The organism is Kitasatospora sp. NPDC023120, from assembly GCF_055560835.1.
In genome coordinates this window covers 137,843-194,488 of sequence record NZ_JBVHHY010000011.1, presented here as the reverse complement: position 1 = coordinate 194,488, position 56,646 = coordinate 137,843, and the positions used below count along the sequence as shown (strand labels likewise).

49 protein-coding genes, 2 tRNA genes and 1 pseudogene (1 of these 52 running past the window's edge) are annotated in these 56,646 nt (G+C 73.4%); 37 read left to right on the top strand and 15 right to left on the bottom strand.

What is annotated here, in order from left to right; translation table 11 throughout:
• From ACZ3TI_RS18470 to ACZ3TI_RS18460, 3 genes are all read right to left on the bottom strand, one after another.
• On the bottom strand, positions 1-602 hold the 5' portion of the coding sequence (locus tag ACZ3TI_RS18470; protein ID WP_465727446.1) for a 5'-3' exonuclease. Its footprint begins 310 nt before the window's first position; 602 of the gene's 912 nt are visible here — the first part of the coding sequence; the start codon lies at positions 600-602; its stop codon lies beyond the left edge, outside the window.
• A gap of 59 nt (positions 603-661) precedes the next feature.
• Positions 662-1,723 (bottom strand): cation diffusion facilitator family transporter, encoded by a 1,062-nt coding sequence (locus ACZ3TI_RS18465; protein WP_465727277.1) that lies wholly within the window; start codon positions 1,721-1,723, stop codon positions 662-664.
• Between the two features lie 194 nt (positions 1,724-1,917).
• Complete coding sequence (locus ACZ3TI_RS18460; RefSeq protein WP_465727275.1) at positions 1,918-2,661, bottom strand: gamma-glutamyl-gamma-aminobutyrate hydrolase family protein; 744 nt, start codon at positions 2,659-2,661, stop codon at positions 1,918-1,920.
• A gap of 179 nt (positions 2,662-2,840) precedes the next feature.
• Between ACZ3TI_RS18460 and ACZ3TI_RS18455 the strand changes: the two genes are divergently transcribed.
• From ACZ3TI_RS18455 to ACZ3TI_RS18440, 4 genes are all read left to right on the top strand, one after another.
• Complete coding sequence (locus ACZ3TI_RS18455; protein WP_465727273.1) at positions 2,841-4,256, top strand: glutamine synthetase family protein; 1,416 nt, start codon at positions 2,841-2,843, stop codon at positions 4,254-4,256.
• Positions 4,257-4,291: 35 nt separating this feature from the next.
• Complete coding sequence (locus ACZ3TI_RS18450) at positions 4,292-5,689, top strand: aldehyde dehydrogenase family protein (RefSeq protein WP_465727271.1); 1,398 nt, start codon at positions 4,292-4,294, stop codon at positions 5,687-5,689.
• A gap of 7 nt (positions 5,690-5,696) precedes the next feature.
• Positions 5,697-6,497, top strand: a complete 801-nt coding sequence (locus ACZ3TI_RS18445; protein ID WP_465727269.1) for a 3-oxoacyl-ACP reductase — start codon at positions 5,697-5,699, stop codon at positions 6,495-6,497.
• A gap of 120 nt (positions 6,498-6,617) precedes the next feature.
• Positions 6,618-7,817 (top strand): DUF2510 domain-containing protein, encoded by a 1,200-nt coding sequence (locus tag ACZ3TI_RS18440; RefSeq protein WP_465727267.1) that lies wholly within the window; start codon positions 6,618-6,620, stop codon positions 7,815-7,817.
• A gap of 123 nt (positions 7,818-7,940) precedes the next feature.
• Here ACZ3TI_RS18440 and ACZ3TI_RS18435 read toward each other — a convergent pair whose 3' ends face one another.
• The 3 genes from ACZ3TI_RS18435 to ACZ3TI_RS18425 form a co-directional block, all read right to left on the bottom strand.
• Entirely contained in the window at positions 7,941-8,858 is a 918-nt protein-coding gene (locus ACZ3TI_RS18435; protein ID WP_465727265.1) for a lytic polysaccharide monooxygenase auxiliary activity family 9 protein, read from the bottom strand.
• A 241-nt stretch (positions 8,859-9,099) separates the two neighbouring features.
• Positions 9,100-9,393, bottom strand: coding sequence for a hypothetical protein (locus tag ACZ3TI_RS18430; RefSeq protein ID WP_465727263.1), 294 nt, complete (start codon positions 9,391-9,393; stop codon positions 9,100-9,102).
• Between the two features lie 37 nt (positions 9,394-9,430).
• Entirely contained in the window at positions 9,431-10,648 is a 1,218-nt protein-coding gene (locus tag ACZ3TI_RS18425) for an amino acid deaminase/aldolase (RefSeq protein ID WP_465727261.1), read from the bottom strand.
• A gap of 91 nt (positions 10,649-10,739) precedes the next feature.
• Between ACZ3TI_RS18425 and ACZ3TI_RS18420 the strand changes: the two genes are divergently transcribed.
• Complete coding sequence (locus ACZ3TI_RS18420) at positions 10,740-11,513, top strand: SseB family protein (protein WP_465727259.1); 774 nt, start codon at positions 10,740-10,742, stop codon at positions 11,511-11,513.
• A 53-nt stretch (positions 11,514-11,566) separates the two neighbouring features.
• Here the strand turns inward: ACZ3TI_RS18420 and ACZ3TI_RS18415 are convergent, their stop codons facing one another.
• Positions 11,567-11,944 carry a DUF1844 domain-containing protein gene (locus ACZ3TI_RS18415; protein WP_465727257.1) on the bottom strand — a complete coding sequence of 126 codons (378 nt, stop codon included), beginning with the start codon at positions 11,942-11,944 and terminating at the stop codon, positions 11,567-11,569.
• A 480-nt stretch (positions 11,945-12,424) separates the two neighbouring features.
• Here ACZ3TI_RS18415 and infC point away from each other — a divergent pair, with 480 nt between their 5' ends.
• The 10 genes from infC to ACZ3TI_RS18365 all read left to right on the top strand — a co-directional run bounded on the left by infC (position 12,425) and on the right by ACZ3TI_RS18365 (position 23,029).
• Positions 12,425-13,162 (top strand): translation initiation factor IF-3, encoded by a 738-nt coding sequence (infC, locus tag ACZ3TI_RS18410; RefSeq protein WP_465727444.1) that lies wholly within the window; start codon positions 12,425-12,427, stop codon positions 13,160-13,162.
• 143 nt (positions 13,163-13,305) lie between these two features.
• Entirely contained in the window at positions 13,306-13,500 is a 195-nt protein-coding gene (gene rpmI / locus ACZ3TI_RS18405; RefSeq protein ID WP_153460093.1) for a 50S ribosomal protein L35, read from the top strand.
• Positions 13,501-13,610: 110 nt separating this feature from the next.
• Entirely contained in the window at positions 13,611-14,006 is a 396-nt protein-coding gene (gene rplT / locus ACZ3TI_RS18400; protein WP_030055649.1) for a 50S ribosomal protein L20, read from the top strand.
• A gap of 113 nt (positions 14,007-14,119) precedes the next feature.
• Positions 14,120-14,986 (top strand): TrmH family RNA methyltransferase, encoded by an 867-nt coding sequence (locus tag ACZ3TI_RS18395; RefSeq protein ID WP_465727255.1) that lies wholly within the window; start codon positions 14,120-14,122, stop codon positions 14,984-14,986.
• Positions 14,987-15,171: 185 nt separating this feature from the next.
• The gene (locus tag ACZ3TI_RS18390) at positions 15,172-16,275 is read left to right on the top strand and encodes a sensor histidine kinase (RefSeq protein WP_465727253.1); all 1,104 of its coding nucleotides are present in this window, start codon (positions 15,172-15,174) and stop codon (positions 16,273-16,275) included.
• A 232-nt stretch (positions 16,276-16,507) separates the two neighbouring features.
• The gene (gene pheS, locus ACZ3TI_RS18385; protein WP_465727251.1) at positions 16,508-17,629 is read left to right on the top strand and encodes a phenylalanine--tRNA ligase subunit alpha; all 1,122 of its coding nucleotides are present in this window, start codon (positions 16,508-16,510) and stop codon (positions 17,627-17,629) included.
• On the top strand, positions 17,629-20,130 hold the full coding sequence (gene pheT, locus ACZ3TI_RS18380; protein WP_465727249.1) for a phenylalanine--tRNA ligase subunit beta: 2,502 nt from the start codon (positions 17,629-17,631) through the stop codon (positions 20,128-20,130). The genes pheS and pheT overlap by 1 nt, the downstream gene beginning before the upstream one ends.
• Positions 20,131-20,283: 153 nt before the next feature.
• Positions 20,284-20,706 carry a hypothetical protein gene (locus tag ACZ3TI_RS18375; protein WP_465727247.1) on the top strand — a complete coding sequence of 141 codons (423 nt, stop codon included), beginning with the start codon at positions 20,284-20,286 and terminating at the stop codon, positions 20,704-20,706.
• Between the two features lie 120 nt (positions 20,707-20,826).
• Complete coding sequence (locus ACZ3TI_RS18370; protein WP_465727245.1) at positions 20,827-21,672, top strand: chitosanase; 846 nt, start codon at positions 20,827-20,829, stop codon at positions 21,670-21,672.
• Positions 21,673-21,937: 265 nt separating this feature from the next.
• Positions 21,938-23,029: a sugar ABC transporter substrate-binding protein gene (locus ACZ3TI_RS18365; RefSeq protein ID WP_465727243.1), complete on the top strand. Its 1,092-nt coding sequence runs from the start codon at positions 21,938-21,940 to the stop codon at positions 23,027-23,029.
• Between the two features lie 121 nt (positions 23,030-23,150).
• On the opposite strand, the gene ACZ3TI_RS18360 is transcribed toward ACZ3TI_RS18365, so the two are convergent.
• Complete coding sequence (locus ACZ3TI_RS18360) at positions 23,151-24,020, bottom strand: 3-hydroxybutyryl-CoA dehydrogenase (protein ID WP_465727241.1); 870 nt, start codon at positions 24,018-24,020, stop codon at positions 23,151-23,153.
• 305 nt (positions 24,021-24,325) lie between these two features.
• On the opposite strand from ACZ3TI_RS18360, the gene ACZ3TI_RS18355 reads away from it, so the two are divergent.
• Positions 24,326-25,144, top strand: coding sequence for an SDR family NAD(P)-dependent oxidoreductase (locus tag ACZ3TI_RS18355; RefSeq protein WP_465727239.1), 819 nt, complete (start codon positions 24,326-24,328; stop codon positions 25,142-25,144).
• Between the two features lie 87 nt (positions 25,145-25,231).
• Here ACZ3TI_RS18355 and ACZ3TI_RS18350 read toward each other — a convergent pair whose 3' ends face one another.
• The gene (locus ACZ3TI_RS18350; RefSeq protein ID WP_465727237.1) at positions 25,232-26,140 is read right to left on the bottom strand and encodes a polysaccharide deacetylase family protein; all 909 of its coding nucleotides are present in this window, start codon (positions 26,138-26,140) and stop codon (positions 25,232-25,234) included.
• Between the two features lie 208 nt (positions 26,141-26,348).
• Here ACZ3TI_RS18350 and ACZ3TI_RS18345 point away from each other — a divergent pair, with 208 nt between their 5' ends.
• From ACZ3TI_RS18345 to ACZ3TI_RS18335, 3 genes are all read left to right on the top strand, one after another.
• Positions 26,349-27,233 carry an SAM-dependent methyltransferase gene (locus ACZ3TI_RS18345; protein ID WP_465727235.1) on the top strand — a complete coding sequence of 295 codons (885 nt, stop codon included), beginning with the start codon at positions 26,349-26,351 and terminating at the stop codon, positions 27,231-27,233.
• 127 nt (positions 27,234-27,360) lie between these two features.
• Entirely contained in the window at positions 27,361-27,918 is a 558-nt protein-coding gene (locus ACZ3TI_RS18340) for an HDIG domain-containing metalloprotein (protein WP_465727233.1), read from the top strand.
• Positions 27,919-27,956: 38 nt separating this feature from the next.
• Positions 27,957-28,472 (top strand): FBP domain-containing protein, encoded by a 516-nt coding sequence (locus ACZ3TI_RS18335; RefSeq protein WP_465727232.1) that lies wholly within the window; start codon positions 27,957-27,959, stop codon positions 28,470-28,472.
• A 27-nt stretch (positions 28,473-28,499) separates the two neighbouring features.
• On the opposite strand, the gene ACZ3TI_RS18330 is transcribed toward ACZ3TI_RS18335, so the two are convergent.
• Positions 28,500-28,874 (bottom strand): RNA-binding S4 domain-containing protein, encoded by a 375-nt coding sequence (locus ACZ3TI_RS18330; RefSeq protein ID WP_465727231.1) that lies wholly within the window; start codon positions 28,872-28,874, stop codon positions 28,500-28,502.
• A 35-nt stretch (positions 28,875-28,909) separates the two neighbouring features.
• Positions 28,910-29,314, bottom strand: a complete 405-nt coding sequence (locus tag ACZ3TI_RS18325; protein ID WP_465727230.1) for a VOC family protein — start codon at positions 29,312-29,314, stop codon at positions 28,910-28,912.
• A 141-nt stretch (positions 29,315-29,455) separates the two neighbouring features.
• Between ACZ3TI_RS18325 and ACZ3TI_RS18320 the strand changes: the two genes are divergently transcribed.
• From ACZ3TI_RS18320 to cobA, 16 genes are all read left to right on the top strand, one after another.
• Positions 29,456-30,622: a methyltransferase gene (locus tag ACZ3TI_RS18320; protein WP_465727442.1), complete on the top strand. Its 1,167-nt coding sequence runs from the start codon at positions 29,456-29,458 to the stop codon at positions 30,620-30,622.
• Between the two features lie 142 nt (positions 30,623-30,764).
• Entirely contained in the window at positions 30,765-31,793 is a 1,029-nt protein-coding gene (gene argC, locus ACZ3TI_RS18315) for an N-acetyl-gamma-glutamyl-phosphate reductase (RefSeq protein WP_465727229.1), read from the top strand.
• Positions 31,794-31,843: 50 nt separating this feature from the next.
• A complete protein-coding gene (gene argJ, locus ACZ3TI_RS18310) occupies positions 31,844-32,998 on the top strand; it encodes a bifunctional glutamate N-acetyltransferase/amino-acid acetyltransferase ArgJ (protein WP_465727440.1) in 1,155 nt (384 codons plus the stop codon).
• 141 nt (positions 32,999-33,139) lie between these two features.
• A complete protein-coding gene (argB, locus tag ACZ3TI_RS18305; protein WP_465727438.1) occupies positions 33,140-34,015 on the top strand; it encodes an acetylglutamate kinase in 876 nt (291 codons plus the stop codon).
• On the top strand, positions 34,012-35,217 hold the full coding sequence (locus ACZ3TI_RS18300) for an acetylornithine transaminase (RefSeq protein WP_465727228.1): 1,206 nt from the start codon (positions 34,012-34,014) through the stop codon (positions 35,215-35,217). The genes argB and ACZ3TI_RS18300 overlap by 4 nt, the downstream gene beginning before the upstream one ends.
• A 23-nt stretch (positions 35,218-35,240) precedes the next feature.
• A complete protein-coding gene (locus ACZ3TI_RS18295) occupies positions 35,241-35,789 on the top strand; it encodes an arginine repressor (protein ID WP_049652068.1) in 549 nt (182 codons plus the stop codon).
• Between the two features lie 116 nt (positions 35,790-35,905).
• Positions 35,906-37,330 (top strand): argininosuccinate lyase, encoded by a 1,425-nt coding sequence (argH, locus tag ACZ3TI_RS18290; RefSeq protein WP_465727227.1) that lies wholly within the window; start codon positions 35,906-35,908, stop codon positions 37,328-37,330.
• A 108-nt stretch (positions 37,331-37,438) separates the two neighbouring features.
• On the top strand, positions 37,439-37,696 hold the full coding sequence (locus tag ACZ3TI_RS18285; protein WP_465727226.1) for a hypothetical protein: 258 nt from the start codon (positions 37,439-37,441) through the stop codon (positions 37,694-37,696).
• Positions 37,697-37,960: 264 nt separating this feature from the next.
• The gene (locus tag ACZ3TI_RS18280; protein ID WP_465727225.1) at positions 37,961-38,461 is read left to right on the top strand and encodes a GNAT family N-acetyltransferase; all 501 of its coding nucleotides are present in this window, start codon (positions 37,961-37,963) and stop codon (positions 38,459-38,461) included.
• Between the two features lie 551 nt (positions 38,462-39,012).
• Positions 39,013-40,038 carry a methionine ABC transporter ATP-binding protein gene (locus tag ACZ3TI_RS18275; protein WP_465727224.1) on the top strand — a complete coding sequence of 342 codons (1,026 nt, stop codon included), beginning with the start codon at positions 39,013-39,015 and terminating at the stop codon, positions 40,036-40,038.
• Positions 40,035-40,784, top strand: a complete 750-nt coding sequence (locus ACZ3TI_RS18270; protein WP_465727223.1) for a methionine ABC transporter permease — start codon at positions 40,035-40,037, stop codon at positions 40,782-40,784. Before ACZ3TI_RS18275 ends, ACZ3TI_RS18270 begins: the two co-directional genes overlap by 4 nt.
• 57 nt (positions 40,785-40,841) lie before the next feature.
• Positions 40,842-41,666, top strand: coding sequence for a MetQ/NlpA family ABC transporter substrate-binding protein (locus ACZ3TI_RS18265; protein ID WP_465727222.1), 825 nt, complete (start codon positions 40,842-40,844; stop codon positions 41,664-41,666).
• A gap of 195 nt (positions 41,667-41,861) precedes the next feature.
• Positions 41,862-42,497 (top strand): GNAT family N-acetyltransferase, encoded by a 636-nt coding sequence (locus tag ACZ3TI_RS18260; protein WP_465727221.1) that lies wholly within the window; start codon positions 41,862-41,864, stop codon positions 42,495-42,497.
• A gap of 188 nt (positions 42,498-42,685) precedes the next feature.
• Positions 42,686-43,942: a precorrin-6y C5,15-methyltransferase (decarboxylating) subunit CbiE gene (gene cbiE / locus ACZ3TI_RS18255; protein WP_465727220.1), complete on the top strand. Its 1,257-nt coding sequence runs from the start codon at positions 42,686-42,688 to the stop codon at positions 43,940-43,942.
• A 502-nt stretch (positions 43,943-44,444) separates the two neighbouring features.
• Positions 44,445-48,299, top strand: a complete 3,855-nt coding sequence (cobT, locus tag ACZ3TI_RS18250) for a nicotinate-nucleotide--dimethylbenzimidazole phosphoribosyltransferase (protein ID WP_465727219.1) — start codon at positions 44,445-44,447, stop codon at positions 48,297-48,299.
• Positions 48,300-48,412: 113 nt separating this feature from the next.
• Positions 48,413-49,660, top strand: coding sequence for a uroporphyrinogen-III C-methyltransferase (gene cobA, locus ACZ3TI_RS18245; protein ID WP_465727218.1), 1,248 nt, complete (start codon positions 48,413-48,415; stop codon positions 49,658-49,660).
• Between the two features lie 39 nt (positions 49,661-49,699).
• On the opposite strand, the gene ACZ3TI_RS18240 is transcribed toward cobA, so the two are convergent.
• Entirely contained in the window at positions 49,700-52,441 is a 2,742-nt protein-coding gene (locus ACZ3TI_RS18240) for a SpoIIE family protein phosphatase (RefSeq protein ID WP_465727217.1), read from the bottom strand.
• A gap of 88 nt (positions 52,442-52,529) precedes the next feature.
• Here ACZ3TI_RS18240 and ACZ3TI_RS18235 point away from each other — a divergent pair, with 88 nt between their 5' ends.
• Positions 52,530-53,336: a TrmH family RNA methyltransferase gene (locus ACZ3TI_RS18235; RefSeq protein WP_465727216.1), complete on the top strand. Its 807-nt coding sequence runs from the start codon at positions 52,530-52,532 to the stop codon at positions 53,334-53,336.
• An 871-nt stretch (positions 53,337-54,207) separates the two neighbouring features.
• Here ACZ3TI_RS18235 and ACZ3TI_RS18230 read toward each other — a convergent pair.
• A pseudogene (locus ACZ3TI_RS18230) lies at positions 54,208-55,542 on the bottom strand (serine/threonine-protein kinase); the annotation flags it as partial.
• Positions 55,543-55,948: 406 nt separating this feature from the next.
• On the opposite strand from ACZ3TI_RS18230, the gene ACZ3TI_RS18225 reads away from it, so the two are divergent.
• Positions 55,949-56,152, top strand: coding sequence for a hypothetical protein (locus ACZ3TI_RS18225; RefSeq protein ID WP_465727215.1), 204 nt, complete (start codon positions 55,949-55,951; stop codon positions 56,150-56,152).
• Between the two features lie 286 nt (positions 56,153-56,438).
• Here ACZ3TI_RS18225 and ACZ3TI_RS18220 read toward each other — a convergent pair.
• Together ACZ3TI_RS18220 and ACZ3TI_RS18215 are read right to left on the bottom strand one after the other, a co-directional pair.
• A tRNA-Val gene (locus ACZ3TI_RS18220) sits at positions 56,439-56,510 on the bottom strand.
• Positions 56,511-56,551: 41 nt separating this feature from the next.
• Positions 56,552-56,623: transfer RNA gene (locus ACZ3TI_RS18215), tRNA-Val, on the bottom strand.
• Positions 56,624-56,646 lie beyond the last annotated feature (23 nt).

Genomic DNA, 56,646 nt, shown 5'->3' with positions numbered 1-56,646 from the left:
ACGCCGGGCAGGCCGTCGGACGGGTCGCCGCGTAGGGCGGCCATGTCGGCGTACTGGGCGCCGCGCACGCCGTACTTCTCGAGCAGCAGGGCATCGTCGGTGACCTGCAGGTTGCCCATGCCCTTGACCGGGTAGAGCACGGTGATCCCGCGGGCGTCGTCCACGAGTTGGAAGAGGTCGCGGTCCCCGGTGACGATCTGCACCGGGCCCTCGGCGCGGGCGGTGAGGGTGCCGATGACGTCGTCCGCCTCGTAGCCGGGGGAGCCGACCCGGGCGATGCCGAGGGCGTCCAGCACCTGCTCGATCACCGGGACCTGCGGGGCCAGCGTGTCGGGCACCTCCTCCTCGCCGGCCGCAGCGGCCTCGGGAGCCTCGGCGACCCGATGGGTCTTGTACGAGGGGACGAGGTCGACCCGCCACTGCGGGCGCCAGTCGGCGTCCATGCAGGCGACCAACTGGTCGGGCCGGTGGTCGTGGACCAGCCGGGCGATGAAGTCCAGCAGGCCGCGGACGGCGTTGACCGGCTCTCCCTGCGGCGAGCGCAGGGAGTCCGGTACGCCGTAGTAGGCCCGGAAGTACAGGCTGGCGGAGTCGAGCAGCATCAGTCGCGGTGCGGTCACGTGTCAGATCATGCCGTACGGGGGTGACGGACCGCGGGTTCTCAGTGCTCGTGCGGCCCCGCGCGGTGGACCGGGCCGTGGGCGTCGGCGCAGTGCTCGGCGGTGGTGTCGCCCGGTGCGGAGATCTGCAGCAGCGCGCCCGCCTCGTCCTCGCCGACGTGGTCGACCTGCAGGGTGCTGTGGGTGATCCCGTACTCGTCGGCCAGTCGGCGCTGGAGCTGGCGCCGGACGGCGTGGCAGTCGCCGCCGGGGGTGACCAGGATGTGCGCGGACAGCGCCGGCTGGCCGGAGGTGATCTCCCAGATGTGCAGGTCGTGGATCTCCTCGACCAACGACTCGGTGACCATCCGGTCCGCGACTGCGTCCGGGTCGATCCCGGCGGGGGCGGCCTCCAGGAAGATCCGCCCGGAGTCCCGGACGAGTGCGATGCCGGCCTTGAGCATCAGGGCGACGACGATCAGCGAGGCGATGGCGTCGGCCCGGGCGAAGCCGGTGAGCAGGACGATCAGGCCGGCGACGGCGGTGGCGATGAACGCGTACAGGTCGGTGAGGACGTGCTGGAAGGCGCCCTCGACGTTCAGCGAGGTCCGGTTGGCCTTGGACATGCACCAGGTGGCCGCGAGGTTGACCACGATCCCGACCAGCGCGGTGACCAGCACCAGCGAGCCGGTGACCTCCGGCGGCTCGATCAGCCGGGTGATGCTCTCGTAGCCCAGCCAGGCCGAGAGCACCAGCAGGGTGACTCCGTTGGCCTGCGCGGAGAGGATCTCGGCACGCTTGAGGCCGTAGGTGTAGCCGCCGCGGGCCGGGCGGGCGGCGAGCCGCATCGCGACCAGGGCGAGCACGATCGACGCGGCGTCGGTGAGCATGTGCGCCGCGTCGGAGATCAGCGCGAGGGACTGGGCGGCGAAGCCGACCACGACCTCGCCGGCCATGAAGACGACGATCAGGGCGAGGGCGCTGAGCAGCCAGCGGCGGTCGGCGTCGGCGGAGACGCCGTGCGAGTGCCCGCCGTGACCCCCGTGGCCATGACCTCCGTGCCCGCTCCCGCCGTGCTTGTGGTCATGCGCATGATCATCGTGTGAATGCTCGTGCCTGGCCATGGAAGTCCTCTCCGGGTGCACGGGTGGGAACGGGGGCGCGGTGCGACCGCCCTGCAACCGAAGTGAACCGCAGAATCGACAAAGATCCAAAGGCTGTACTGGTGACCGTTGTCGTTGCCGTTCGGACGGCCGCACCCGGCGCACGCCGCAGCCGTCCGACCAGCAGAAATCCCCAGCGCCGGTGCCCAGTTGAGCTATCCCAGCGCCACCGCGTCCAGGACCGCGGCGTCCAGGGTCGCGGCGGTGGCCGCCCGGACCAGGGCGCGCATCAGCCGCAGGTCGTCCCCCTGCTCGGGGTGCCACTGCACGCCGAGCGTGAACCCCGGCCCCTCCACCGCCTCCACCGTCCCGTCCGGCGCGTGGGCGCTGACCCGCAGGCCCGCCCCGAGCCGGTCGACGGCCTGGTGGTGGAAGGTCGGCACCTCCAGCTCGCTCTCCGGCAGCAGCCCGCCCAGCAGCGTCCCGGGCACCGGCCGCACCAGGTGCGCGCCGTAGCGTCCCGGCGCGCCGCCGTGCACGTCCACCGGCACCACGTCCGGCAGGTGCTGCACCAGCGTCCCGCCGCACACCACGTTCAGGACCTGCATCCCCCGGCAGACCCCCAGCAGCGGCATCCCCGCCGCGAGCGCCGCCCGCAGCAGGGCGACCTCCCAGGCGTCCCGCTCCGGAGAGTCCACCTCGGTCGCCGGATGGGCCGGCTCGCCGTAGTACGCCGGGTCGATGTCCGGCCCGCCCGCGATGACCAGGGCGTCCAGCCGGGCCAGCACCTCGGGCGCGCGCTCGGGGGCGTCGGGCGGCAGGAGGACGGCGATCCCGCCGGAGTCCCGGATCTGCGCGGTGTACCGCTCGGGGACGAGGGCCACCCGCCGACCCCGCCAGTTGCTCCAACTCACGTCCACCAGATAGGTGCTGACGCCGATCAAAGGCCTGCGATCCATGGCGCGCATTCTCCTCCCGAACCGCCTGATCCGCCGTCAACCACGCATATCGGCGCGCCACGCCTGCCCGCCCTCTTCCGCCCCGCGAGTCGCAGGCCGTACGGTTCGCTGTGACCGCTTGATCTCGAAGAGTGATCGAGAACCTTCTGTGCTCCACAGACTGGAAGGAGGGTTACGCCATGTCCGGGAACTCCGCATCCGGGAACACCGCATCCGGGAACACCCCCGCGGGCTCGCCGCCCCGGCCGCCGCTGACCCTGGACGAGCTGCGCACCCTGGTGGACGCCGGCGAGGTGCACACCGTGGCGCTCGCGTTCACCGACATGCAGGGCCGCCTGCAGGGCAAGCGCTTCGCCGCCCGGTTCTTCCTCGACGAGGTCGCCGAGCACGGCGCCGAGGCCTGCGACTATCTGCTCGCCGTCGACGTCGACCTCAACACCGTGGACGGCTACGCCTTCTCCTCCTGGGCCACCGGCTACGGCGACTTCGCGATGCGCCCCGACCTCGGCACCCTGCGGCTGACCCCCTGGCAGCCCGGTACCGCCCAGGTCACCGCCGACCTCGCCCGGCACGGCGGGCACCCGGTGGACGCCGCCCCGCGCCAGCTGCTGCGCCGCCAGATCGCCCGGCTCGCCGAGTACGGCCTGGCCGCCGACATCGGCACCGAACTGGAGTTCCTGGTCTTCCGCGACACCTACGAGCAGGCCTGGCTCGGCGGCTACCGCGGCCTGACCCCGGCGAACCTCTACAACGTGGACTACTCGATGCTGGGCACCGCCCGGGTCGAGCCGCTGCTGTCCCGGATCCGCAACGACATGGCCGGCGCCGGCCTGGTCGTGGAGTCCGCGAAGGGCGAGTGCAACCTCGGCCAGCACGAGATCGCCTTCCGCTACGCCGACGCCCTCACCACCTGCGACCAGCACAGCGTCTACAAGACCGGCGCCAAGGAGATCGCCGCCCAACTCGGCTGCGCGCTCACCTTCATGGCCAAGTACGACGAGCGCGAGGGCAACAGCTGCCACATCCACCTCTCGCTGCGCGACGCCGTCGGCGCCCCGGCCTTCGCCGACCGGGACGGCCGGATGACCGACACCATGCGGCACTTCCTGGCGGGCCAGCTGGCCGCGCTGCGCGAGTTCAGCGTGCTCTACGCCCCGAACATCAACTCCTACAAGCGCTACCGACCGGGCTCGTTCGCCCCGACCGCCGTCGCCTGGGGCCGGGACAACCGCACCTGCGCCTACCGGGTGGTCGGCCACGGCCCCGGCCTGCGGATGGAGAACCGGGTGCCCGGCGGCGACGTCAACCCGTACCTCGCGGTGGCCGGGATGATCGCGGCCGGCCTGTACGGGCTGCAGCGCAAGCTGGAGCTGCCCGCGCCCTGCCTGGGCAACGCCTACGCGGTCGAGGAGTACGCCCGGGTGCCCGTGTCGCTGCGCGAGGCCGCCGACGCGTGGGCGCAGAGCGAACTGGCCCGGGAGGCGTTCGGCGACGACGTGGTCGACCACTACCTCAACATGGCGCGGGTCGAGCAGGCCGCCTACGACGGCGCCGTCACCGACTGGGAGCGCTACCGATCCTTCGAACGGATGTGACGCCGCATGACCGACGGAACCGACGGACGTGACGCATGAGTGACGGAACCGATGGACGTGGCCGCGCGACCGGGCCGACCGCGAGCACCGTCCGCAACCCCGCCACCGGCGAGGTCCTCGCCACCGTCCCCGACACCACCGCCGAGCGGCTGGACGCCGCCGTCCGGCGCGCCCTCGACGCCCAGGAGGGCTGGGCAGCCCTCGCCCCCGGTGAACGCGCCCGGCTGCTGCGCCGCTTCGCCGACCAGGTGGAGGTGCACGTCCCCGAGCTGGTGGCCCTGGAAGTCAGCGAGGCCGGGCACACCCTGGGCAACGCCCGCTGGGAGGCCGGCAACGTCCGCGACCTGCTGGAGTACGCGGCCGGGGGAGTGGAGCGCCTGACCGGCCGGCAGATCCCGGTGCCCGGCGGCCTGGACGTGACCTTCCACGAACCGGTCGGCGTGGTCGGGGTGATCGCGCCGTGGAACTTCCCGATGCCGATCGCCGCCTGGGGCTTCGCCCCCGCCCTGGCCGCCGGCAACGCCGTCCTGCTCAAGCCCGCCGAGGCGACTCCGCTGACCGCCCTGCGGCTGGCCGAACTCGCCCTGGCGGCAGGCCTGCCCGAGGGCCTGTTCCAGGTCGTCCCCGGCGCGGGCGCCACCACCGGCCGCGCGCTGGTGGACCACCCGGCGGTCGGCAAGATCGTCTTCACCGGCTCCACCGCCGTCGGCAAGGAGGTCGCCGCCCGCTGCGCCGCCCGCGCCAAGCGGGTCACCCTGGAACTCGGCGGCAAGAGCCCGAACATCGTCTTCGCCGACGCCGACCTGGCCCGCGCCGCCGACCCGATGTCCTTCGCCGACAACAGCGGCCAGGACTGCTGCGCCCGCAGCCGGATCCTGGTCCAGCGCGAGGTCTACGAGGACTTCCTCGCCCTGCTGCTGCCCGCCGTCGAGACCCTGCGCACCGGCGACCCGACCGACCCGGAGACCCAGCTCGGCCCGCTGATCTCGGCCGCCCAGGTCCGCCGGGTGGCCTCCTACGTCACCCCCGAACTGCCGGTGCTCGCCCGCGGCAAGGTGCCGGACGGCCCCGGCTACTGGTACCCGCCGACCGTCCTCGCGCCCGCCGACCCGCAGCTCCCGTCGGTCACCGAGGAGATCTTCGGCCCGGTCGCCGCCGTCCTGCCGTTCACCGACGAGGCCGACGCCCTGCGGCTGGCCAACGCCACCCGCTACGGCCTCTCCGGCTCGATCTGGACCAGGGACGTCGGGCGCGCGCTGCGCCTGGCCCGGGGCGTACGGGCGGGCAACCTGTCGGTCAACTCGCACTCCTCGGTGCGCTACTGGACGCCCTTCGGGGGCTTCGGCGAGTCCGGGGTGGGCCGCGAGCTCGGGCCGGACGCGCTGCGCCACTTCACCGAGACCAAGAACGTCTTCATCCACAGCGAGGAGTGACAGCCCGATGAGCGAGAAGCACGCCGCGCAGGACGAGGCGGTCTGCCGCCGGCTGGTCGGCCGCACCGCCGTGGTCACCGGTGCGGGCAGCGGCATCGGCCTGGCCACCGCCCGCCGGCTCGCCTCGGAGGGGGCGAAGGTGGTCTGCGCCGACCTCGACGAGGAGACCGGGCGGGCCGCCGCCAAGGAGGTCGGCGGGCTGTTCGTGCACACCGACGTCACCGACCCGTACATGGTCGAGGCGCTGTTCGACGAGGCGTACGAGACCTACGGCAGCGTGGACGTCGCGTTCAACAACGCGGGGATCTCCCCGCCGGAGGACGACTCGATCCTGACCACCGGCCTGGACGCCTGGCGCAAGGTCCAGGAGGTCAACCTGACCTCGGTCTACCTGTGCTGCAAGGCCGCGCTGCCGTACATGCGCCGGCACGGGCGGGGCTCGATCATCAACACCGCCAGCTTCGTGGCCCGGATGGGCGCCGCGACCTCGCAGATCTCCTACACCGCCTCCAAGGGCGGGGTGCTCGCGATGTCCCGCGAGTTGGGCGTGCAGTTCGCCCGGGAGGGGATCCGGGTGAACGCGCTCTCGCCGGGGCCGGTGGACACCCCGCTGCTGCGCGAGCTGTTCGCCAAGGACCCGGAGCGGGCCGCCCGCCGGCTGGTGCACATCCCGCTCGGCCGGTTCGCCCGGGCCGAGGAGATCGCCGCCGCGGTGGCCTTCCTGGCCAGCGACGACTCCTCGTTCATCACGGCGAGCGAGTTCCTGGTGGACGGCGGCATCTCGGGGGCGTACGTCACCCCGCTGTAGGCCCGGGCTGCGGGCGCGGGCTGTGCCCGACGGGCTTCTCACCGTAATCTCATCGAAAACCGCGGAATTCGGCTGCCGCGCTGATTTCGCGTTTATCCGGCTGGCTTTAGATTCTCTGCTGTGAGTGAGCAGATCCCCGCCGGGTGGTACCCGGACCCCAAGGACACCACCGGCGACCCGAGACCGCAGCGGTGGTGGGACGGCAAGGGCTGGACGGCCAACACCCGGCCCGCGCCCTCGGACGCCCCGGCGCCGGTCGCCTCGGAGCCCGCCGCCTCGGAGTCGCCCGTCTCGGAGTCGCCCGTCTCGGAGCCGGCCGCCTCGGCGGCCGAGGCTCCGGGGCCGGGGACGGCCGAGCAGCCCACGGTGCTGGAGGGCGAGGTCCTGGAGAGCGGATCGACCGTCCGCTACCCGGAGCCGCCGCCTTTCGGCGCGGCCTACGGCTCGCCCCTGCCGCCGCCGCGCAAGCCGTGGCGCAAGCCCTCCAAGCTGGTCGTGGCGACCGCCGTCGCCGCCCTGCTCGGCCTCGGCGCGGGCTCCGGGATCACCTACCTGGCGATGGACGGCCACGGGGACAAGGGCAGGCCGACCGCCCAGCACCCCCCGCGCGGCGGCTTCGGGCCCTGGGGCGGCTACCCGGGCCTCGGCGGCGGCAACGGCGGCGACAGCGGTGGTGACAACGGCGGTACCGGCGGCAACGGCAACGGCGGCAGCGGGGACGGCAAGGGCAGCGGCAAGGGCAACGGCAACGGCAAGGTCCGGCCCGGCGCCGACACGGCGATCGACGTGGTGAACCGGCTCACCCTGCCGGTCCCGAACGGCTGGCAGGCCACCACCACCGGCAAGGGCTACGCCATGATCACCGTCGGCTCGTACACCTGCGCGGACGGGACCGGCGAGTGCACCCTCGGTGGGGTGAACACCGGCCGGATCGACGGCGGCGGCACCGACGCCCAGGCGGCGGCCAAGGCGGACATCGCGAAGGCCGTCAAGGAGTCGTACGGCGACGTCACCGGGCACCAGGAGCTCAAGTCCGAGGCCGTCAAGGTCAACGGGCAGGACGGCTACCTGGTCCGCTGGAAGGTGGACGCGCCCAAGGGCAACAACGGCTACGTGCAGACCGTGGTCTTCCCGTCCGCCGACGGCAAGGCGCTGGTCTCGGTGCACTTCGGCTTCGACATCGCCGACAAGGCGCCGGACGTCGCCGTGATGGACACCATCGTCAAGGGCATCACCGACTACAAGGGCAAGCTGCCGAGCATCCCCGGGCTGCCCGGTTCGGGCTCCGGCGGTGCAGGGGCCCCGGGCCCCACCACCTGAGCCCCGCGCTCCTCACACGGCGGCGGCCCGCCCGGGAGGGAAACCTCCGGGCGGGCCGCCGCGTCATGCGGTGACGGAACCGGGCCGGACGGGGGTGTGGCCGGCCCGGCCCCGCATCCGGCGTCAGCCGTCGCGTCGAACAGCCTCGACACGACGGCGCCGGAGCACCATGCCGGCCCAGCCGACGCCGATCGCGGCGGCACCGGCGAGCAGCAGTGGACCGGTGGCCGAGGTGCCGGCCACGGCCGCGGTGGTGGTCGGGACGATCTGGCCGGCCGGGGCGTTCGGGTCCCCGCCGTGGCCGTGGTGGGCGACGGTGGACCTGGGGGCGTCGGCGGCGATCTGGGCGTCGCTGGGCGCGGCCGGGGCCTGCACGGCGAGCGCCGGGGCAGCGGCGGCGGTGGTCGAGCCGAAGTCGACGTCGGAGCAGCTGTAGAACGCCTCCGGGCTGTCGCTGCGCTGCCAGACCGTGTACAGCAGCTGGCGGCCGGTGCGCTGCGGCAGGGTGCCGGAGTAGGCGTAGTACCCGTCGGTGGCCGTCCGGGTGACCTGCACCTGGGCCACCGGGGTCGGGTCGAGGTCCGACCACTTCAGCGGCTTGGTGGGGTCGTAGCTCGGCTTGGTGATGTAGACGGTCTGGGTGCCGAGGTGCGGCGCGGTGGTGCGGAACTGGAAGGTGAACGCGCCGGCCTTGACCGGGGTGGCCGGCCAGTCGGTGCGCGGCCAGTCCAGCGCCTTGTACTTGTCGCGGTTGGCCGAGCAGAGCCTGCCGTCCGGGATCAGCGCCTGGTGGTTGCCCGCGGCGTTGGCGATGTTGACCTCGTTCCAGTCGTACAGCGGCTGGGTGCCGCTCGCGGCGACGAGGTCCTTGCAGACCTGGGACACCGGGTGCTCGGGCCCCTCCGCGTAGCAGGCGGCGACCCGGCTGACGGGGTTGGTCATCGTGCCGTGGGCGCTGGCGGTGCCGGCGGTGGTCGCGGCCACCGCGAGGACCGCGGCGCCGACCACGCCGACGGACAGGGCACTTCGCTTGATGGACATGGGGTGGGGACTCCTTGACCGTCGTTCCGGGCGAGCGTGGGGGAACGGGCACGCCTGCCCGTTCGGGAGCCGCCGGCCCGGCGCGCGACCCCCGGCCAGAGCGTAGGATTGGTCTGGACCAGAGCGCAATAGCCGGGCGTGCGGCACTTGTTGACGGACTGTAGGGCCCGGAGCAGCGCAAAGGCCCGACGGAAGGCCGAAGTTAGCCATCCCATCGGGCCTGGTTAAGGCTGCGGAAAGGTCAGCTCCTCATGTCGCGGGCCGTGACGGTGCCGGCCTGGATCACGATGCCGCCGCTGACGGTCATGTCCTTGAGGTTGTTGTGGATGACGTTGGCCGGCTGATCGGTCTGCTTGGGGCTGAACTCGTCCAGGATCGACCGGAGTTCGGCGAGCGCCTCCGGGTTGTTCAGCAGCGCCCGGCGAAGTCGACGCTTCCACTGGGTGGCCTCTCCCGCGCCGAGTTCCGGGTCCTCGGAGATCTCGACCTGGATCTCGTCCAGCTCCTTCCATGCCGCTCCCCTCGTCACTGCCACCTGTCGGCACCACGGTAGGGCAAAGGCGGACGAAGCGTCAGAGGAACGTCTTCCCCTCACCCCGGTACGTCGGCACCGTCCGCACGACGCGGTCGCCCTCGATCAGGTGCAGCTCGGCGAAGCGCTCGCACAGTTCGCCCGCCTTGGCGTGGCGGAACCAGACCCGGTCGCCGATCAGCAGGTCGTCCGCGGCCGAGCCGAGCAGCGGGGTCTGGACCTCCCCGGCGCCCTCCATCGGGTCGTAGCGCAGGCCCGGGGGCAGGTACGGCACCGGTGAGCGGTCCGGGCCGGCCGCGCCGGAGGCCGGGTAGCCGCCGCCGAGCACGGTCACCACGCCGACGCCGGGGCGACGCACCACCGGCTGTCCGAACAGGGCGGCCGGACGGCCGCGGAACGAGCGGTAGTTGTCGAACAGCTGCGGCGCGTACAGCCCGGAGCCGGCCGCGACCTCGGTGACGGCGCGCTCGGCCACGGTGGACTCCACGCTGCCGGTGCCGCCGCCGTTGACGAACTCCAGCTCGGCCACCCGCCGCAGCCGCCGGACCACCGCCGCGCGCCGCTCGGCCAGTTCGGCCCGGGACTTGGCCTGCATCAGTCGGATCAGCTGCGAGCGCACCGGCCGTCCGGGCACCCGGTCGCCCACCCCGGCGACGTGCCCCTCGTACGCCATCAGGCCGACCACCCGGAAGCCCGGGCGCTGGTGGACGAGTTCGGCGAAGGTGCCGAGGTCCTCGGGGGTGCGCAGCGGCGAGCGGCGGGCGCCGACCCGGACGCGTCCGCCCAGCAGGTGCAGCGAGGTGTCCAGTTCCAGGCAGACCCGGACCTCGGCGGCGCCGGCCCGGGCCTTGTCGATGAGGTCCAGCTGGGCCGGGTCGTCCAGGACGACGGTGACCTCCCGGGCGAGCTCCGGGTCGGCGGTCAGTTCGGCGTAGCCGTCCCGGTCGGCGGAGGGGTAGGCGAGCAGGATGTCGCGGACGCCGGCGCGGGCCAGCCAGAGCGACTCGTCCAGAGTGAAGGTCATCACCCCGGCGAAGCCGTCCATGGCCAGCACCCGCTCCAGCAGCGCCCGGCAGCGCACCGACTTGCTGGCCACCCGGACCGGCTTGCCGCCCGCCCGGCGCATCAGGTCGGCGGCGTTGGCGTCGAACGCGGCGAGGTCCACGACGGCCACCGGGCCGTCGAGGTGGGCGGTGGCGCGGTCGTACCGGAGGCGGTCGGAGACCGGGGCGGGCGCGGGTGCGTCGAGGATCACCATGGCCGCAGGGTGCCACAGCGGACTACCGGCCGGTAGGGGGTGCGTGCAGGGAAGTGAGGGCCCTCGGGGGCGGTGGCATAGGGTCGGGCGGGTGGACCGCAAAGACTTCTCCAACCCGGCGTTCGTCGGCAAGAACATCCCGAACCCCGGCTTCGGCGACGACGACGGAACCGCCGACCCGGCGCTCGCCGAGGCCCTCGCCCGCTGGTCGCAGGACCGCTCGGCGGAACCCGACGTGCTGGCGGCGCTGGCCCCCACCCGTCTGATGGTCCCGATCGTGGCGATCCTCGGCGAGGTCGAGGTGGACGAGCACGGGCACAAGCACGACAAGACCAGCGACATGGCGGTGCCGGTGCTGGAGGCCCCGGACGGGCGCCGCGCGCTGCCGGCCTTTACCTCGCTGGAGGCGCTCGCCCGCTGGCGCGCCGACGCCCGTCCGGCGCCGACGGCCGCCCCGCAGGCCGCCATGGTGGCCTTCTCGGAGCGCGCCGACACCCTGCTGATCGACCCGGCCGGGCCGGTGGCCTTCCAGCTGAGCGGTGCCCGGCTGCGGGCGCTCGCGGAGAACCGCCGGTTCCTGCCGCCGGCGCAGGACCCGGAGGTGCGCGAGGCGGTCCGGGCGCTGCTCGCGGCCGAGCCGCAGGTGGTCAGCGGGCTGCTGGCGGCGTCCGAGGACTCGGACGGGGTGCTCGCGGTGGTGTTCGACCCGGCGCTGGACCAGCCGGGGCTGCAGGCCGCCGCGCAGCGGGTCGGGCGGGCGGTGGCGGCGGACCCGCTGCTGCGGGTGCGGCTGGACCGGGGGCTGGACCTCGCGGTGCTGCCGGCGAGCGCGCAGCTGCCGGGGGAGCCGCTCTACCGGCGCTAGGAAACGATGGAGGGCCCACCTACCGGATCCGGTAGGTGGACCCTCGCGTCAGGTCAGGAGTAGACCGGCCCGGTGAACTTCTCGCCCGGGCCCGTGCCCGGCTCGTCCGGGACGACGGAGGCCTCGCGGAAGGCGAGCTGCAGCGAGCGCAGGCCGTCGCGCAGCGGGGCGGCGTGGAAGTTGCTGATCTCCGGGGCGCCGGCGGTGACCAGCCCGGCCAGCGCGGTGATCAGCTTGCGGGCCTCGTCCAGGTCCTTGTCCTTCTCGCCGCCCTCGGCGAGACCGCACTTGACGGCGGCCGCGCTCATCAGGTGCACGGCGACGGTGGTGATCACCTCGACGGCCGGGACCTCGGCGATGTCGCGGGTGAGGTCGTCGAAGCCGATCGCGTCGTCGTCCGTGCCGGGGGTCTGGGTGGGCTCGCTGCTCAAGGGGGGCTCGTTCCGTCGTGCCGTGTTTGGGTACACCTGGAGCGTACAAGGGGGCCGTGGCGCGCCGGAGGGGCACTGCGCCGGGGTGGAATGGCGTTCGACCGCGCGACGCTGTAAGCTTCGAGACTGACCGGCCAGGATCCCGCATGGGTGCCTGGCCAGCAAGTGGAGGCTCCACTGAGGAGGCCCGAGAGGGCAACCGCGAAAGTCTCCCACCTGATCGGCCTCGCGGTCGACGGGTCCCGGTCCGCGACGGGCGCCTGGCGCCGAGTCGCCGCAGCGCCCCTCACCGGGCGCAGCCCCCGGTTGTGTGGAGCCCCGCTTGTACCGAGCGGGGCTTTTTTCGTGTCGCGGGTGCACACGGTGCCAGGGGTGCCGGGAGCAGCGCAGCACGAATGAAGCCCCGCCCAGTGGTCGAGTCCACTACGTGCGACCGCCGTCCGACGGCCGCATCGCAGAAGGTGCAACCGAGGAGGCCCCATCAGCACCGAGCCCCGCATCAACGACCGGATTCGCGTCCCGGAGGTGCGACTCGTCGGTCCCAGCGGCGAGCAGGTCGGCATCGTGCCGCTTGCCAAGGCGCTGGAGCTCGCGCAGGAGTACGACCTCGACCTGGTCGAGGTCGCGGCGACCGCCCGGCCGCCGGTGTGCAAGCTCATGGACTACGGCAAGTTCAAGTACGAGTCGGCCATGAAGGCCCGTGAGGCGCGCAAGAACCAGGCGCACACGGTCATCAAGGAGATGAAGCTCCGGCCGAAGATCGACCCGCACGACTATGACACCAAGAAGGGTCACGTCGTCCGGTTCCTCAAGCAGGGCGACAAGGTCAAGATCACGATCATGTTCCGCGGTCGTGAGCAGTCCCGCCCCGAGCTGGGCTTCCGCCTGCTGCAGCGGCTCGCCGACGACGTCCAGGAGCTGGGCTTCGTCGAGTCCTCGCCCAAGCAGGACGGCCGCAACATGATCATGGTTCTCGGCCCGCACAAGAAGAAGACCGAGGCGATGGCCGAGGCCCGCGCCCTCGCGGACGCCCGCAAGGCCGAGCGTCAGGGCCGGACCGCCGGTTCCGACGCCGCCCCCGCGGCCGACGACGACGCGGTGGCCGAGGACCTGGTGACCGACGACGCGGCGGCCGAGGCGCAGGACGCCCCGGCCGAGGCGCCGGCCACCGAGGCCGACGCTCCGGTCGAGCAGCCGGCCGCCTCCCAGGGCGCCTGAGCCTTCACGGCCAGGGCGGCCCGGGAGACCGGCCCCCCACGGTGACGGGGCGTCCCGCCCGGTCACCGCAGATCCATCCAGTTCACGCCCGTGTGGCAGCCGCCACGCGGGCGTGAACGGGACCGACGAGGAGATACGGCGAAATGCCGAAGCAGAAGACGCACAGTGGCGCCAGCAAGCGCTTCAAGATCAGTGGCTCTGGCAAGGTGCTGCGCGAGCGCGCCGGTCGCCGCCACCTCCTGGAGCACAAGCCGTCGACGCTGACCCGCAAGCTGGCCGGGACGATCGAGATGGCCCCCGCTGACGCCAAGAAGATCAAGAAGCTTCTCGGCAAGTGATCGCCCTCCCCGTCCGGCCCGGGCCGTGTGCGGGGCAGCTGATCCTTCCCGACCCATTCGAATGACGGACCACGTGAAGTAGTCCGTGGTCCAACCCAAGGAGTAATCAAGTGGCACGCGTCAAGCGGGCAGTCAACGCCCACAAGAAGCGCCGGGTCATCCTGGAGCGCGCCAGCGGCTACCGTGGCCAGCGTTCGCGCCTGTACCGCAAGGCCAAGGAGCAGGTCACCCACTCGCTGGTCTACAACTTCAACGACCGCAAGAAGCGCAAGGGCGACTTCCGTCAGCTGTGGATCCAGCGCATCAACGCTGCGGCCCGTGCCAACGGCATCACCTACAACCGCTTCGTGCAGGGCCTGAAGGCCGCCAGCGTCGAGATCGACCGCAAGATGCTGGCCGACCTGGCCGTCAACGACCCGGGTGCGTTCGCCTCCCTGGTCGAGGTCGCCCAGAAGGCGCTGCCGGCCGACGTGAACGCCCCGAAGGCCGCCGCGGACGCCGCCTGATCTTCCGGGATCGGTTGAGCTCTGACCGGGCCCGCAGGCTCTCCTGCGGGCCCGGTTCTGCATTTCCGCCCCTCAGTGACCTCCGCCCGCCAGCGCCCCCAGAGAACGAGACCATGCCGAGCACCGACATCCCCCTGCTGACCTCCCTGCGCTCGCCGCGCGTCGTCGCCGCCCGCCGGCTGGCCAAGCGCAACCAGCGCACCAAGGAGCGCCGCTTCCTGGCCGAGGGCCCGCAGGCGGTCCGGGAGGCCGTCGCCTTCGGCAGGCTGCCGGGCACGAACGAGCACGCCGTGGTCGAGGTGTACGTGGGCCTGGAGGCCGCCGAGCGGCACGCGGACATCGTCGAGGCCGCGCTGGCCGAGGGGCTGCCCGTGCTGACCGCCACCGACGAGGTCATCGCCGACATCTGCGACACGGTGACCCCGCAGGGCATCGTGGCGCTCTGCCGCTTCATCGACACCCCGTTCGCCGAGGTGCTCAAGGCCCGCCCGAAGCTGGTCGCGATCCTCGCGCACGTGCGCGACCCCGGGAACGCCGGCACCGTGCTGCGCACCGCCGACGCGGCCGGCGCGGACGCCGTGGTGCTCACCGACGCCTCCGTGGACCTCTACAACCCGAAGGCCGTCCGCGCCTCCGTGGGCAGCCTCTTCCACCTGCCGGTGGCGGTCGGCGTGCCGGTCGAGGAGGCCGTCGCCGAGCTGCGCGAGGCCGGGATCCGGGTGCTCGCCGCGGACGGCGCGGGGGAGCGCGACCTGGACCAGGAGCTGGACGAGGGCACGCTGGGCGCGCCCGGAGCGTGGGTGTTCGGCAACGAGGCGTGGGGGCTCCCGGAGGAGACCCGCGCGCTCACCGACGAGGTCGTGCGCGTCCCGATCCACGGCCACGCCGAGAGCCTCAACCTGGCCACCGCCGCGGCCGTCTGCCTGTACGCCTCGGCCCGGGCGCAGCGTTCGCCCGGCGGCTGCCGCTCGAACGCCTGACGCACCCGGCGGGCGTGTCCTGCGGCTCCTCACCGGGGTCGCCGCCGCCTGGCCCGACAAAACCCGCATCACGCCCCGGACGCGCCGGGATCACCCCGCTGCAAGCCCTACTGCGGGGGCCTGCGAGGCGCTAGGGTCTGCCTCGGTGGGGGGAACGGCACGGTGGGTAATCGGGGAGGCAACCCATGGTCGGCAGCGGACCCGAGCTCGACCCGGACGACCTGCCGGACGGCCTGGTGGTCGCCGACGCGCTGGGCCGGGTGGTCCGCATCAACCGGGCCGCGGCCCGGCTCACCGGCGTGCTCCCGGAGGCCGCGCTCGGCTGCGCCCTGGAGGACGTCCTCCCGCTGGAGGACCTGGACGGGCGCCGCTGGTGGCAGCTGACCGACCCGTACGGCGGGCTGGCCATCCGCACCCGCCAGCCGGAGCGCAACCTGCTGCTGCCCGGCGGCCGGGAGGTGCTGGTCTCCGCCCGGTACGTCCGCGCGGTGCCGTGCGGGCCGCTGGAGCGCCTGGTGATCGCCCTGCGCGGCACCGAGGCCCGGCGCCGCACCGAGCGCAGTCACGCCGAGCTGATCGCCACCGTCGCGCACGAGCTGCGCTCCCCGCTGACCAGCGTCAAGGGTTTCACCGCGACGCTGCTGGCCAAGTGGGAGCGGTTCACCGACGGGCAGAAGCGGCTGATGCTGGAGACCGTGGACGCGGACGCCGACCGGGTCACCCGGCTGATCGCCGAGCTGCTGGACATCTCGCGGATCGACGCGGGCCGGCTGGAGCTGCGCAAGCAGGTGGTCGACCTGGCCGCGGCGGTGCGCCGGCACGTGGAGCGCAAGGTCGCCACCGGCATCCCCGAGGAGCGCTTCGACATCCGGATCGGCGAGCCGCTCACCGTCCTGTGGGCGGACCCGGACAAGGTCGACCAGGTGCTCGCCAACCTGCTGGAAAATGCGGTGCGGCACGGCGAGGGAACTGTCACGATCGAGGTGGCACCGGCCAAGGAGGTCGTCGAGGCGCCCGCCTGGGAGCGCTCCGGCACCCCGCCCCGCATCGTGGAAGGCACAGCGGTCACCGTGAGCGACGAAGGCAGCGGCATCCCCGAGGAGTCGATGCCGCGCGTCTTCACCCGCTTCTGGCGCGGCTCCAAGCGCGGCGGCACGGGCCTGGGCCTCTACATCGTCAAGGGCATCGTGGAGGCCCACGGCGGCTCGATCCGCGTCGACCGCGCGCCCGGCGGCGGCGCCCGGTTCCGATTTATCCTGCCCGCCGGCGTGCCGGACTTCATGCTCTGAGCATGTGGTGAGTCGGCCCCGGACGGGCTTCGCGGCAGCGGCGCTACGCGCTGCGACTACACTCGACCTTTGGCGTCGCGCAACGCCCTGCGCGGCTGAGCCGCGGACACCCACTCCCGTGAGCCTCCGGTGAACGGAGACCGGCTGCCCGTGCCCCGGCCCCGCCGGGCGTGACGTGAAGGCGAGCCCACACACCTGAGCACGGACGAGCAGGAGCACGGGAAAGATAGAGATGTCGGCACCCAACAAGTCGTACGACCCGGTCGAGGTCGAGGCCCTCAAGCCCGAGGTGGTGGAGCAGGCGCGGGACGAGGCCGTCGCCGCCTTCGCCGCCGCCAGCACCCTGGACGAGCTGAAGCAGGCCAAGGTCGCCCACACCGGTGACCGGTCCCCGCTCTCGCTCGCCAACCGCGAGATCGGCGCCCTGCCCCCGCACGCCAAGGCCGCCGCCGGCAAGCTGATCGGCCAGGCCCGCGGAGCTGTCAACCAGGCCCTCGCCAAGCGGCAGGCCGAGCTGGAGGCGGAGCGGGACGCCCGCGTGCTGGTCGAGGAGGCGGTGGACGTCACGCTGCCGTACGACCGCGCTCCGCGCGGCGCCCGGCACCCGCTGACCACCATGGCCGAGCGCATCGAGGACACCTTCGTCGCGATGGGCTACCAGGTCGCCGAGGGCCCCGAGGTCGAGGCCGAGTGGCTCAACTTCGACGCCCTCAACCTGGGCCCGGACCACCCGGCCCGGTCGATGCAGGACACCTTCTTCGTCCAGGCCCCGGACGGCTCCGCCGACTCCGGCGTGGTGCTGCGCACCCAGACCTCCCCGGTCCAGGCCCGCACCATGCTCGACCGCGAGCCCCCCATCTACGTGGTCTGCCCGGGCCGGGTCTACCGGACCGACGAGCTGGACGCCACCCACACCCCGGTCTTCCGCCAGGTCGAGGGCCTCGCGGTGGACGAGGGCATCACCTTCGCCGACCTCAAGGGCACCATCGAGGTCCTGGTCGAGAAGCTGATCGGCTCCCACCTGGAGCTGCGCTGGCGGCCCTCGTACTTCCCGTTCACCGAGCCGTCGGCCGAGGTCGACCTGCAGTGCTTCGTGTGCCTCGGGGCGAGTGTCGGCAACCCGGACCGCCCGTGCCGCACCTGCTCCTCCGAGGGCTGGATCGAGCTCGGCGGCTGCGGCGTGGTCAACCCGCGGGTGCTGGTCGCCTGCGGTGTCGACCCCGAGCGCTACAGCGGGTTCGCCTTCGGCCTGGGCCTGGAGCGGATCCTGATGAATCGTCACAACGTCGCCGACATGCGCGACATGGTCGAGGGTGACGTGCGCTTCACCCTCCCGTTCGGGATGGAGATCTGATGCGCGTCCCGCTTTCCTGGCTGCGCGAGTACGTCGACCTGCCGACCGGCGCGACCGGCCGTGACGTCGCGGAGCGCCTGGTCCGGGCCGGCCTGGAGGTCGAGACCGTCGAGCAGCTCGGTGCCGACCTCAAGGGTCCGCTGGTGGTCGGCGAGGTGCTCTCCATCGAGGAGCTGTCCGGCTTCAAGAAGCCGATCCGGCACTGCTTCGTCAACGTCGGCGACGCCAACGGCACCGGCGAGCCGCAGGAGATCGTCTGCGGTGCGACCAACTTCGCCGTCGGCGACAAGGTCGTCGTCGTCCTCCCGGGCGCCGTGCTGCCCGGCCCGTTCCCGATCGCGGCCCGCAAGACCTACGGCCACACCTCGGCCGGCATGATCTGCTCCGCCCGCGAGCTGGGCATGGGCGACGACCACAACGGCATCATCGTGCTCCCGCCGGAGTACGAGCCCGGCACCGACGCCATCGAGCTGCTCCAGCTCGTCGACGAGGTGCTCGACATCGCCGTCACCCCGGACCGCGGCTACTGCCTGTCCATGCGCGGCGTGGCCCGCGAGGCCGCCGCCGCGTACGGGCTGCCGCTGGCCGACCCGGCGCTGCTCGACGTGCCGCCGGCCAACTCCTTCGGCTACCTGGTCAAGGTCAACGACCCGGCCGGCTGCGACCGCTTCGTGGCCCGTACGGTCGTCGGCGTCGACCCGAACGCCAAGTCCCCGATCTGGCTGCAGCGCCGGCTGCAGAAGTCGGGCATCCGCCCGATCTCGCTGACCGTCGACATCACCAACTACGTGATGCTCGAGGTCGGCCAGCCGCTGCACGCCTACGACAAGCAGCGCGTGGACGGCCCGATCACGGTCCGCCGGGCGGAGCAGGGCGAGACCCTCACCACCCTTGACGGGGTCGAGCGCAAGCTCGCCGCCGAGGACCTGCTGATCTGCGACAACAGCGGCCCGATCGGCCTGGCCGGCGTCATGGGCGGCGCCTCCACCGAGATCCTCGACCCGGCCGCCGGCCCGGGCACCACCGAGGTGATCATCGAGGCGGCGCACTTCGACCCGGTCGCCATCGCCCGCACCGCCAAGCGGCACAAGCTGCCCTCCGAGGCGTCCAAGCGCTTCGAGCGCGGCGTCGACCCGGAGGCCGCCCGCGCCGCCGCGCAGCGCGCCGTCGACCTGCTGGTCCTGATCGCCGGCGGCACCGCCGAGGCCGGGGTCACCGACATCGCCGCCCCGCACCCGGTGCGCACCATCACCATCGCCGCCGACCTGCCCGACCGGGTGGCCGGCACGGCGTACGGCCGGGAGACCGTCACCCGCCGCCTGCAGGAGGTCGGCTGCTCGGTCGCCGGCGCCGACGTCCTCGAGGTCACCCCGCCGACCTGGCGCCCCGACCTCACCGACCCGTACGACCTCGCCGAGGAGGTCATCCGGCTGGAGGGCTACGACAACGTCCCCGCCCGGATGCCCAACGTGCCGCCGGGCAAGGGCCTGACCGAGGCTCAGCGGACCAACCGTCGGATCGGGGTCGCGCTGGCCGGGGCCGGCTACGTCGAGGTCAACAACTACCCGTTCCTCGGCGATGCCGCCTGGGAGGCGCTCGGTCTGGAGGCCGACGACCGCCGCCGCCGTACGGTGAAGCTGGTCAACCCGCTCAACGACGAGGAGCCGGCGCTGCGCACCACGCTGCTGCCGGGCTTGCTCGGTGCACTGCGCCGCAACATCGGCCGGGGCAACACCGACCTGGCGATCTTCGAGACCGGTACCGTCTTCCTGCCCAAGGACGAGCTGTCCGTGGCCCCGCGCCCGGCCGTCGACCACCGGCCCAGCAACGAGGAGCTGGCCGAGCTGGACGCCGCGCTGCCGGACCAGCCGCGCCGGATCGCCGTCGCCCTCGCGGGCGAGCGGCTGCCGTCGGGCTGGTGGGGCAAGGGCGACCAGGCCTCCTGGGCGGACGCCGTCGAGGCGGCCCGCACGGTGGCCCGTGCGGCCGGCGTCGAGCTGGCCGTCCGCCAGGGCCAGCTGGCCCCCTGGCACCCGGGCCGCTGCGCCGAGCTGGTCGTCGCGGGCACCGACCGGGTGGTCGGCCACGCCGGCGAGCTGCACCCGCGGGTGGTCAAGGCGCTCGGGCTGCCGGCCCGTACCGCCGCGATGGAGATCGACGTCGACCTGCTCACCGCCGACGGCGCCGAGCGGGTCAGCGGCCCGACCGTCTCCGGCTTCCCGGTGGCCACCCAGGACGTCGCGCTGATCGTCGACACGGCGGTCCCGGCCGCCGACGTCGAGGCCGCGCTGCGGGCCGGTGCCGGCGAACTGCTGGAGGCCATCCGGCTGTTCGACGTGTTCACCGGCGAGCAGGTCGGCGAGGGCAAGAAGTCGCTGGCGTACGCGCTGCGCTTCCGCGCCGTCGACCGCACGCTGACCGCCGACGAGGCCACCGCCGCCCGCGAGGCGGCCGTCGCCGAGGCCGTCGCCCGTACGGGCGCGGTGCTGCGCGGCGCCTGATCCGGTAGCGCCCGGAAGGGCCCCGCCACGGACCACGAGGTCCGGGGCGGGGCCCTTTCGCGTTCTTTCGATCGACGCAGCCTCCGACTGACCCTGCCCGATGAGGGCGCGCTGACCGTCCTCGGCGACCAACTGCCCGGCTCGCCCCGGGCCTTGGACCGGATCGGCTTCGTCGCCCAGAACGCCGCGCTCTACCCGGGCCTGCCCGTACGGGACCTGCTCGCGATGGGCCGCCACCTCAACCGCCGCTGGGACGAGGCCCGGGCCCGGGCCCACCTGGAGGGGCTCGACATCCCGCTGGACCGCCGGTACGGCCGCCTACTACATCCACGTGGGGCTCGACCGCTCCGGCGCGGCCGGGTGCGACATGGCGCTGCGGACCTGCAACGAGCGTTGGAAGGAGTTCCTGCGCGAGTACGGCTCCGGGCTGTCGATCGGTGGCAATCGCTGCACGAGTCCTACCAGCCGGCCGACCGCTACTGGCCGTTCCAGTTCATCGAGTTCGGCTGGACGGCCCTGCTCGCGATCGCCCTGTGCGCGGCGGCGGTCTGGTGGGTGCGGCGCCGGGCGGTCTGACCTGCGGCTCCGCAGATCGCTTGAAGAGGTTCCGTCAAAACCCTTGCGGGAGTGGGCCGGACGGCGTTTCCTCTTCTCGTTAGGAAAGTTTCCTAACCCTACGAGGAATCGGAGCGTCCCATGCGCCCTCAGCCCCGTCGTGCCCTCCGCGTAGCCCTCGCCGCCGCCCTGGTGGCCGCGCCCCTCACCGTCGCGGCCACCACGGCGGCCCAGGCCGCCGCCCCGGCCACGGCCGCCGCCGTCCAGCTCAAGGGGGTCGGACTGGACGACCCGCACAAGAAGGACATCGCGATGCAGCTGGTGTCCAGCGCGGAGAACTCCTCCCTGGACTGGAAGGCCCAGTACAAGTACATCGAGGACATCAAGGACGGGCGGGGCTACACCGCCGGCATCATCGGCTTCTGTAGCGGCACCGGCGACATGCTGGAGCTGGTCCAGCACTACACCGACCTCAAGCCCGGCAACGTGCTGGCCAAGTACCTGCCCGCGCTGAAGAAGGTCAACGGCACCGACTCGCACGCCGGCCTCGGCTCCGCCTTCGAGCGCGACTGGGCCGCCGCCGCCAAGGACACCGTCTTCCAGCAGGCCCAGAACGACGAGCGCGACCGGGTGTACTTCGACCCCGCCGTCAAGCAGGCCAAGGCCGACGGCCTGCGCGGGCTCGGCCAGTTCGTCTACTACGACGCCATCGTCATGCACGGCCCGGGCACCAGCTCGGACAGCTTCGGCGGCATCCGCGCCGCCGCCCTGAAGAAGGCCAAGACCCCCGCCCAGGGCGGCGACGAGGCCACCTACCTCAAGGCCTTCCTGGACGCCCGCAAGGTGGTCATGAAGAAGGAGGAGGCCCACTCCGACACCAGCCGGGTGGACACCGAGCAGCTGGTCTTCCTCAACGCCGGGAACTTCGACCTCAACCCGCCGCTGAAGTGGAAGGTCTACGGCGACAGCTACGCCATCAACAGCTGAGCCGTCACCGTCCCGACGGCGGGCGACCCCTCTCCCCGGGGCCGCCCGCCGTCGGCTTTCGGCTCCGCGCTTCCTTCGGGAGTCGACTCCGCTCCAGAGCCGTCCGGTGGCCTTCCTGTGGCGATGCGCACGGATCATTCACTCCATAACGAATCGGACAGGAGGATAACGAAGACTCCTTCACTTATTGACGCATCGGCCCGGTGGCGCTTGACTCCCTTCCCTGCCGCGACGCTGCGGCGCAGTACAGGAGGCACCACCGATCATGAACAGACCCATGCGTCTCGCGGTCACGGGCACGGCCGCCGTGTCGCTCGCGCTCACCCTCGCGGCCTGCGGTCAGACCGACGCATCGCAGCAGCCGGCGGCAGGCGGGAGCGAACGGAGCATCGGTCTGCTTCTGCCGGAGAACACCTCCTCCACTCGCTACGAGGCCTTCGACAGACCGCTGATCCAGCAGACGGTCACCGGCCTCTGCCCGAGGTGCACGATCAGCTACGCCAACGCGGACGGGAACGAGAGCACCCAGAAGCGCCAGTTCGACGACATGCTGGCCAAGGGCGTCAAGGTCATCCTGCTCGACCCGGTCAACGCCAAGGGCACCGCCCCGTGGGTCGAGGCCGCCACTGCCAAGGGCGTGAAGGTCGTCGCCTACGACCGGCTGGCCGCCGGCAAGGTCGCCGCCTACGTGTCCTTCGACAACGGGCGCACCGGTGAACTCCAGGGCCAGACCCTGTTGGACGCGCTCGGCCCCAAGGCCGCCTCGGCCAATGTCGTGATGATCAATGGCGCCGAGTCCGACCCCAACGCGGCGCAGTTCAAGGCGGGCGCGCACCGCGCGCTGGACGGCAGGGTCAAGAAGATCGCCTACGAGCAGTCCGGCGAGTGGAAGCCGGAGGTGGCCACGGCGAAGATGAACGAGGCCATCCAGAGCCTGGGCAAGGACGGCATCCAGGCCGTCTACGCGGCCAACGACGGCATGGCCGCGGCCGTCATCGACTCCCTGAAGGCGGCGGGCATCAAGAACGTGCCCGTGGGCGGCCAGGACGCGTCCATGGACGCGGTGCGCCGGGTGCTCACCGGCGAGCAGACCTACACCATCTACAAGCCGTACAAGCCCGAGGCGGACGCGGCCGGCAGCATCGCCGTCCAGCTGGTCGAGGGCCTGGACATCGGCGCGACGGCGACCTCGGTCACCGACAGCGGCGGGCTGCACATCCCGTCCCTGCTGCTCACCCCGATCGTGGTGACCAAGGCGAAGGTGCAGGTCACGGTGGTCGGCGGCGGCCTCTACAAGGCCGCCGACATCTGCACCCCGCAGTACGCGGACGCCTGCGCGGCGGCTGGCGTCAAGTAGCGCGAGTCTCCGCGGCGCTCTCCTGAAGCGGAGTCAGGCGGCCCGGTCGGGACACCGCTGTCCCGGCCGGGCCGTTCCGTGCCGGCCGGAGCCGCCTTTCCGTGGAGGTGTCCTTCGCGGGTCAGGCGGTCGCGGTGTAGTCGTAGAAACCGCGACCGGACTTGCGGCCCAGCAGGCCCGCGTCGACCATCCGGGAGAGCAGCGGGGGAGCGGCGTACAGCGGCTCCTTGTACTCGTCGTACATCGACTCGGCGATCGAGACGATGGTGTCCAGGCCGATCAGGTCGCACAGCCGCAGCGGGCCCATCGGGTGGGCGCAGCCGGCCTCCATGCCCTTGTCGATGTCGGAGGCGGTGGCCACGCCCGACTCGAACATCCGCACCGCGGACAGCAGGTACGGCACCAGCAGCGCGTTGACCACGAAGCCGGCCCGGTCGCGGGCGCGGATCGGCTCCTTGGCGAGCGCCTCGGAGGCGAACGCCTCGACCCGCTCGGTGGTGGTCGCCGAGGTGGTCAGGGTCGGGATGACCTCGACCAGCTTCTGCACCGGCGCCGGGTTGAAGAAATGCAGGCCGATGACCTGCTCCGGGCGGGAGGTGGCGGCGGCCAGCTTCACGATCGGGATCGAGGAGGTGTTGGAGGCGAGGATCGCGTCGCGGCGCTCGATCACCCGGTCCAGCGTCTCGAAGATCTTGACCTTGATGTCCTCGCGCTCGGCGACGGCCTCGACCACGAGGTCGCGGTCGGCGAAGTCGGACAGGTCGACGGTGAAGGACAGCCGGGCCAGCGCCTCGTCCCGCTGCTCGGGGGTCAGCTTGCCGCGCTTGACGGCCGTGTCCAGGGAGTTGGTCAGGCGGGTGCGGCCGAGCTCCAGCGCCTCGCCGCTGGCCTCCGACACCAGGACGTCCAGCCCGGCCCGGGCGAAGACCTCGGCGATGCCCGACCCCATCAGACCGCAGCCGACTACTCCGACGCGCGCGATGTCACTCACTCAGTTGCCCTTCGGTGGTGCTGGGGGTCGCCCAGCGACTGGTGGCCCAGCGAGCTGCTGGTCAGCGGGTCGGTGTACCGGAGTGGGTGCACCGGTCACCGCCCCGACGACGTTACTACTCCGTACCGGCCAGTAGGTCACCCCCTCCCCGGAGGAGTGCCACCGCGGATGTGTCCCCCGAACGGGTGAGGTGGTGCCGCCGGCCCGTGTGCCCGGGGCCGGCCCCGCCCGGCGGCCGACAGAATGCCGCAGGCGGGAGCCGGCCGACCGGCAGGCCGCCCGGGGACGGGAAGGGAGCACGCGCGGTGTCGACGGGATCGCTCGTAGGACAGGTCGCCCTGATCACCGGCGCCGGCCGGGGCATCGGCCGGGAGATCGCCATCGGCCTGGCCGCCGAGGGGATGGCCGTCGGCCTGGTCGGACGCACCCACGAGACGCTGACCGACACCCTCAAGGAGTGCGTCAGACACGGCTCCCGGGGCGTCGCCGTCGCCGCCGACGTCACCCGCCCCGGCGCGGTGCGCGAGGCCGTCCGGGTCGTCGAGCGCGACCTCGGCCCGATCGACCTGCTGGTCAACAACGCCGGCCTGGTCGACCGCGCCGAGGTGCCGATCTGGGAGACCGACGCCAACCAGTGGTGGCAGGTGATCGAGACCAATCTGCGCGGCCCCTACAACCTGCTGCGCTGCGTGCTGCCCGGCATGGTCGCCCGGCGGCGCGGCCGGGTGGTCAACCTCAACTCCGGCTTCGCGCTGCGCCCGGACGGCAACTACACCGCGTACGCCACCTCCAAGGGCGCGCTGCTCCAGCTCTCCGACAACATGGCGGACTCGCTCGCCCGGCACGACGTCGTCGTCCTCGACATCAGCCCGGGTGCGGTGGCCACCGACATGACCGCCGGGATGCCGATGTTCCGGGACATGAAGGCCTGGGGCTCCATCCCGTACATGGTCGCGGTCACCGTGGACGCCGCCCGCGGCCGCTTCGACGGGCTGCACGGGCGGTTCATCCACGCCGGGCGGGACGACCTGGAGGAGCTGGTCGACCGGGCCGACGCGATCCGCGCCTCGGACGCCCGCACGCTGCGGCTGCGCCCGTACAAGGACGACGATCCGATGGTCTGACCGGATGCGCCCCGGGAGCGGAGCCGGCTACGCGCAGAGCCCTACGCGCAGAGCCGGCTACGCGCAGAGCCCTACGCGCTGAGCCGACTACGCGCAGAGCTGGCTGGCGGTCACCGGCTTGAGCCCGGCCTTGGCGAGCCCGTCCAGGATGGCCGGCAGCGCGTCCACCGTGCACTGGTGGCCCATGTGCAGGGCCACCACCGAGCCGCCGCGCACCGAGTTCAGCACCCGGCGCTGCAGTTCGGCGGCCGACGGGTCGGCGTAGTCGCGCGGGTCGACGTCGAAGGACAGCACGTGCTCGTAGCCGACGGCCCTGGCCTGCTCGCGCACCATCGGGGTGGCGTACTGCGCGGCGGACGGGCGGAACCAGCGGCCGATCGAGCCGGTGAGCCGCTGCAGCCGCTCGGCGCACTGGGCGATCTCGGCGCGCGCCTGGTCCGGGGTCATGGCGGAGATGTTGAGGTGGTTCTGGGTGTGGTTGCCCAACTCGTGGCCGCCGTCCAGGATCCGCCGGGCCATCTGCGGCTGCTGGTCGAGCCAGCTGCCGACGGCCATCACGGTCAGCTTGGCGCCGCGCTGCTCGGCGATCTCCAGCAGTGCGGTGGCCAGCTTCGGGTCGCCGCTCCCGTGGAAGGTGAGCGCCACGTTCTTGCCGGTCCGCGCCCCGTACACGACCTCCACCGGGGTGCCGGGCGCGAGCGGCGGCAGCGCGGGCGGGGTCGGCGGGGCGGAGGCCTGGGCGGTGGCCGCGGCGGGCTCGGCGGTGGGCTGCGGCTCCGCCGGTGCGGTCGGGGCGGGGGAGGCCGGGCCCTCGCCGCCATTCCAGGCCGGGTCGGTGGTGTGCTGCGGGTCGACGGTGCCGGGGTGCGCGGCCAGCGCCCCGGGGTCGGCCCGGCGGTGCGCGCCGGTGCCGCAGGCGGTGAGGAGGCCGCCGGCGGCGGTGAGGGCGGCCAGCTGGGCGGCGGTGCGCAGTACGGTGCGGCGGTCGGCAGTCATCGGCAGCCAGCATAGAGAGGGCGGCCGTGGCGGGCGATCCGGTATGACCGGTCTGCAGGTCGTTGACGTGCACACATCCTATCTACGGGTGTTGCGTAAACCTGAACTCCCGCTGTTTCCACGGTGAGTCGTTGGATACGATCACCGCGCACCGCGTCTTGACAGGCGGTAGCCACACTTCCGGCATTGCGCATTGGGGGCGGACAGGATGCACGAGGACACCGCGGCGATAGGCGAGCCGACCGGCACCGACTGGCACTGGGCCAAGGCGGACGACTGGCAGCCGCCGAGCGAACTGGACACCGGCATCCCGCACACGGCCCGGATGTACGACTACTACCTGGGCGGCAAGGACAACTTCGAGGCCGACCGCAAGGCCGCGCAGGCCGCGATCGCCGCCTACCCCGCGCTGCCGCTCCTGGCCCGTACCAACCGGCAGTTCCTCGGCCGCGCCGTGGAGTACGTGGCCGGCCGGGGCATCCGCCAGTTCGTCGACATCGGCACCGGCATCCCGGCCGTCGGCTCCACCAGCGAGGTCGCCCAGCGGGTCGCCCCGGACGCCCGCGTGGTGTACCTGGACAACGACCCGATCGTCGCCACCCACGCCCGCGCCCTGCTGGCGAGCCACCGCGCCGGGCACACCTCGGTGATCGAGGCGGACCTGCGGGACCCGGCCGCGATCCTCGCCCACCCCGCACTGGCCGCCGCCGTCGACCTCTCCCAGCCGGTCGCGCTGATGCTGGTCGCCGTCCTGCACTTCATCCGGGACGAGGACGGCGCGCAGCAGATCGTCCGCACCCTGCGCGACGCGCTCGCCCCCGGCAGCGCGCTGATCCTGTCGCACGGCAGCCCCGACTTCGCCTCCCGGGAGAGCGCCGCCGAGGGCACCCGCATCTACAAGAGCGCCAGCGCCCCGCTGGTCCTGCGCCCCCGGGCCGGCGTCGAACCCTTCTTCGGCGACTTCGAGTTCGTCGGCCCCGGGCTCGTCCAGCTGCCGCTCTGGCGCCCCACCGCCGGCCACGTCCCCACCACCGAACTGCCCGAGGGCTGGCAGGACGTCTCCGCCTACGCGGGCGTCGCCTTCAAGCCGTAGGACGTGTCCGACGCGCCCCAGCGCGCGTGTTCATCCCGGCCCGGCGCCTCCCTCCTGCGCCGGGCCGGGCCACCGCATCCTCGCACCTGCCACTGACAACCCCTCACCGGCCCGGCTAGCCTGCAGCGTGACCACGACCCTGCCGCCGCTGCCCCCCGACGTCACCGAGCTCCTGCGGGCCGTCGACGCCCCGCCCAGGCTGGTCGCCCACCTCGCGCTGGTGCACGAGGTCGCCGAGGAGATCACCGACTTCTGCGCCCGCGAGGGCCTGGAGTTCGACCGCGAGGCCGTCCGGTACGGCGCCGCCACCCACGACATCGGCAAGACCCTCCATCCCGAGGAGCTCTCGGCGCCCGGCTCCGCGCACGAGGCGGCCGGCCACGCGCTGCTGCTGGCCCGCGGCGTCCCGGAGCGGCTCGCCCGCTTCGCCCGCAGCCACGCGAGCTGGCGGCAACCCGGCACCAGCGTCGAGGAGTTGCTGGTCAGCCTGGCCGACAAGGCCTGGAAGAACAAGCGCGTCCCGGACCTGGAGGACCGGGTGGTGGACCGGCTCGCCGCCGCCACCGGCCGGGAGCGCTGGGCGGTCTTCCCCGCCCTGGACGACCTGCTCACCCGGATCGGCGAGGACGCCCCGCGGCGGCTCGCCCTCCAGGCCGAGCACCCGGTACGAACCGGGAGAAATTGACGCGACAGGACGTGCGGGGCGGTGCTAGCTTCCGCGGCATGGAACCCCTGAGTGAGACCGAGATCCGCGCGTCCTTCGTCAACTGCTCCAAGGGCGAGGCCCGTCGACTCAACCTGCCCCGGGGTCTGGCCGAACTGCCCTGGGAGAACCTGGACTTCCTCGGCTGGCGGGACCAGGGCGCGCCCGACCGGGCGTACCTGGTGGCCCCGTACCGCGGCGAGCCGGTCGGCGTGACACTGCGGGTGCCGTCGGTCCGGCGCAGCCTGACCAGGACGAACGTCTGCTCGCTGTGCATCACCGCGCACGCCGGCACCGGCGTCGCGCTGCTCGCCGGCCGCCGGGCGGGCGCGGCCGGGCGCGAGGGCAACACGGTCGGGACGTACATCTGCGCCGACCTCGCCTGCTCGCTCTACGTGCGCGGGCTGAAGAAGTCCGCCCTGGTCACCCGGCCCGACGAGTCGCTGCCGCTGGAGGAGCAGATCGCCCGGACGGTGGGCAACCTGGACGCCTTCCTCGCCAGGGTGCTCACCGACACGTCCGCCACGGCCGCGTAGGCCCTGCCCCGGGGCGCCGCGGGGCCGTCAGTGCCCGCGCAGCTGGTCGAACTCGCGGCGCTCCCGCTTGGTGGGGCGCCCGGTCCCGCGGTCCCGCTGCCCGGCCGCCGCGACGAACTCGCGCGGCGGCCGCGGCGGGCTGTTGTCGACCAGGCACTCCTGCGCGACGGCGGCACCGACCCGCTTGCGGATCAGCTTCTGCACCACCACGACCCGCTCGTGGTTCTCCTCGCGCAGCCGGACCTCGTCCCCGGGCTTCAGCGCCTGGGCCGGCTTGGCCCGCTCGCCGTTCACCCGGACGTGCCCGGCCCGGCACGCGGCCGCGGCCAGCGCCCGCGTCTTGACCAGCCGGACCGACCAGATCCAGCTGTCCACCCGCACGCTTCCCTCGTGTTCAGCCATCCTCGGAGCCTACCCAAACGGCTCGAAGACCGGCCCTACGCCGCGGACGGCGACTCCTGGACCGCCCAGCCGTTGCCGTCCGGGTCGTTGAAGAACACGAAGTTGTTCCACGCCTCGCCGTGCCCGTCCACCCGGGAGCCCGCCACGAAGTGCTGGACCGGGCTGACCTGCACGCCCCGCGCGACCAGTTCGGCGTGCGCCTTCTCGATGTCGCCGACCACCAGCTGGAGGCCCTTGACCGACCCGGGCGGCGAGTCGATCACCCCCTTGCCCACCACGATCGAGCAGGGCGAGCCCGGGGGTGTCAGCTGGACCACCCGGACCCCGTCCCGCATGCGGGTGTCGTGGTCGACCGTGAAGCCGACCTGCTCCTCGTAGAAGAGCTTCGCGCGGTCCACGTCGGACACCGGGACCACGACGACTTCGAGCTTCCAGTCCATCGCCCTCACCCCTCTCGGTCGGGCTCTTCCAGTATCCGTCCGGCGGCCTTCCTCCAAAACTGTTCCCCGGTGCCCGTCCGATAGCCTGAGAACACGATGAATCCGCAGACCACGCCCGCCGCGATCCCGCCGACCACTCCGCTGGCCACCCCGTGGGGCGCCCTCGACCTCACCCGCTTCCCCGAGGACCCGCGCGAGCGGCTGCGGGCCTGGGACGCCGCCGACGAGTACCTGCTGCGCCACCTCGCGGGCGAGGCGGACAGTGCGGCCGGCGCCGCGACCGAGCTGGCCGGGCGCCGGATCGCCGTCCTCGGCGACCGCTGGGGCGCGCTGACCACCGCGCTCGCCGAGCACCGGCCGGTCCAGATCTCCGACTCCCACCTCGGCCGGCAGGCCACCCTGGCGAACCTGGCCCGGGCCGGCGCCGCCGTCGAGGAGCAGCGGCTGCTCACCACCCGGGACACCCCGCCGGAGCGGATCGACGTGCTGCTGGTGCGCGTCCCCAAGAGCCTGGCCCTGCTGGAGGACCAGCTGCACCGGCTCGCCCCCGCGATCCACCCCGGCACCGTGGTGGTCGGCGCCGGCATGGTCACCGAGATCCACACCTCCACCCTCCAGCTCTTCGAGCGGATCCTCGGCCCGACCCGCACCTCGCTCGCCGTTCGCAAGGCCCGGCTGATCTTCTGCACCCCCGAGCCGGCGCTCGACCCGGGCCCCAACCCGTGGCCGCACCGCTACGCGCTGCCGTCGGACATCGGCCCCGCGGCCGGCCGGACGGTGGTCAACCACGCCGGCACCTTCTGCGCCGAGCGGCTCGACATCGGCACCCGCTTCTTCCTCGCCCACCTGCCCGTCCCCGCCCCGGGCGCCCGGGTGGTGGACCTCGGCTGCGGCAACGGCGTGGTCGGTACGGCGGCCGCGCTGGCCGGGCCCGGCGCCCAGCTGGTCTTCGTGGACGAGTCGCACCAGGCGGTGGCCTCCGCCGAGGAGACCTTCCGCACCAACCTGGGCCCGGACGCCCCGGCCGAGTTCCTGACCGCCGACGCGCTCGCGACCGACGCGATCGCCCCCGGCTCGGTGGACCTGGTGCTCAACAACCCGCCGTTCCACTCCCACCAGGCCACCACCGACGCCACCGCGTGGCGGATGTTCACCGGCTCCAAGCGGGCGCTGCGGCCCGGCGGTGAGCTCTGGGTGGTCGGCAACCGCCACCTCGGCTACCACGTCAAGCTGCGCCGGCTCTTCGGCAACTGCCGACTCGTGGCGGGCAATCCCAAGTTCGTGGTGCTGCGCGCCGTCAAGCGCTGACCGCAGCCGTCCGCAGGCCGTCCGCAAGCCGTCAGGAAGCCCGCCGGCCGCCGAATCGCGGTCCCGGCGGTGCTCCGACACATACTCCTTGCATGGATTTTCCTCCACGCGTATATTCATGCCAAGACTAAGGAGGAACGCCATGGCATTGCGAGTCGCCGTCGCCGGCGCGAGCGGGTACGCGGGCGGTGAGGTGCTGCGCCTGCTGCTCGGCCACCCGGAGGTGGAGATCGGGGCGCTGACCGGCGGCTCGAACGCGGGCACCAGGCTGGGCGCACTGCAGCCGCACCTGATCCCGCTCGCCGACCGCGTCCTCGAGCCCACCACCCCCGAGGTGCTGGCCGACCACGACGTGGTGTTCCTGGCGCTGCCGCACGGCCAGTCCGCCGCCGTCGCCGAGGCCCTCGGCCAGAACGTCCTGGTGGTCGACTGCGGCGCCGACTTCCGGCTCAAGGCCGCCGCCGACTGGGAGCAGTTCTACGGCTCCGCGCACGCCGGCACCTGGCCCTACGGCCTGCCCGAACTCCCCGGCCACCGCGCCGCGTTGAAGGGAAGCAACCGGATCGCCGTACCCGGCTGCTACCCGACGGCCGTCTCGCTGGCGCTGTTCCCCGCGTACGCGGCCGGGCTCGCTGAGCCGGAGGCCGTGGTGGTCGCCGCCTCCGGCACCTCCGGGGCCGGCAAGGCCGCCAAGCCGCACCTGCTGGGCAGCGAGGTGATGGGCAGCGTCAGCCCGTACGGCGTCGGCGGCGTCCACCGGCACACCCCCGAGATGTCGCAGAACCTCACCCCGCTCGCCGGTGAGCCGGTCACCGTCTCCTTCACCCCCACCCTCGTCCCGATGCCGCGCGGCATCCTCGCCACCTGCTCGGCCAAGGCCAAGCCCGGCGTGACCGCCGAGAGCCTGCGCGCCGCCTACGCCGAGGCGTTCGCGGGCGAGGCCTTCGTCCACCTGCTGCCCGAGGGGCAGTGGCCGCAGACCAGCAGCGTCTACGGCGCCAACACCGCTCTGGTCCAGGTCGCCCTGGACACCACCGCCGGGCGGATCATCGCGATCAGCGCGATCGACAACCTGGTCAAGGGCACCGCGGGCGGCGCGGTGCAGAGCATGAACATCGCCCTCGGCCTGCCCGAGGAGCTGGGCCTTCCCGTGAACGGAGTCGCACCGTGACCAGTGACAACACCGCGGCCGGTGACAACACCGCGACCAGTGGCACCAACGTGGGCGTGACGGCGGCCAAGGGCTTCCGCGCCGCCGGCGTGACGGCCGGCATCAAGGCCTCCGGCACCCCGGACCTCGCCCTGGTGGTCAACGACGGTCCGTCGCTCGCCGCGGCCGGCGTCTTCACCGCGAACCGGGTCAAGGCCGCGCCGGTGCTCTGGTCCGAGCAGGTCCTCAAGGGCGGGCGGGTCTCCGCCGTCGTCCTCAACTCCGGTGGTGCCAACGCCTGCACCGGCCCGCTGGGCTTCCAGGACACCCACGCCACCGCGGAGAAGGTCGCCGCGGAGCTGGAGCTCAACGCGGGTGAGGTCGCCGTCGCCTCCACCGGTCTGATCGGCGTCCGGCTGCCGATGGACATCCTGCTGCCCGGTGTCACCCTGGCCGCGGGCGAGCTCAGCGAGACCGGCGGCGAGGCCGCCGCGATCGCCATCAAGACCACCGACACCGTGCACAAGACCGCCCAGGTCACCAGCCCGGCCGGCTGGACGGTCGGCGGCATGGCCAAGGGCGCGGGCATGCTCGCCCCGAGCCTCGCCACCATGCTGGTGGTGCTCACCACCGACGCCGCCGTCGACAGCCCCGCCCTGGACGCCGCCCTGCGCGGCGCCACCCGCACCACCTTCGACCGGATTGACTCCGACGGCTGCATGTCGACCAACGACACCGTGCTGCTGCTCGCCTCCGGCGCCACCGGCATCACCCCGGACCAGGCCGAGTTCGCCGAGGCCGTCCGTACCGTCAGCGCCGACCTGGCACGCCAGCTGATCGGCGACGCCGAGGGCGCGAGCAAGGACATCCGGATCGACGTCGACGGCGCAGCGACCGAGGACGAGGCGGTCGAGGTCGCCCGGACGATCAGCCGCAACAACCTGCTCAAGTGCGCCATCCACGGCGAGGACCCCAACTGGGGCCGGGTGTTGGCCGCGATCGGCACCACCTCCGCCGCCTTCGACCCGAACCGGCTGGACGTCGCCATGAACGGCGTCTGGGTCTGCAAGGACGGTGGCGTGGGCGAGGACCGCGACCTGGTGGACATGAAGGGCCGCGAGGTCGTCATCACCGCGAACCTCAACGCCGGTACGGCGAGCGCATCGCTGTGGACCAACGACCTGACCGCCGACTACGTTCACGAGAACAGCGCCTACTCGACCTGATCCACGTCACTTCGTCCGCGCCATCCTGACCGCGACATCCTCCCCCAGCCTCCGGCCGGGGACCCCCATCGACGAGGGATACCCGTGCAGATCGCACCCAAGGGCGAACAGGCCCGCAACAACACCGCGTTGCCCAAGGCCATGACGCTGATCGAGGCGCTGCCGTGGCTGGAGCGCTTCCACGGCAAGACCGTCGTGATCAAGTTCGGCGGCAACGCCATGGTGGACGACGAGCTCAAGGCGGCGTTCGCCCAGGACGTCGTCTTCCTCCGGTACGCCGGACTGCACCCCGTCGTGGTGCACGGCGGCGGCCCGCAGATCAGCGCCCAACTGGACAAGCTCGGCCTGGAGTCCAGCTTCACCAACGGCCTGCGGGTCACCACGCCCGAGACCATGGACGTGGTCCGGATGGTGCTGGCCGGGCAGGTGCAGCGCGAACTCGTCGGCCTGCTCAACGGACACGGCCCCTTCGCCGTCGGCATGACCGGCGAGGACGCGCACACCATGACGGCGGTCAAGCGCTACGCGGTCGTGGACGGCGAGCAGGTGGACATCGGCCTGGTCGGCGACATCGTCAACATCGAGGCCGGCGCGGTGAAGGCGCTGATCGCGGACGGGCGGATCCCGGTCATCTCCTCGATCGCGCGCGGCGCCGACAACCACGTCTACAACATCAACGCCGACACCGCCGCCGCGGCCCTCGCGGTCGCGCTCGGCGCCGAGATGCTGGTCGTCCTCACCGACGTCGAGGGCCTCTACAAGGACTGGCCGAACTCCGACGACGTGATCAGCCAGCTCAACGCGAGCGAGCTGGAGGAGCTGCTGCCCGGCCTGGCCACCGGCATGCTCCCCAAGATGGAGGGCTGCCTGCGCGCCGTCCGCTCCGGCGTGGGCACCGCCCGCGTCCTGGACGGCCGGGTGCCGCACAGCCTGCTGCTGGAGATCTTCACCGACGAGGGCATCGGCACGATGGTCGTGCCCGACGACGAGCCGACCGTGACCGGGGGACTGGCATGACGCACAACGAGCAGCTCACCGAGCGGTGGCAGCACAGCTTCACCGACAACTACGGCACCCCCCGCATCCCGCTGGTGCGCGGTGGGGGCAGCAAACTGTGGGACGCCGACGGCAAGGAGTACACCGACCTGCTCGGCGGCATCGCCGTCAACGCGCTCGGCACCGCCCACCCTGCCGTCGTCGAGGCGGTCTCCCGGCAGATCGCCACCCTCGGCCACGTCTCCAACCTCTTCATGGCCGAGCCCACCATCGCCCTCGCCGAGCGGCTGCTGCAGCTGGACGGCCGGGCCGGCGGGCGGGTGTTCTTCTGCAACTCCGGCGCCGAGGCCAACGAGGCCGCCTTCAAGATCAGCCGACGGACCGGCCGCACCCACCTCGTCGCCCTCCAGGGCGCCTTCCACGGCCGGACCATGGGCGCCCTCGCGCTCACCGGCCAGCCCGCCAAGCAGGACCCGTTCCGCCCGCTGCCCGGCGACGTCACGCACGTCCCCTTCGGCGACGTCGAGGCGCTGCGCGCGGCCGTCACCACCGAGACCGCAGCCGTCTTCCTGGAGCCGATCCAGGGCGAGAACGGCGCGATCCCGCTGCCGGACGGCTACCTCAAGGCGGCTCGCGAGATCACCAGGGCCACCGGAACCCTGCTCGTCCTGGACGAGATCCAGACCGGTGTCGGCCGCACCGGCCACTGGTACGCGCACCAGGCCTTCGAGGGCATCGAGCCGGACGTCGTCACGCTGGCCAAGGCACTCGGCGGCGGACTGCCGATGGGCGCCGTCCTCGCCTTCGGACCGGCCGCCGAACTGCTCACCCCGGGCCAGCACGGCACCACCTTCGGCGGCAACCCGGTGGCTGCCGCGGCCGGGCTCGCGGTGCTGGACACCATCGAGTCCGAGGGCCTGCTGGAGCACGTCCGCAAGCTGGGCGAGCGGCTGCGGCACGGCGTCGAGGCGATCGGCGACCCGCTGGTCTCGCACGTGCGCGGGGCGGGACTGCTGCTCGGCATCGTGCTCACCGAGCCGGTCTCGGGCAAGGTCCAGGCCGCCGCGCAGGAGGCCGGCTTCCTGGTCAACGCGGCCGTTCCGGACGCCGTCCGGCTCGCCCCGCCGCTCGTCCTGACCGAACAGGAGGCGGACGCCTTCCTCGCAGCCCTGCCGGGCATCCTCCGGGCGGTGCGCGAGAGCGCCCCGGCCGATGCGAGCTGACCGCCGTCCGGGAGAATAATCACATGACCGCTTCCCACTCCGGCCCGTCCGCCGCAGGCCCGACGCCGCAGGTCCCGCAGACCCGCACCGCGCGCCACCGGCGGATCGTGGACCTGCTCACCCGCCAGCCCGTGCGTTCGCAGAGCCAGCTCGCCAAGCTGCTCGCCGACGACGGACTCGTGGTCACCCAGGCCACGCTCTCCCGGGACCTGGACGAGCTGGGCGCGGTCAAGATCCGCAACCGGGACGGCGCGCTGATCTACGCCGTCCCGGCCGAGGGCGGCGACCGCACCCCGCGCGCGCCGATGGGGGAGTCGGCCAGCGAGGGCCGGATGGCCAGGCTGGCCGGCGAGCTGATGGTCTCCGCGACGGCCTCCGGCAACCTGGTCGTGCTGCGCACCCCGCCGGGCGCCGCCCAGTTCCTGGCCTCGGCGATCGACCAGGCGGAGGTGTTCGAGATCATCGGCACCATCGCCGGGGACGACACCGTCCTGCTGATCAGCCGCGACCCGGCGGGTGGCCAGGCTCTCGCCGACCACCTCATGCAACTCGCCCAGGCGAAGGCGCAGTAGCGCCGCACACCCGCAACCCCCGGCCGACGGATCCCACTCGGCCGGGGTTTCGCGTTTCATACGCCATCGTGCATACTTATGCCATCCGCTGCACATGTGTGAGAAGGAGCCACGCGATGACCGCCCAGCAGTCCTCCGACGTCCGCCTCTGGGGCGCGCGCTTCGCCGACGGCCCGTCCGAGGCGCTGGCCAAGCTCTCCGCCTCGGTCCACTTCGACTGGCGCCTCGCGCCGTACGACATCGCCGGCTCCAAGGCCCACGCCCGGGTCCTGCACAAGGCGGGCCTGCTCTCCGACGAGGAGCTGGCCGGCATGCTGGCCGGCCTCGACCGGCTGCTCGCCGACGTCGAGGCGGGCACCTTCACCGGCACCGTCGCCGACGAGGACGTCCACACCGCCCTGGAGCGCGGCCTGCTGGAGCGCCTCGGCGCCGAGCTCGGCGGCAAGCTCCGGGCCGGGCGCTCGCGCAACGACCAGATCGCCACCCTGTTCCGGATGTACCTGCGGGACCACGCGAAGACCATCGGCGGCCTGCTCCTCGACCTCCAGCAGGCCCTGGTCGGCCTCGCCGAGGCACACCCGGACACCGCCATGCCGGGCCGCACCCACCTCCAGCACGCCCAGCCGGTGCTCTTCGCCCACCACGTCCTCGCGCACGTGCAGGCCCTCGGCCGGGACGCCGAGCGGCTGCGCCAGTGGGACGCCCGCACCGCCGTCTCGCCGTACGGCTCCGGGGCGCTGGCCGGCTCCTCGCTCGGCCTCGACCCGCAGGCCGTCGCCGCCGACCTCGGCTTCGAGGGCGGCTCGGTCGGCAACTCCATCGACGGCACCGCCTCGCGCGACTTCGTCGCCGAGTTCGCCTTCGTGACCGCGATGATCGGGATCAACCTCTCCCGGATCGCGGAGGAGGTGATCATCTGGAACACCAAGGAGTTCGGCTTCATCACCCTGCACGACGCCTTCTCCACCGGCTCCTCGATCATGCCGCAGAAGAAGAACCCGGACATCGCCGAGCTCGCCCGCGGCAAGTCCGGCCGCCTGATCGGCAACCTGACCGGCCTGCTGGCCACCCTCAAGGCGCTGCCGCTGGCCTACAACCGGGACCTCCAGGAGGACAAGGAGCCGGTCTTCGACTCCTGCGACACGCTGGAGGTGCTGCTGCCCGCGTTCACCGGGATGATGGCCACCCTCACCGTGCACCGGGAGCGGCTGGAGGAGCTCGCCCCGGCCGGCTTCTCGCTCGCCACCGACATCGCCGAGTGGCTGGTCAAGCAGGGCGTGCCGTTCCGGGTCGCGCACGAGGTGGCCGGAGCCTGCGTCAAGGTCTGCGAGGCCGAGGGCATCGAGCTGTCCGACCTGACGGACGAGCAGTTCGCGGCGATCTCCGAGCACCTGACGCCGGAGGTCCGCTCGGTGCTCAGCGTGCACGGCGCCATCGCCGCCCGCAGCGGGCGCGGCGGCACCGCCCCCTCCGCGGTCGCGGTCCAGCTCGCCGAGGTGAAGGCGGACCTGGCACGGCAGCAGGAGTGGATCCAGGCCTGACGGAAGGTCGGGCAGGGGAGGGGCGCGGCGGTCCGACCGGCGCGCCCCTCCGGCGTCCGCGCCTCGGCCCGGGCGTAACCGGCCCCGCCCCGGGGCGTCATGCACGGTGTGCGCACCACCCTTCCGGTCGTCCCCTCCGCCGAGGACGTCTACCTCGCCGAACGCCGCCGCCGCGTGGTCCGCGAGACCGTCGCCGCCCTGCCCGGCCGCTGCCCGCAACTGATCGCCGCCCTCGCCGAGGACCCGCCGCCGACCTACCGCGAGCTCTCCGAGCGCCTCGGCATGCCCCGCGGCTCCATCGGCCCCACCCGCTCCCGCTGCCTCGCCTGCCTGCGCACCCTGCTCCACGCGGAGCGGTACCCGTGAGACGCGCGGGGTGACCGCGGGCCCCAGTGACCCTTCCCCGCCCGGGTGGCCCCCGCGCCTCGCGCTCCCTCCTCCGTCCCCAGCACCCCCTCCCGCCCGGGCGTGACCCTCGCCACGTCCGGGCGCGCGAAGGTTGATTGAAGCTGACACCCGGGTAGAGCGCTGGCGAACGCAGCTCTTGACGGTGGCGCGATCGCTCGGATACTGAGCGTGAGCGCGCCACCCTCTGCGCGCCGGGCACGACGACTGGGGAGGCCCCTCCACATGGGCATGAGCGTGATCATCTCGGCCGCGGAGGCCGAGGATGCGGAGCAGATCCTCAAGCTCCAGTACCTCGGCTACCAGCCCGAGGCCGAGCTGTACGGCGACTGGGCCATCGAGCCCCTGACACAGAGTCTGGAGAGCCTGCGCGCCGAACTGACCGAGCAGCACTTCCTGGTCGCCCGGCTGGGTGACGAGGTGGTGGGCACCGTCCGCGGCCACGTCGGTGCCGACGGCGTGGGCCGGATAGGGCGTCTGGTCGTCCACCCTCGGATGCAGCGCCACGGCCTCGGCGGCCGCCTGCTGGAGGCACTGGAGCGCCGCCTCGCCGAGAACGCCGCATTGTCCGCGTACAGCCTGTTCACCGGTCACCGCAGCCTCGGCAACCTGCGCCTGTACGCCCGCCAGGGTTACCGGCAGACCCGGGTCGAGCAGGTCACCAGCCGGCTGAGCCTCGTCCACCTGGAGAAGCCCGTCAGCACGCCGCTCGCCGCGACGGCCTGAGCCCGCCACCCCGCACCCGCCCCTCGGCGCCGCCACCATCCGGACGATCCGGCGGCGGCGCCGAGCCGTATCTCCGCAGGTCACAGCGGTCTTCGTCCGCATTGCGGACAGCTGTGCGAAATAATTGGGCGTACCCGGAGCCATCTGTTTTACTGGCTCACATGACTGCGACGACGAACTGGACCCCCACCGGCACGCTGCCGGCAGGTGAGCGTGCCATGTGTCGTCGAATGTGTCACTGCTGAGGGCCACCGCCCCCGGCACCCCTCCTCGGGTGCCTCCCCCTCGCGCCCCGAAGCGAGACTCCGGCGCCGCTCCCGCCCGTGCGAGCGCGCCCATCCTCCCGGAACCCCTCCCTTTGCCGTGCCCGCCCACCCGCGGGCTCCGGTGACTCGTAAGGGCCACGCCGTCGCGCGGCCCGGCCGTCCGGCGGCCACGATCAAGGGGTGGTCGGTCCGGATCCCCCTGGCGACGCGCCGTAAGACACCGCCGACCGCACACCGGTCGGGCGGTCGATCCACGCCGCCCGCCCCCGACCCACGGAAGTCGCTGTGATCACCACCACGGACCTCACGAAGGTCTACCGCTCCCGAGGCCGCGAGGTGACCGCCCTCGCCGGTGTCGACCTGCACGTCCGCCCGGGCGAGGTCTACGGAGTCGTCGGCACCAGCGGTGCCGGCAAGTCCACCCTCATCCGCTGCGTGAACATGCTGGAGCGCCCGACCTCCGGCACCGTCACCGTGGACGGGCTCGAACTCACCGCGCTGTCCGGCGGGGAGAACCGCGCGGGACGGGAGCTGCGCGAGGCGCGTCGCCGGATCGGCATGGTCTTCCAGCACTTCAACCTGCTGTCCTCGCGGACGGTCCAGCAGAACGTCGAACTCCCGCTGGAGATCATCGGCCTGGACCGCACCCAGCGCCGCCGCAAGGCCGCCGAGCTGCTCGACCTGGTCGGCCTCGGCGACAAGGCCCGCAGCTACCCCAACCAGCTCTCCGGCGGCCAGAAGCAGCGCGTGGGCATCGCCCGCGCCCTGGCCGGCGACCCCAAGGTGCTGCTCTCCGACGAGGCCACCTCGGCGCTCGACCCGGAGACCACCCGCTCGATCCTCAAGCTGCTGCGCGACCTCAACCAGCAGCTCGGCCTCACCGTCCTGCTGATCACCCACGAGATGGACGTCATCAAGTCCGTCTGCGACTCCGCCGCCCTGATGCGCGGCGGCCGGGTGGTCGAGTCCGGCGAGCTCACCGACCTGCTGGCCGAGCCCGGCTCCGAACTGGCCCGCGAGCTGTTCCCGCTCAGCGAGTTCGGCACCGGACACCCCGGCTCCACCGTGCTGGAGATCACCTTCCAGGGCGACACCTCGGCCCAGCCGTTCGTCTCCCAGCTGGCCCGCACCTACCAGATCGACATCAACATCCTCGGCGCCGCCGTGGAGACCATCGCCGGCCGGATGGTCGGACGGATGCGGGTCGAGCTGTCCGGCGGCCACCAGGACAACGTGGTGCCGATCGGCTACCTGCGCGAGCAGGGCCTGCAGGTGGACGTGATCGGCGCGGCGAACGGAGCGGTGGCATGACCTGGGACCAGATGTGGGCCCTGATGGGGCCGGCCACGCAGGAGACCTTCCAGATGGTCGGCGTCTCCGCGTTCTTCACCGTGCTGCTCGGCCTGCCGCTGGGTGTCCTGCTGGTGCTCACCGACACGGGCGGACTGCTCGCCAACCGGGCGGTCAACAAGGCCATCGGCATCGTGGTGAACATCGCCCGCTCGGTGCCGTTCATCATCCTGATGATCGCGCTGATCTCCTTCACCCGCTGGCTGGTCGGCACCTCGATCGGCTGGCAGGCGGCGACCGTGCCGCTGACCATCGGCGCCATCCCGTTCTTCGCCCGCCTGGTCGAGACCTCCCTGCGCGAGGTCGACCGCGGCCTGGTCGAGGCGGTCCAGTCGATGGGCGGCAGCACCTGGACGATCGTCCGCAAGACCCTGCTGCCCGAGGCGCTGCCCGGCATCGTGGCCTCCGTCACCACCACCGTCATCACGCTGATCAGCTACTCCGCGATGGCCGGCACCGTCGGCGGCGGCGGCCTCGGCACCCTTGCCGTCAACTACGGCTACCAGCGCTTCGAGACCGCGTTCATGTGGGTCATCGTCGCCGAGCTGGTGATCATCGTCACCGCCGTCCAGCTGATCGGCGACTTCGCCGTCCGCCGCCTCTCCCACCGCGGCCGCACCGGCGGCCGCACCCGCCTGCTGGGCCGCGGCACGTCCGGCCCGACGGCTCCCGGCAGGGCCCCCGACGAGGACCTCGTCGCCTCCTAGACCTCCCTCGTCCGACTCCGGACGCGGCTCCCCGCATCACGCAGAAAGGCACTTTTCGTGCGCAACGCCCTGAAGTTCACCAGCGCCCTGGCCACCGCCGGCCTCGCCCTCTCCCTCGCCGCCTGCGGCAGCTCGGGCTCCTCCTCCTCGGACCCGAACGCGCCGCTCAAGGTCGTCGCCAGCCCCACCCCGCACGGGCAGATCCTCAAGTTCGTCAAGGACAACCTCGCGGACAAGGCGGGCCTCAAGCTCGACATCAAGGAGGTCACCGACTACGTGACCCCCAACACGGCGGTGCAGGACGGTTCGGCCGACGCCAACTACTTCCAGCACGTCCCGTACCTGGAGGACTTCAACAAGAAGCACGGCACGACCGTCGTGTCGGTCGAGACCGTGCACCTGGAGCCGCTGGGCCTCTACTCCAAGAAGGTCAAGGCGATCACCGACCTGCCGGACGGCGCCACCATCGGCCTGCCCAACGACGCCACCAACGAGGGCCGCGCGCTCAAGCTGCTCGCCGACAACAAGCTGATCACCCTCAAGGAGGGCGTCACCACCACCGCCACCCCGGCGGACGTGACCGGCAACCCGAAGAACCTGAAGTGGAAGGAGCTGGAGGCCGCCCAGCTGCCCCGCTCGGTCTCCGACCTCGACGCCGCCGTCATCAACGGCAACTACGCGCTCGACTCCGGCCTGAAGCCGGCCACCGACGCGCTGGTGCTGGAGAAGGCCGAGGGCAACCCGTACGCCAACATCCTCGCCGTCAAGAAGGGCAAGGAGGACGACCCGCGGGTCAAGAAGCTCGCCGAGCTGCTGCACTCCGACGAGGTCAAGAAGTACATCAACGACACCTTCCAGGGCTCGGTCATCCCGGCCTTCTGATCCGTCGTACGCGAAGCTCCGCGACGACCGGGCCCCCGCCGCACCTCGGCGGGGGCCCGGTCGGGCAGTATGCACCAGGGACGCCCCGGGCAAAGGCGTTCTGACGTACCGTCGTGCGCGCGGCGCACCGCGTGATACCCGGAGTGCGACGGAGGCGTACGGTGTTGTGTTCACGACCCGGCGAGGAGAGACGGCATGGCAGCGAGCTTCCCCGAGACCGCCATCAGCACCGAACGGCTGCTGCTGCGTCCCCTTGCGGAGGACGACGCCCCGGGCCTCGCCACGATGATGGCCGACGACCTCGTCCTCGCCTGGACCGACCTCCCGCACCCCTTCACCGAGGCGTACGCGGCCGAACTCGCCCGCACCCTGGCCGCCGCCCACCGGGCCGCCGGGCGCGGCATCGTCTTCGCCGCCACCGAGCACCTGACCCAGCGCCTGGTCGGCCTGGTCGAGTTGCGCAACACCGACTGGCGGCTGCGCAGCACCGAGATCTCCTACGTCACCGCCTCCTGGGCGCGCGGCGAGGGTTACGCGCCGGAGGCCGTCCTCGGCGTCGCCCAGTGGCTGTTCGAGGACCGTGGCTTCCTGCGGCTGGAGATGCGCACCGCCGCCGGGAACACCGCCGCCCAGCAGGTCGCCGGGAAGATCGGTGCCATCAGCGAGGGCGTGCTGCGCAGCGCCTGGATAGTGCGCGGCGAGTCCGGCGAGGTCGTCGAGGAGAGCCGCAGCGACCTCATCCTGTGGAGCCTGCTTCCGGAGGACCTGGAGTCGCCCGAACTGCACCGCGACGGCTGGCACGGCGACCACCGCTACGTGCTGCGCGACTGACCCGGGCGTGCCGGACGCGCCCGACCGGACCCCCGCCGGCCACCCGCCCGTCACGGACATGTGTACGGGATGTCCGGCCCCTGCGGGATCACACCCGGTAGCCTCTGACCGGCGCCGCACCGCGCTGCACGACGACACACCGAGCGGCGCACCGAGTGGCGCACCGAGTCGAGGGAGAACGGCCGCAGATGGCTGACCGGATCACGGTCATCGGGTGGGACGGCACGCCGCTGACCGAGGCCGCCGGTGCGGCCCTCGCCGCAGCGACCCTGGTGGCCGGAGCCCCCTACCAACTGAGCGCCCTCCCGGTGCCGGACGCCGCCGAGCGGATCACCCTCGGCGACATCCGGCAGGCCGCCCGCCGGATCGCCGAACACCGCGGCGCCGCCGTCGTGGTCGCCGAGGGCGACCCGGGCTTCTTCGGCGTGGTGCGCACCCTGCGCCGCCCCGAGTACGGCCTCGAACTCGAAGTCCTGCCCGCCGTCTCCTCCGTGGCCACCGCCTTCGCCCGGGCCGGCATGCCCTGGGAGGACTCCCAGGTGGTCAGCGCCCACGGCGGCCGGCTGCGCCGCGCGGCCAACATCTGCCGGGCCCACCCCAAGGTCGCGGTGCTCACCGCCCCGGGCGCCGGGCCCGCCGAACTCGCCCTGATGCTGCGCGGGGTGCACCGGACCTTCGTGGTCTGCGAGGCCCTCGGCACCCCGGAGGAGGACGTCACCGTGCTCACCTCCGACCGGATCGCCGACCACGTGTGGCGCGACCCGAACGTGGTGCTGGTGATCGGCGGCGCCGCCCAGGCCGCCGCGGTGGACCAGGCGGCCGGCTGGCTCGCCGGGCGCCCGGTTGGCTACCCCGGCGCGGAGCGCGGCTGGGCGCTCCCCGGGGACGCCTACGCGGGTGCCGGGCGCACGGGTGGTGAAACGGGCGCGTCGGACACGCTCCCCGCGCACGTCCGCGCCCTGGTGCTGGCCCGTCTGGGTGCACGTCCGGGCGACCTGGTCTGGTCGGTCGGAGCGGGCAGCGGCGCCCTCGCGGTGGAGGCGGCCCGGTTCGGCGCTGCCGTGGTCGCGGTCGAGGGCTCCCGCTCGGCCTGCGCCCGGCTGACCGTCAACGCCCGCCGGTACGGCGTCGAGGTGGAGGCCGTGTACGGGAGCGGTCCCGAGGTGCTGGGCGGCCTGCCGGAGCCGGACGCGGCGGTGGTGGAGTCCGGCGGGCCGGACGTGGTGCGCGCCGTGCTGGCCCGCAAGCCGGAGCGGTTCGTCGCGCTGCCCCGGACCTTCGCCGAGGCGGAGGAGGTCCGCCAGGCGATCGCCGAGGCCGGCTACCGGGCGGACGGCGCGCTGCTCCAGTCCACCCCGCTGCGGTCCGCGGGGGAGGGCGGTGCACTGGAGCTGGGGGCCGGCGGAACCGGCGCGCTGGTGCTCTGGGGTGAGCAGATCGTGTGAAGGCCTGGGGCGTGCGCCGGGGGCGCCCGGTGGCCCGGGCGGTGGCGCGCGCGTGGCCCGGACGGTGATCCAGGTCGCATCCGGACACCGATTCGAGAGGTGACCGCGCCGGGCCGGTAGTGTGACGTCCTGGGCGGCTGCGGCGGTACGCGACCCACCCGATTCGGTCGGTTTGTCACCTTTTTGACGTGATGCAACCAGCTTCCGCTCGGAGTGTGGGCAATTCGACGGACCTCGTGCCGGACCTGGAGAATGCCGTAGGGTCCGGTGCGGTCGTGCCGGTTGCTCCGGGTTGTCGTTGTTTCAGACGATGTGCCGCCCCGTGTGGGCGGTGCGCCGGGCCGGGGTGCCGCAGCGCGCCGGAAGGACTCGGGCCGCAGCGCTTCGGCGCGGCGGCCGCGTGTGGTTGAGGGGCGGGTCGGTGCAGACCCGTGCGGATGGGCGCTGCGATCGGTGATCGTGTCGCCAAGGGCGCGGCAGCGGCCTGGAAGGAGCTTTGACAATGACCGATGGCGGCCACGTCCCGGGCGAGGGACTGCCGGAGCACCTGCACGCCGGGCCCGACCCGCTCGGCGGACCGGAGGGCGTCGCGGGCGTTGCACCCCTGCAGGGCGTCGCGACCGACGGCGGCATGATCCCGAACCCGGCGGCCCCGATCGGCGGCCTGCCCGGCGGGATGCCGCCGGGCGCGGGCGTCATCCCGCCGCAGGGCCAGTCCGGTTACGCCGTTCCCGGCGAGGGCTGGGCCGTCGACCAGAGCGCCCCGCGCCCGGCCTTCCACTTCCTCGACCAGCCCGACACACCGGACGGCCTGGACGACGAGGACGACGTGCTGCTCATGCCCGGCCCGCAGGGCTCCTGGGGCGAGCCGGCCGCCCCGGCCGAGCAGATGCCGCTCGCGCCGCAGCAGGACGGCCTGCCGGTCGAGCCGTCCTGGCCGCCGGTGGACCCGCCGGTGCCCGGCGCCGAGCACGCCCAGCAGCAGCCCGTCCAGATGCAGCCGCAGGCGCAGCAGCCGATGACGCAGGCTCAGCAGCCGCGCCGCCCGCTGCACGCCGGCCCGCCGATCCCGGACCCGTCTCTGATGACCGGCCAGGTCCCGGTCCGCTCGCTGGCCGACCGCGGCCCGTCGCAGGGCGGCACGCCCGCCCACGGCATCCCGGTCGTCGGCACGCCCGCGCACGGCATCCCGGTGGTCGGCATGCCGCCGGTGGCCGAGGCCGCCGCCCAGGCTCCGCTCGCCGCGCCGCAGGGCGTTCCGACGGCGCCGGTGCCGCCGGTCGTTCCGCTGGTCCCGGGCGCTCCGATGGCTCCGGGCGCTCCGGTGGCGGAGGGTCAGCAGCCGCTGCCGCAGGACGTCCAGCAGGTGGTGCAGGTGCCGCTGGCCTCGCAGCCGGTCGAGGCCGTGCTGGCCGTCGAGACGGTCGGGGCGATCGAAGTGGTCGAGGTCGTCGAGATGCCGGAGGCCGCTCAGGGCTTCCAGGGCGCTGAGCCCGCCGAGGCCGTGGCGGCGCCCGGGGCCCCGGCGGAGACCGTGGCCGTCGCGCCGCAGGCCGTCGTGGCCGAGCCGGTTCCGGCGGAGGCCGCCCAGACGGTGGCCGAGGCCCCTGTCGCGCCCGTTGCGGTCGAGTCGGTCGCTGTCGAGTCGGTCGCTGTCGAGACCGTCGCTGTCGAGGGCGCTGCCGTCGACGCTGCCGCCGTCGACGCCGGCGCTGTCTCCGCCGAGCAGGCCGAGGCCGCCCCGGCCGGTCAGCCGCGCCGGATCTCCGCCTTCCTCGCCGCGCCCACCCCGCACGGCCTGCCCAAGGTCGAGGCGGCCGAGCAGGCCCCGGTGGCCGGGGAGGCGCCGCAGCAGCCCGCGCCCATAGCGGCCGCCGACGCGCCGCACGTCGAGGCCGCCCAGACCGCTCCCGCCGTCGAGGCCGTCCAGGACGCCGTGCCCGCCGAGGCCGTGCCTGCTGAGACCGTGCCCGTCGAGGCCGTCGCCGAGCCGGTCGCCGAGACCGCCGCGGGCACCGGTGAGATGCCGTCCGGCCAGGCCGTCAACGAGCCCGCCGCCGAGACCGCGCAGGCCGAGGCTCCCGCGGAGGCCCCCGCCGAGCCGGTCGCCGAGCAGCCTCAGGCCCAGGCCGAGGTTCCGGCCGAGGCCGTCGCCGAGCCGGTCACCGAGGCGGCGCAGCCCGCCGAAGCCGTCGCTCAGGAGGCCGAGCAGCAGCCCGCTGCCGAGGCCGCCGAGTCCGTGCCCGCCGAGGCCGTCGCCGAGAACGCTACGGAGAACGGCGCCGAGGCCGCGCAGGCCGAGCCGGTCACCGAGCAGCCCCAGGCCCCGGCCGAGCCCGCCGCCGACGCCGTCGCCGCGCCCGCGGAGCCGACCGCTGCCGAAGCCGCGGAGCCGGCCCAGGAGCAGGCCCCCGAGGCCCCCGCCGCCGAGGAGCCGCAGGCCGAGCAGCCCGCCGCTGCGGAGCCGGTCGCTGTCGAGGCCGCCGAGCCGGCCCAGGAGCAGGCCCCCGAAGCCTCCGCCGCCGAAACCCCGGAGGCCGCCGAGGCCCCCGAGGCCGTCGCCGCCGAGGAGCCGCAGCCCGAGGAGCCCGCCGAGCCGCGCGGCCCCGCCGCCCCCGGCTACGACGAGGCCGGCCGCGAGGCCGTCCACCAGGTGATCCGCGAGCGCCGCGACATCCGCAACGGCTTCCGCCCGGACCCGATCCCGCACGAGGTGCTGATCCGGGTCCTGGAGGCCGCCCACACCGCGCCCAGCGTCGGCTACTCGCAGCCCTGGGACTTCGTGGTGATCCGCTCGGGCAAGACCCGCAAGCGGATGCACGCCCTGGCCGAGCGCCAGCGCGAGGCGTACGCGGACTCGCTGCCCAAGGGCCGGGCCAAGCAGTTCAAGGAAATCAAGATCGAGGCCATCCTCGAGACCCCGGTCAACATTGTGGTGACCGCCGACCGCACCCGCGGCGGCCGGCACACCCTCGGCCGGCACACCCAGCCGCAGATGGCCCCGTACTCGGCCGCCCTGGCGGTCGAGAACCTCTGGCTGGCCGCCCGCGCCGAGGGCCTGGGCGTCGGCTGGGTGAGCTTCTTCGACGACGAGGAGCTGGTCCGCGAGCTCGGCCTGCCCGAGCACCTGGAGGTCGTCGCCTACCTGTGCGTCGGCTTCGTCGACTCCTTCCCGGACGAGCCCGAGCTGGAGCAGCAGGGCTGGGCGAAGAAGCGCCCGCTGTCCTGGGTCGTCCACGAGGAGCAGTACGGCAACCGCGCGCTGCCCGGCGAGGAGCCGCAGAGCCTGCTCGCCGACACCCTGCGCGGCATCCGCCCGCTGGACGCCAAGGCGCTCGGCGAGGCCTGGGACCGGCAGAAGCGGATGACCAAGCCGGCCGGCTCGCTCGGCATGCTGGAGATCATCTCCGCCCAGCTGTGCGGCCTGTCCCGCAAGTGCCCGCCGCCGATCCCGGAGCCCGCCTGCGTGGCGATCTTCGCCGCTGACCACGGCGTGCACGCCCAGGGCGTCAGCCCGTGGCCGCAGGAGGTGACCGCCCAGATGGTCGGCAACTTCCTGGCCGGGGGAGCGGTGATCAACTCCTTCGCCAAGCAGATCGGCACCGAGGTCTGCGTGGTCGACGTCGGCGTCGCCGCCGAGCTGCCGGACGCCGTCCAGCAGGGCCGCGCCACCGGTCTGCTGCCGCGCAAGGTCCGCCCCGGCACCGCCGACATGACCCAGGGCCCCGCCATGACGCGGGAAGAGGTGCTGAAGGCCGTCGAGGTCGGCATCGAGACCGCCCGCGACCTGGTCGCGGCGGGCAACAAGGCGCTGGTCACCGGCGACATGGGCATCGCCAACACCACCGCCTCGGCCGCCCTGATCTCGGTGTTCACCGGCCTCGACCCGGCCGAGGTCACCGGCCGCGGCACCGGCATCGACGACGAGACCCACGCCCGCAAGATCGAGGTCATCCGCGCCGCGCTGGCCCTGCACCAGCCCGACCCGAACGACCCGGTCGGCGTCCTCGCCGCCGTAGGCGGCCTGGAGCACGCCGCCATCGCCGGCTTCCTGCTGGGCGCCGCCTCGCTGCGCACCCCGGTCGTGCTGGACGGTGTCATCGCCGGTTCGGCCGCACTGGCCGCCAAGGCGATCGCCCCCGAGGTACTGGCCGCCTGCATCGCCGGCCACCGCTCCGCCGAGCCCGGCCACCAGGCCGCGCTGGCGAAGCTCGGCCTGCGTCCGCTGATCGACCTGGACCTGCGGCTCGGCGAGGGCACCGGTGCCCTGCTGGCCCTGCCGCTGGTGCAGAGCGCGGCCCGGGCGATGCACGATGTAGCCACCTTCGACTCCGCCGGGGTCACCGAGAAGGCCTGACGCACACCTCGTCACCGCTCCGCGGACCGGCCCGAGGGCGCGCCGGCCCGCGGAGCGGTGTCTCGCCGTACCGTCCCCACACCTCACCCCACCCCCGATCAGGAGCAGCGCCGATGACCGCGCCCACCCCGCACCCGAGCACCGAGGGCCGCACCCCCTACCCGGTCGGCCTGCTGCTGGCCGGCCGCCGCGTCGTCGTGGTCGGCGGTGGCCAGGTCGCCCAGCGGCGGCTGCCCGCCCTGATCGCCACCGGGGCCGACCTGCACCTGATATCCCCGGACACCACCCCGGCCGTCCAGGCGATGGCCGACGCCGGCGAGCTCACCTGGCACGCCCGTCCGTACCAGGACGGCGACCTCGCCGACGCCTGGTACGTCCTGGTTGCCACCGACGACCCGGCCGTCAACGCGGCCGTCAGCGCCGAGGCCGAGCGCGGCCGGGTGTTCTGCTCCCGCAGCGACGACGCCTCCGCCGCCACCGCCTGGACCCCGGCCAGCGGCCGCGACGCGGGCGCCACCGTCGCCGTCCTCACCGGCGACCCGCGCCACTCCGCCGCCCTGCGCGACGCCATCGTGGACGGCCTGCGGGACGGCTCGCTGGCCGCCCGCCAGTTCCGCTCGCACGGCGCCGGCGTCGCCCTGGTCGGCGGGGGCCCCGGCGACCCGGACCTGATCACGGTGCGCGGCCGCCGCCTGCTCGCCGACGCCGACGTGGTGGTCGCCGACCGCCTCGCCCCGCGCGAGCTGCTCGCCGAGCTGCCCGAGCACGTCGAGGTGATCGACGCCTCCAAGATCCCGTACGGCCGGTTCATGGCCCAGGAGGCGATCAACCGCACCCTGATCGAGCACGCCAAGGCCGGCAAGTTCGTGGTCCGGCTCAAGGGCGGTGACCCGTACGTCTTCGGACGCGGCGGCGAGGAACTGCTGGCCTGCGCCGAGGCCGGCCTCCCGGTCACCGTCGTGCCCGGGATCTCCAGCTCGATCAGCGTCCCCGCCTCGGCCGGTGTCCCGGTCACCCACCGCGGCATGACGCACGAGTTCACCGTGATCTCCGGCCACGTCGGCCCGGACGACGAGCGCTCGCTGACCAACTGGGAGGCCGCCGCGAAGATGAGCGGCACCCTGGTGCTGCTGATGGCCGTGGACAAGATCGGCGCGATCGCCGCCCGGCTGGTCGAGCACGGCCGCCCGGCGGACACCCCGGTCGCGATCGTCCAGGAGGGCACCACCGCCGCCCAGCGCCGGGTGGACGCCACCCTGGGCACCGTCGCCGCGGTGGTCGAGGCGGAGGGCGTCAAGCCCCCGGCGGTCATCGTCATCGGCGACGTCGTCAACGTCCTGGCCGCCGCGTTCCAGCGCTAGGCCCTCACGGGGGAGTGGGAAGTCGGCCCGGCCGACCTCCTACTCCAGCGGCTGCTCCGTCCAGATGACCTTCCCGGTCGCCGTGTAGCGCGTCCCCCAGCGGTCCGCGAACTGCGCGACCAGGAACAGACCGCGCCCGCCCTCGTCCTCGGTCGCCGCGTACCGCAGGTGCGGCGAGGTGCTGCTGCCGTCCGACACCTCGCAGATCAGCGCGCGGTCCCGCAGCAGCCGCACCCGGATCGGCCCCGAGCCGTACCGGATCGCGTTGGTCACCAGCTCGCTCAGGATCAGCTCGGTGACGAACGCGTCCTCCTCCAGTCCCCAGGACTCCAGCCGCCGCGCCACGTCCGCCCGGACGGCACCCACCGCCGCCGGGTCGGACGGCACGTCCCACTCCGCCACCTGGTCCGGCGACAGCACCCTGGTCTGCGCCACCAGCAGCGCGATGTCGTCCAGCGGGTGCGCCGGCAGCATCGCCCCGAGCACGTCCGCACAGGTCTGCTCGGGCGTGCGCGGCGGGCCGGCCAGCGCCGAGCGCAGCAGCTCCAGCCCCTCGTCGATGTCCCGGTCGCGGTCCTCCACCAGCCCGTCCGTGTACAACACCAGCCGGCTGCCCTCCGCCAGCTCCAGCTCGGCGGTCTCGAACGGCAGCACCGCCAGGCCCAGCGGCGGCCCGGTCGGCAGCTCGGGGAACACCACCCCGCCCTGCGGGTCCACCACGGCCGGCGGCGGGTGCCCGGCGGTGGCCAGCGTGCAGCGCCGCGACACCGGGTCGTAGATCGCGTACAGGCAGGTCGCCCCGGTCAGCCCGGCGCTCTCGCCGCCCGCCGCCTCGTCCTGGTCGATCCGGTTCACCAGGTCGTCCAGGTGCCCCAGCAGCTCGTCGGGCGGCAGGTCCAGGGTCGAGAAGTTGTGGATCGCGGTGCGCAGCCGGCCCATCGTCGCCGCCGCGTGCAGCCCGTGCCCGACCACGTCCCCGACCACCAGCGCCACCCGCGCGCCCGGCAGCGGGATCACGTCGAACCAGTCCCCGCCCACCCCGGCCTGGGCCGGCAGGTAGCGGTGCGCCACCTCCAGCGCGTTCTGGGCGGGCAGGCTGCGCGGCAGCAGGCTGTGCTGCAGCGTCACCGCCATCGCGTGCTCGCGGGTGTAGCGGCGGGCGTTGTCGATGCACACCGCCGCGTGCGCCACCAGCTCCTCGGCCAGCGCCAGGTCGTCCACCTCGAACGGCTCCGCCCGCTGCGCCCGCCAGAACCGGGCCACCCCCAGCAGCACCCCGCGCGCCCGCAGCGGCACCCGCACCAGCGAGTGCACCCCGTACGCCAGCGCCCGGGCCGCCCCCTCGGGATCCTGATCCCGCCACTCCGAGGCCTCGGACAGGCGAGGCTCCAGGCCCGGCTCCCCGCTGTTCAGCGCCCCGGCCAGCGGGGTCGAGGGCACCACCTCCAGCACGGTGTCGACCGGGTAGAACGGCGCGTCGTCCCGGACCGCGGCGTACGCCGCCCGCCGCATCCGTCCCAGCACCACGCCCGGCGGCGGCTCCTCGCCCGCCAGGACCTGCTCCGCGAGGTCCACCGTGACGAAGTCCGCGAACCGCGGCACCGCGACCTGCGCCAGCTCCTCCGCCGTCCGCGTCACGTCCAGCGTGCTGCCCACCGTCACCCCGGCGTCGTACAGCAGCCGCAGCCGCCGCTGCGCGCGCTCGGCCCGGCCGGACAGCGCCAGCAGCTCGGTGGAGTCGCGCAGCGTGGCGACGCAGCCGGGCGGGCCGCCGTCCTGGTCGGTCAGCCGGACGTTCACCGCCAGCAGCCGCTCCCCGGCCAGCACCACCTCGTCGGTCACCTGGCGGTTGGCGGTCAGCAGCTCCAGCGGCGCCTGCTCCAGGCCCAGCTCGGCGACCGGGCGGCCCTCGGCGTCCGGCGGCAGGTCCAGCAGCCGGCGCGCCTCGTCGTTGCAGAGCAGCAGCCGCCCGTCCCCGCCGACGATCATGACGCCCTCGCGCACCGCGTGCAGCACCGCCGCGTGGTGCTCGTACATCCGCGTCATCTCGACCGGGCCCAGCCCGTGCGTCTGGCGCCGCAGCCGACGGCTGATCAGCGCGCTGCCGAGCGTGGCCAGCCCGATCGCGCCCGCCGTCGCGCCCAGCACCACCGGCAGCTGACGCTGGCTCGCCGTGCTGACGTTCGCAAGCGTGACGCCCGCGGACACCAGCCCGACCACCTGGCCGTCCGGCGCGTACACCGGGACGATCGCCTGCACCAGCGGGCCGAGCGTGCCCGTGATGTGCTCGGTCACCACCTGCCCGTGCAGTGCGGGCTGGTAGTCGCCGACGAACTTCTGGCCGATCCGGGCCGGGTTCGGGTGGGTGTAGCGGATGCCCTGGTTGTTGAGGACGACGATGAAGTCCACGCCCGAGGAGACCCGCGCGGACTGCGCCTTCGGCTGCAGGATCGCGGTCGGGTCGGGGGAGCGGAGCGCGTCGACCATGCCGGGCGAGTTCGCGAAGGTCTGGGCGACGGCCACCGACCGGTTGCGCGCCTCGTTGTCGGCGTCGTTGCGCGACTGCACGACCAGGGCCACCACGGCCGCCGCCGCCAGCAGCAGCACGACCAGGATCTGCAGCGCGAACACCTGCCCGGCCACCGACCGGTGCCACACCGGTCTCGCCCGCTTCGCGCGCGGCAGCTGTGGCCGACCATGTGGGCGCCCACCGGAGGAGCCGGCGGAGCCAGTGGCGCCAGAGGCCGACGGAGCCCAGGATCGGCCCGGATAACGGGCCATACGGTCATATTTGCACTCCGGCTAGCCGGGGACCACCCCGCTCCGTGACCGTTTGGCCTTCCCCGCCCCGGCTTGGCAAGATCGCAGGGTGTCCGAACCCAGCACCATCACCGACCCGGCCGACCCGCGCCTCGCCGACTACACCGGCCTCACCGACGTCGAACTGCGCCGCCGCCGCGAACCCGCCGAGGGCCTGTTCATCGCCGAGGGGGAGAAGGTCATCCGCCGCGCCCTCGCCGCCGGCTACCGGATGCGGTCGATGTTGCTCACCGCCAAGTGGCTGGACGTGATGGCCGACGTCATCGCCGAGGCCGACGCCCCGGTCCACGTGGTCGAGCCCGCACTCGCCGAAGCCGTCACCGGCTACCACGTCCACCGCGGCGCCCTCGCCTCGATGGAGCGCAAGCCCCTCCCGGACGCCGCCGACCTCCTCGCCGGAGCCCGCCGCGTCGCCGTCCTCGAAGGCCTGGTCGACCACACCAACCTCGGCGCGATCTTCCGCAGCGCCGCCGCCCTCGGCATGGACGCCGTCCTGCTCTCGCCCGACTGCGCCGACCCGCTCTACCGGCGCGCCGTCAAGGTCTCCATGGGCGCCGTCTTCGCGGTCCCGTACGCCCGTCTCGACCCCTGGCCCGCCGCGCTCGACACCGTCCGCGACGCCGGCTTCACCCTGCTCGCCCTCACCCCCGCCGACAACGCCGTCGACCTCGCCACCCTCAGCCCGCACCGCCTCCCCAAGGCCGCCCTCATGCTCGGCGCCGAAGGCGACGGCCTCACCCCCCACGCCATCGCCGCCGCCCACCACCCCGTCCGCATCCCGATGGCCCACGGCATCGACTCCCTCAACGTCGGCGCCGCCGCAGCCGTGGCCTTCTACGCCGTCACCACCCCCTGACCAGCAGCCCCCCACGAGAAGGCGGCCCGCCCGATTTCTCGTGGGCCCCACCCGCCGGCACTTCCCCCGCACCAAGCGCGCCACCAGGAGTCGGCCAGCCCGACTTCCCACGCACGCAGCTCAGAGCCGGCCGCCCGGCATTTCCCTGCCGGTTACGGTGCTCGCCGGGCTCGGCGGTTCCCTGCTTCGTGCGGTCGCACCCTGCGACCGGGCCGTTCCGCACGAGAAGTCGGCCGACCCGACTTCCTGTGCCTCCGCCCGGTCAGCCCGCCGGGGACGTCGGGGGTGCCGGGGCGGCGGCGGGGGGTGGGGTGGCGCCGCTGGGGGCGCCGGGCCAGGACTCGTCGAGGGTGCCGTCGGCCCGGACGGTGTAGCGGGTGGAGGTGGTCGCGCCGGTGGTGGCGACGCGCTCCTCGCGGACGACCGCGCTGCCGTCCAGCCGCCAGGCCGCCGTGGCCTGCGGGTCCGCCGCCGAGGTGCGGGAGGTGGTGGCGACCGGGGCGTCCCCGGCGAAGGTGTAGAACTGGACGAGGTCGACCGGCGCCGAGCCCTCCACCCGCCGAAGGACCACGACCGCGGCCGGCAGGCCCTTGTACCGGGCCGGCAGCACCGCGCTCAGCGCGACCTGCGGTCCGGCTCCGACCGAGTGCCCGTCCTTCAGCGTGATGGCCGGCCCGCCCACCCCGTCGGGGTAGCTGCGGTTCGGCCAGTCGACCGCCGGCACCGGCCCCTGCGGGGCGGCCAGGTTGCCGTCCGCCGCGCCGCCGCGCGCCGCCGCCGGGAGCGGGGTGGCCGAGGCCTGCGGGGCGACGTCCACCGATGTGTCCGGCACGGCCAGTTCGCCGCCCCGGCCACCGCCGACCGCCCCGCCGCCGGCGTTCGCGACCGTCCCGGTCGGCGGCTTCAGCCCCTGGCTGTCCCGGTTCTCGCACCCCTGCGCCGCCGCGATGGCGAGCGCGACCCCGATCGTCACCGTGACGAAGACCACCAGCCGCTGCCGCAGCAGCCGCTGCCGCGCCGTGCCGGGTCGCCCGCCGGGGGCGGGGGTGTGCTGGCGGTCCCGGGGGCGCATCCGGTCGCGGGGGCCGGGCCGGGCCGGGGGAGGCGTCTGCGGACGGTCCGGGCGCTGCCGCAGCGGACGGGTCACGGGCGTCGGCTCGGGCTGGCGGAGCGGTGCGGCCGCCCCCGGCGGGCGACGCCCCGGGGCACCCGCCGCCTGCGCACCCGGACGGCCCGCCGCCGCCCGGGCCCGCGCCGCGGCGGGCGGCTCGGGCGAGCGCCCGGGCGCCGGAACACCCTGTCGGGCACCGTCCTGCGGGGCGGGAGCAGCCGTGCCCCGCCCCGGTCTGGCCGCGCGCGCAGCCCCGCCGGGGGCACCCGCCGCCGCACCGCGCGCCGCCAGCTCGCTGAGCCGCTCGTGCAGCGCGGCCGCGCCGGGCCGCTCGGCGGGCTCTTTGGCCAGGCAGGCCCGGATCAGCGGCGCCAGCTGCGGCGGTACCGCCGACAGGTCGGGCTCCTCGTGGACGACCCGGTACAGCATCACCTCGGAGGACGCCCCCGACCCGAACGGGGTGTCCCCGGTGAGCGCGTACGCGAGGGTGGCTCCGAAGGCGAAGACGTCGGTGGCCGGGGTGACGGCGGCCCCGCGCACCTGCTCGGGCGCAAGGAAGCCGGGGGAGCCGACCGCCGTGCCGACGTGGGTGAGCGTGCTGGCGCCGCGCGACCAGGCGATGCCGAAGTCGATGATCCGCGGCCCCCGCGGCGAGAGCAGGATGTTGGAGGGCTTGAGGTCGCGGTGGACCACCCCGGCCTCGTGCACCTTGACCAGCCCGTCGGCGAGCGAGGCCCCGATCCGGGCCGCCTCGGGCCAGCTCAGCGGTCCCTCGTCGCCGACCCGCTTGTACAGCGAGGGCCCGGGGACGTACGCGGTGGCGAGCCAGGGCCGGTCGGCCTCGATGTCCGAGCCGACCACGCGGGCGGTGCAGCCGCCCCGGATCCGGGAGGCGGCGGCGATCTCGCGGGCGAAGCGGGTGCGGAACTCCTGGTCCTCGGCGAGCTCGGCGCGGATCAGCTTGAGCGCGACGCGCTGCCCGCGGCGGTCGGAGCCGAGGTAGACCACGCCCATGCCGCCGGCGCCCAGTCGCCGGTGCAGGCGGTACGGCCCGACGATGCGGGGGTCCTCACGCCTCAGCCGCATCATCGCCATGTTCCGTTCCCCGTCAGCCCGTGGGTGAGGCCCCGTCGGTTGGGGCATCGTCAGTTCCTGTCTGGCACAGCTTACGGACTGCCCGCTGCGGTGTGCTGATACGCAACACCTCGAGCCACCGTGCGATTGTCCGATCTTGCGCTGACCTGCAGGTCACAGGGGTGCCGGATCGTTTCTCGGGGTTGCCTCTCAGGGTTCCCTCGGGGGTCGGCTCAGCCTTCCCTCCCCCTGCGGTAGTAGGCCTCGAGTCCGGGCGTCATCCTCCGGGACGTCCGAGGAACAGTACGACGGCATGACGTTCGCGGGGCCCCCTCACCAATAGCGTTGTGCCCAGCGGTGGACGGGGAGCTCGTCCCCCGAGGTAAGCCGTCCACCGCGCCAACTCGACCGGATCAGGAGCAAGGGCATGGCACCGCAGCTCACGGGAACCCCCCGCCGCCGTCGGCCGGCCTTCTTCCAGTCCCGGTCCACCACCGAGCAGCCCACCCGGCACCCCGCGGTGGCGCTGGCCATGGCCCTGCCGTGTGCCGTGCTCCTGGTACTGCTCTTCGGCGGATGGGATCAGATGGCGACCCAGGCCCAGGCCGTCGCCGATCTGATCGGCCGCTGAGGAGCACCGGAGAAGGACGCCGTCCCACAGGGGCGGCCACAGTACGGGCATCGGTCCCCTGGGGACGGGGAGCGGTGCCGCCGGGGAGAGCCGCCGCGATACACCGCGGACGGGCGAGAGCGGCGCGCAGAGCACCCCGGCAGGCGGAGATGCCGCGTACGGACGTCGGTGAGGGCGTTCGTGCGCGGCTCTTCACTTTCCCGGATACCGGCGATTTCCCGGACGCCGGCGAACGCAAAAGGGCCGGGGCCGCGACCCTTACGGATCGCGGCCCCGGCCGTTACTGTGCGCGATACTGGGATTGAACCAGTGACCCCTACCGTGTCAAGGTAGTGCTCTCCCGCTGAGCTAATCGCGCCTGGTGAGGCGGTCTTGCAGCAGACCCCGGAGGGCCCGACGTGCGCGATACTGGGATTGAACCAGTGACCCCTACCGTGTCAAGGTAGTGCTCTCCCGCTGAGCTAATCGCGCCTGGTGAGGCGGTCTTGCAGCAG

What these genes read in the sequence shown, in the direction of transcription:
- ACZ3TI_RS18465 (WP_465727277.1), bottom strand. Translation starts at nt 1,723, where the DNA reads ATGGCCAGGCACGAGCATTCACACGATGATCATGCGCATGACCACAAG.
- ACZ3TI_RS18460 (WP_465727275.1), bottom strand. Translation starts at nt 2,661, where the DNA reads ATGGATCGCAGGCCTTTGATCGGCGTCAGCACCTATCTGGTGGACGTG.
- ACZ3TI_RS18455 (WP_465727273.1), top strand. Translation starts at nt 2,841, where the DNA reads ATGTCCGGGAACTCCGCATCCGGGAACACCGCATCCGGGAACACCCCC.
- ACZ3TI_RS18450 (WP_465727271.1), top strand. Translation starts at nt 4,292, where the DNA reads ATGAGTGACGGAACCGATGGACGTGGCCGCGCGACCGGGCCGACCGCG.
- ACZ3TI_RS18445 (WP_465727269.1), top strand. Translation starts at nt 5,697, where the DNA reads ATGAGCGAGAAGCACGCCGCGCAGGACGAGGCGGTCTGCCGCCGGCTG.
- ACZ3TI_RS18435 (WP_465727265.1), bottom strand. Translation starts at nt 8,858, where the DNA reads ATGTCCATCAAGCGAAGTGCCCTGTCCGTCGGCGTGGTCGGCGCCGCG.
- ACZ3TI_RS18425 (WP_465727261.1), bottom strand. Translation starts at nt 10,648, where the DNA reads ATGGTGATCCTCGACGCACCCGCGCCCGCCCCGGTCTCCGACCGCCTC.
- rpmI (WP_153460093.1), top strand. Translation starts at nt 13,306, where the DNA reads ATGCCGAAGCAGAAGACGCACAGTGGCGCCAGCAAGCGCTTCAAGATC.
- ACZ3TI_RS18395 (WP_465727255.1), top strand. Translation starts at nt 14,120, where the DNA reads ATGCCGAGCACCGACATCCCCCTGCTGACCTCCCTGCGCTCGCCGCGC.
- ACZ3TI_RS18390 (WP_465727253.1), top strand. Translation starts at nt 15,172, where the DNA reads ATGGTCGGCAGCGGACCCGAGCTCGACCCGGACGACCTGCCGGACGGC.
- pheS (WP_465727251.1), top strand. Translation starts at nt 16,508, where the DNA reads ATGTCGGCACCCAACAAGTCGTACGACCCGGTCGAGGTCGAGGCCCTC.
- pheT (WP_465727249.1), top strand. Translation starts at nt 17,629, where the DNA reads ATGCGCGTCCCGCTTTCCTGGCTGCGCGAGTACGTCGACCTGCCGACC.
- ACZ3TI_RS18370 (WP_465727245.1), top strand. Translation starts at nt 20,827, where the DNA reads ATGCGCCCTCAGCCCCGTCGTGCCCTCCGCGTAGCCCTCGCCGCCGCC.
- ACZ3TI_RS18365 (WP_465727243.1), top strand. Translation starts at nt 21,938, where the DNA reads ATGAACAGACCCATGCGTCTCGCGGTCACGGGCACGGCCGCCGTGTCG.
- ACZ3TI_RS18350 (WP_465727237.1), bottom strand. Translation starts at nt 26,140, where the DNA reads ATGACTGCCGACCGCCGCACCGTACTGCGCACCGCCGCCCAGCTGGCC.
- ACZ3TI_RS18345 (WP_465727235.1), top strand. Translation starts at nt 26,349, where the DNA reads ATGCACGAGGACACCGCGGCGATAGGCGAGCCGACCGGCACCGACTGG.
- ACZ3TI_RS18335 (WP_465727232.1), top strand. Translation starts at nt 27,957, where the DNA reads ATGGAACCCCTGAGTGAGACCGAGATCCGCGCGTCCTTCGTCAACTGC.
- ACZ3TI_RS18330 (WP_465727231.1), bottom strand. Translation starts at nt 28,874, where the DNA reads ATGGCTGAACACGAGGGAAGCGTGCGGGTGGACAGCTGGATCTGGTCG.
- ACZ3TI_RS18325 (WP_465727230.1), bottom strand. Translation starts at nt 29,314, where the DNA reads ATGGACTGGAAGCTCGAAGTCGTCGTGGTCCCGGTGTCCGACGTGGAC.
- argC (WP_465727229.1), top strand. Translation starts at nt 30,765, where the DNA reads ATGGCATTGCGAGTCGCCGTCGCCGGCGCGAGCGGGTACGCGGGCGGT.
- argB (WP_465727438.1), top strand. Translation starts at nt 33,140, where the DNA reads ATGACGCTGATCGAGGCGCTGCCGTGGCTGGAGCGCTTCCACGGCAAG.
- ACZ3TI_RS18300 (WP_465727228.1), top strand. Translation starts at nt 34,012, where the DNA reads ATGACGCACAACGAGCAGCTCACCGAGCGGTGGCAGCACAGCTTCACC.
- ACZ3TI_RS18295 (WP_049652068.1), top strand. Translation starts at nt 35,241, where the DNA reads ATGACCGCTTCCCACTCCGGCCCGTCCGCCGCAGGCCCGACGCCGCAG.
- argH (WP_465727227.1), top strand. Translation starts at nt 35,906, where the DNA reads ATGACCGCCCAGCAGTCCTCCGACGTCCGCCTCTGGGGCGCGCGCTTC.
- ACZ3TI_RS18280 (WP_465727225.1), top strand. Translation starts at nt 37,961, where the DNA reads ATGGGCATGAGCGTGATCATCTCGGCCGCGGAGGCCGAGGATGCGGAG.
- ACZ3TI_RS18270 (WP_465727223.1), top strand. Translation starts at nt 40,035, where the DNA reads ATGACCTGGGACCAGATGTGGGCCCTGATGGGGCCGGCCACGCAGGAG.
- ACZ3TI_RS18260 (WP_465727221.1), top strand. Translation starts at nt 41,862, where the DNA reads ATGGCAGCGAGCTTCCCCGAGACCGCCATCAGCACCGAACGGCTGCTG.
- cbiE (WP_465727220.1), top strand. Translation starts at nt 42,686, where the DNA reads ATGGCTGACCGGATCACGGTCATCGGGTGGGACGGCACGCCGCTGACC.
- cobT (WP_465727219.1), top strand. Translation starts at nt 44,445, where the DNA reads ATGACCGATGGCGGCCACGTCCCGGGCGAGGGACTGCCGGAGCACCTG.
- cobA (WP_465727218.1), top strand. Translation starts at nt 48,413, where the DNA reads ATGACCGCGCCCACCCCGCACCCGAGCACCGAGGGCCGCACCCCCTAC.
- ACZ3TI_RS18240 (WP_465727217.1), bottom strand. Translation starts at nt 52,441, where the DNA reads ATGGCCCGTTATCCGGGCCGATCCTGGGCTCCGTCGGCCTCTGGCGCC.
- ACZ3TI_RS18225 (WP_465727215.1), top strand. Translation starts at nt 55,949, where the DNA reads ATGGCACCGCAGCTCACGGGAACCCCCCGCCGCCGTCGGCCGGCCTTC.